The 56,123-nt window shown below is 48.1% G+C and carries 56 protein-coding genes, 12 tRNA genes, 1 rRNA gene and 1 riboswitch (1 of these 70 running past the window's edge); of the genes, 56 read left to right on the forward strand and 13 right to left on the reverse strand.

Going from position 1 to position 56,123, the window contains the following annotated elements:
• Window position 1 precedes the first annotated feature (1 nt).
• From rrf to HQN90_RS33335, 19 genes are all read left to right on the forward strand, one after another.
• Window positions 2-118: ribosomal RNA gene (gene rrf, locus HQN90_RS33245) — 5S ribosomal RNA — on the forward strand.
• 5 nt (window positions 119-123) lie between these two features.
• Window positions 124-199: transfer RNA gene (locus HQN90_RS33250), tRNA-Asn, on the forward strand.
• A 26-nt stretch (window positions 200-225) separates the two neighbouring features.
• A tRNA-Ser gene (locus HQN90_RS33255) sits at window positions 226-317 on the forward strand.
• A gap of 35 nt (window positions 318-352) precedes the next feature.
• Window positions 353-427, forward strand: a tRNA-Glu gene (locus tag HQN90_RS33260).
• 26 nt (window positions 428-453) lie between these two features.
• Window positions 454-529 (forward strand) — tRNA-Val (locus tag HQN90_RS33265).
• A 32-nt stretch (window positions 530-561) separates the two neighbouring features.
• Window positions 562-638 (forward strand) — tRNA-Met (locus HQN90_RS33270).
• Between the two features lie 31 nt (window positions 639-669).
• Window positions 670-746, forward strand: a tRNA-Asp gene (locus HQN90_RS33275).
• Window positions 747-765: 19 nt separating this feature from the next.
• Window positions 766-841: transfer RNA gene (locus HQN90_RS33280), tRNA-Lys, on the forward strand.
• Between the two features lie 33 nt (window positions 842-874).
• Window positions 875-959, forward strand: a tRNA-Leu gene (locus HQN90_RS33285).
• A gap of 331 nt (window positions 960-1,290) precedes the next feature.
• Window positions 1,291-1,776 (forward strand): SRPBCC family protein, encoded by a 486-nt coding sequence (locus tag HQN90_RS33290; protein WP_173227096.1) that lies wholly within the window; start codon window positions 1,291-1,293, stop codon window positions 1,774-1,776.
• Window positions 1,773-2,084 carry an ArsR/SmtB family transcription factor gene (locus tag HQN90_RS33295; protein WP_173227098.1) on the forward strand — a complete coding sequence of 104 codons (312 nt, stop codon included), beginning with the start codon at window positions 1,773-1,775 and terminating at the stop codon, window positions 2,082-2,084. The genes HQN90_RS33290 and HQN90_RS33295 overlap by 4 nt, the downstream gene beginning before the upstream one ends.
• Window positions 2,085-2,229: 145 nt before the next feature.
• The gene (locus HQN90_RS33300; protein WP_173227100.1) at window positions 2,230-2,481 is read left to right on the forward strand and encodes a DUF1450 domain-containing protein; all 252 of its coding nucleotides are present in this window, start codon (window positions 2,230-2,232) and stop codon (window positions 2,479-2,481) included.
• A 114-nt stretch (window positions 2,482-2,595) separates the two neighbouring features.
• On the forward strand, window positions 2,596-3,105 hold the full coding sequence (locus HQN90_RS33305) for a ferritin (RefSeq protein WP_079418293.1): 510 nt from the start codon (window positions 2,596-2,598) through the stop codon (window positions 3,103-3,105).
• A gap of 501 nt (window positions 3,106-3,606) precedes the next feature.
• Window positions 3,607-4,068, forward strand: coding sequence for a hypothetical protein (locus tag HQN90_RS33310; RefSeq protein WP_173227102.1), 462 nt, complete (start codon window positions 3,607-3,609; stop codon window positions 4,066-4,068).
• Window positions 4,069-4,099: 31 nt separating this feature from the next.
• Window positions 4,100-4,798, forward strand: a complete 699-nt coding sequence (locus HQN90_RS33315) for an AIM24 family protein (RefSeq protein ID WP_173227104.1) — start codon at window positions 4,100-4,102, stop codon at window positions 4,796-4,798.
• 102 nt (window positions 4,799-4,900) lie between these two features.
• Window positions 4,901-4,975 (forward strand) — tRNA-Gly (locus tag HQN90_RS33320).
• A 9-nt stretch (window positions 4,976-4,984) separates the two neighbouring features.
• A tRNA-Arg gene (locus tag HQN90_RS33325) sits at window positions 4,985-5,061 on the forward strand.
• Between the two features lie 22 nt (window positions 5,062-5,083).
• Window positions 5,084-5,160: transfer RNA gene (locus HQN90_RS33330), tRNA-Pro, on the forward strand.
• 15 nt (window positions 5,161-5,175) lie between these two features.
• Window positions 5,176-5,246: transfer RNA gene (locus HQN90_RS33335), tRNA-Gly, on the forward strand.
• A 1,109-nt stretch (window positions 5,247-6,355) separates the two neighbouring features.
• On the opposite strand, the gene HQN90_RS33340 is transcribed toward HQN90_RS33335, so the two are convergent.
• Complete coding sequence (locus tag HQN90_RS33340) at window positions 6,356-7,210, reverse strand: polysaccharide deacetylase family protein (RefSeq protein WP_173227106.1); 855 nt, start codon at window positions 7,208-7,210, stop codon at window positions 6,356-6,358.
• A gap of 244 nt (window positions 7,211-7,454) precedes the next feature.
• Here HQN90_RS33340 and HQN90_RS33345 point away from each other — a divergent pair, with 244 nt between their 5' ends.
• The 3 genes from HQN90_RS33345 (at window position 7,455) to HQN90_RS33355 (ending at window position 10,338) form a co-directional block, all read left to right on the forward strand.
• Window positions 7,455-8,384 (forward strand): aldo/keto reductase, encoded by a 930-nt coding sequence (locus HQN90_RS33345; protein ID WP_173227108.1) that lies wholly within the window; start codon window positions 7,455-7,457, stop codon window positions 8,382-8,384.
• 80 nt (window positions 8,385-8,464) lie between these two features.
• A riboswitch (cyclic di-AMP (ydaO/yuaA leader) is annotated at window positions 8,465-8,615 on the forward strand.
• Between the two features lies 1 nt (window position 8,616).
• Window positions 8,617-9,513: a C40 family peptidase gene (locus tag HQN90_RS33350; protein ID WP_246362958.1), complete on the forward strand. Its 897-nt coding sequence runs from the start codon at window positions 8,617-8,619 to the stop codon at window positions 9,511-9,513.
• 123 nt (window positions 9,514-9,636) lie between these two features.
• Window positions 9,637-10,338: a hypothetical protein gene (locus HQN90_RS33355; protein ID WP_173227110.1), complete on the forward strand. Its 702-nt coding sequence runs from the start codon at window positions 9,637-9,639 to the stop codon at window positions 10,336-10,338.
• A 4-nt stretch (window positions 10,339-10,342) separates the two neighbouring features.
• On the opposite strand, the gene HQN90_RS33360 is transcribed toward HQN90_RS33355, so the two are convergent.
• Complete coding sequence (locus tag HQN90_RS33360; protein WP_173227112.1) at window positions 10,343-11,797, reverse strand: phosphodiester glycosidase family protein; 1,455 nt, start codon at window positions 11,795-11,797, stop codon at window positions 10,343-10,345.
• Between the two features lie 23 nt (window positions 11,798-11,820).
• Window positions 11,821-12,990, reverse strand: a complete 1,170-nt coding sequence (locus HQN90_RS33365) for a glycosyltransferase family 2 protein (RefSeq protein WP_173227114.1) — start codon at window positions 12,988-12,990, stop codon at window positions 11,821-11,823.
• Between the two features lie 96 nt (window positions 12,991-13,086).
• Between HQN90_RS33365 and yyaC the strand changes: the two genes are divergently transcribed.
• On the forward strand, window positions 13,087-13,623 hold the full coding sequence (gene yyaC / locus HQN90_RS33370) for a spore protease YyaC (protein ID WP_173227116.1): 537 nt from the start codon (window positions 13,087-13,089) through the stop codon (window positions 13,621-13,623).
• Window positions 13,624-13,764: 141 nt separating this feature from the next.
• Window positions 13,765-15,453 carry an ABC transporter ATP-binding protein gene (locus tag HQN90_RS33375; protein ID WP_246362959.1) on the forward strand — a complete coding sequence of 563 codons (1,689 nt, stop codon included), beginning with the start codon at window positions 13,765-13,767 and terminating at the stop codon, window positions 15,451-15,453.
• A gap of 482 nt (window positions 15,454-15,935) precedes the next feature.
• Here HQN90_RS33375 and HQN90_RS33380 read toward each other — a convergent pair whose 3' ends face one another.
• Complete coding sequence (locus HQN90_RS33380; protein ID WP_173227118.1) at window positions 15,936-16,520, reverse strand: CcdC protein domain-containing protein; 585 nt, start codon at window positions 16,518-16,520, stop codon at window positions 15,936-15,938.
• A 161-nt stretch (window positions 16,521-16,681) separates the two neighbouring features.
• Here HQN90_RS33380 and HQN90_RS33385 point away from each other — a divergent pair, with 161 nt between their 5' ends.
• From HQN90_RS33385 to HQN90_RS33400, 4 genes are all read left to right on the forward strand, one after another.
• A complete protein-coding gene (locus HQN90_RS33385; protein WP_173227120.1) occupies window positions 16,682-16,978 on the forward strand; it encodes a hypothetical protein in 297 nt (98 codons plus the stop codon).
• The gene (locus HQN90_RS33390) at window positions 16,978-17,613 is read left to right on the forward strand and encodes an HAD hydrolase-like protein (RefSeq protein WP_275942644.1); all 636 of its coding nucleotides are present in this window, start codon (window positions 16,978-16,980) and stop codon (window positions 17,611-17,613) included. The genes HQN90_RS33385 and HQN90_RS33390 overlap by 1 nt, the downstream gene beginning before the upstream one ends.
• A 164-nt stretch (window positions 17,614-17,777) precedes the next feature.
• Window positions 17,778-18,248, forward strand: coding sequence for a signal peptidase II (gene lspA / locus HQN90_RS33395; protein ID WP_173227124.1), 471 nt, complete (start codon window positions 17,778-17,780; stop codon window positions 18,246-18,248).
• Window positions 18,249-18,351: 103 nt separating this feature from the next.
• Window positions 18,352-18,696, forward strand: coding sequence for a hypothetical protein (locus HQN90_RS33400; protein ID WP_173227126.1), 345 nt, complete (start codon window positions 18,352-18,354; stop codon window positions 18,694-18,696).
• Window positions 18,697-19,253: 557 nt separating this feature from the next.
• Here HQN90_RS33400 and HQN90_RS33405 read toward each other — a convergent pair.
• Entirely contained in the window at window positions 19,254-21,401 is a 2,148-nt protein-coding gene (locus HQN90_RS33405) for a DNA topoisomerase III (RefSeq protein WP_173227128.1), read from the reverse strand.
• A gap of 231 nt (window positions 21,402-21,632) precedes the next feature.
• Between HQN90_RS33405 and HQN90_RS33410 the strand changes: the two genes are divergently transcribed.
• Complete coding sequence (locus HQN90_RS33410) at window positions 21,633-23,240, forward strand: sensor domain-containing diguanylate cyclase (protein ID WP_173227130.1); 1,608 nt, start codon at window positions 21,633-21,635, stop codon at window positions 23,238-23,240.
• Between the two features lie 110 nt (window positions 23,241-23,350).
• Here HQN90_RS33410 and HQN90_RS33415 read toward each other — a convergent pair whose 3' ends face one another.
• Complete coding sequence (locus HQN90_RS33415; RefSeq protein WP_173227203.1) at window positions 23,351-23,794, reverse strand: OsmC family protein; 444 nt, start codon at window positions 23,792-23,794, stop codon at window positions 23,351-23,353.
• A gap of 178 nt (window positions 23,795-23,972) precedes the next feature.
• Here HQN90_RS33415 and HQN90_RS33420 point away from each other — a divergent pair, with 178 nt between their 5' ends.
• From HQN90_RS33420 to HQN90_RS39775, 5 genes are read left to right on the forward strand one after another with little or no spacing between them, the layout of a single operon-like run.
• Complete coding sequence (locus tag HQN90_RS33420) at window positions 23,973-25,034, forward strand: DUF7847 domain-containing protein (RefSeq protein ID WP_173227132.1); 1,062 nt, start codon at window positions 23,973-23,975, stop codon at window positions 25,032-25,034.
• Window positions 25,031-25,684 (forward strand): DUF4129 domain-containing protein, encoded by a 654-nt coding sequence (locus HQN90_RS33425; protein WP_173227134.1) that lies wholly within the window; start codon window positions 25,031-25,033, stop codon window positions 25,682-25,684. The genes HQN90_RS33420 and HQN90_RS33425 overlap by 4 nt, the downstream gene beginning before the upstream one ends.
• Complete coding sequence (locus HQN90_RS33430) at window positions 25,668-26,858, forward strand: DUF4350 domain-containing protein (RefSeq protein WP_173227136.1); 1,191 nt, start codon at window positions 25,668-25,670, stop codon at window positions 26,856-26,858. Before HQN90_RS33425 ends, HQN90_RS33430 begins: the two co-directional genes overlap by 17 nt.
• A 5-nt stretch (window positions 26,859-26,863) precedes the next feature.
• Complete coding sequence (locus HQN90_RS33435; protein ID WP_173227138.1) at window positions 26,864-27,784, forward strand: AAA family ATPase; 921 nt, start codon at window positions 26,864-26,866, stop codon at window positions 27,782-27,784.
• The gene (locus HQN90_RS39775) at window positions 27,735-29,114 is read left to right on the forward strand and encodes a DUF58 domain-containing protein (RefSeq protein WP_173227140.1); all 1,380 of its coding nucleotides are present in this window, start codon (window positions 27,735-27,737) and stop codon (window positions 29,112-29,114) included. The genes HQN90_RS33435 and HQN90_RS39775 overlap by 50 nt, the downstream gene beginning before the upstream one ends.
• Here HQN90_RS39775 and HQN90_RS33445 read toward each other — a convergent pair.
• Complete coding sequence (locus tag HQN90_RS33445; RefSeq protein ID WP_173227142.1) at window positions 29,109-30,086, reverse strand: stage II sporulation protein M; 978 nt, start codon at window positions 30,084-30,086, stop codon at window positions 29,109-29,111. The genes HQN90_RS39775 and HQN90_RS33445 overlap by 6 nt on opposite strands.
• An 88-nt stretch (window positions 30,087-30,174) precedes the next feature.
• Here HQN90_RS33445 and HQN90_RS33450 point away from each other — a divergent pair, with 88 nt between their 5' ends.
• The 11 genes from HQN90_RS33450 (at window position 30,175) to HQN90_RS33500 (ending at window position 40,315) form a co-directional block, all read left to right on the forward strand.
• On the forward strand, window positions 30,175-30,972 hold the full coding sequence (locus HQN90_RS33450) for an RDD family protein (RefSeq protein ID WP_173227144.1): 798 nt from the start codon (window positions 30,175-30,177) through the stop codon (window positions 30,970-30,972).
• Window positions 30,973-31,000: 28 nt separating this feature from the next.
• Window positions 31,001-31,684 (forward strand): NAD(P)H-binding protein, encoded by a 684-nt coding sequence (locus HQN90_RS33455; RefSeq protein WP_173227146.1) that lies wholly within the window; start codon window positions 31,001-31,003, stop codon window positions 31,682-31,684.
• A gap of 371 nt (window positions 31,685-32,055) precedes the next feature.
• On the forward strand, window positions 32,056-32,526 hold the full coding sequence (locus HQN90_RS33460; RefSeq protein ID WP_173227148.1) for a DinB family protein: 471 nt from the start codon (window positions 32,056-32,058) through the stop codon (window positions 32,524-32,526).
• A 907-nt stretch (window positions 32,527-33,433) separates the two neighbouring features.
• Complete coding sequence (locus tag HQN90_RS33465; RefSeq protein ID WP_246362961.1) at window positions 33,434-34,297, forward strand: sugar phosphate isomerase/epimerase family protein; 864 nt, start codon at window positions 33,434-33,436, stop codon at window positions 34,295-34,297.
• A 4-nt stretch (window positions 34,298-34,301) separates the two neighbouring features.
• Window positions 34,302-35,321 carry a Gfo/Idh/MocA family protein gene (locus tag HQN90_RS33470; protein ID WP_173227150.1) on the forward strand — a complete coding sequence of 340 codons (1,020 nt, stop codon included), beginning with the start codon at window positions 34,302-34,304 and terminating at the stop codon, window positions 35,319-35,321.
• A gap of 48 nt (window positions 35,322-35,369) precedes the next feature.
• A complete protein-coding gene (locus HQN90_RS33475) occupies window positions 35,370-36,143 on the forward strand; it encodes a glucosamine-6-phosphate deaminase (RefSeq protein ID WP_173227152.1) in 774 nt (257 codons plus the stop codon).
• Window positions 36,133-37,329, forward strand: a complete 1,197-nt coding sequence (locus HQN90_RS33480) for an N-acetylglucosamine-6-phosphate deacetylase (RefSeq protein WP_173227154.1) — start codon at window positions 36,133-36,135, stop codon at window positions 37,327-37,329. Before HQN90_RS33475 ends, HQN90_RS33480 begins: the two co-directional genes overlap by 11 nt.
• 24 nt (window positions 37,330-37,353) lie before the next feature.
• Window positions 37,354-38,253: an AraC family transcriptional regulator gene (locus HQN90_RS33485; protein WP_173227156.1), complete on the forward strand. Its 900-nt coding sequence runs from the start codon at window positions 37,354-37,356 to the stop codon at window positions 38,251-38,253.
• 18 nt (window positions 38,254-38,271) lie between these two features.
• Window positions 38,272-39,354 (forward strand): Gfo/Idh/MocA family protein, encoded by a 1,083-nt coding sequence (locus tag HQN90_RS33490; RefSeq protein ID WP_173227158.1) that lies wholly within the window; start codon window positions 38,272-38,274, stop codon window positions 39,352-39,354.
• 86 nt (window positions 39,355-39,440) lie between these two features.
• Entirely contained in the window at window positions 39,441-39,734 is a 294-nt protein-coding gene (locus tag HQN90_RS33495) for a Dabb family protein (protein WP_173227160.1), read from the forward strand.
• Between the two features lie 164 nt (window positions 39,735-39,898).
• Complete coding sequence (locus tag HQN90_RS33500) at window positions 39,899-40,315, forward strand: exosporium protein C (RefSeq protein WP_173227162.1); 417 nt, start codon at window positions 39,899-39,901, stop codon at window positions 40,313-40,315.
• A gap of 89 nt (window positions 40,316-40,404) precedes the next feature.
• On the opposite strand, the gene HQN90_RS33505 is transcribed toward HQN90_RS33500, so the two are convergent.
• Entirely contained in the window at window positions 40,405-41,259 is an 855-nt protein-coding gene (locus tag HQN90_RS33505) for an AraC family transcriptional regulator (protein WP_079418363.1), read from the reverse strand.
• Between the two features lie 146 nt (window positions 41,260-41,405).
• Between HQN90_RS33505 and melA the strand changes: the two genes are divergently transcribed.
• Window positions 41,406-42,704 (forward strand): alpha-glucosidase/alpha-galactosidase, encoded by a 1,299-nt coding sequence (gene melA / locus HQN90_RS33510; protein ID WP_173227164.1) that lies wholly within the window; start codon window positions 41,406-41,408, stop codon window positions 42,702-42,704.
• A gap of 204 nt (window positions 42,705-42,908) precedes the next feature.
• On the opposite strand, the gene HQN90_RS33515 is transcribed toward melA, so the two are convergent.
• The 5 genes from HQN90_RS33515 to HQN90_RS33535 form a co-directional block, all read right to left on the reverse strand.
• A complete protein-coding gene (locus HQN90_RS33515) occupies window positions 42,909-43,226 on the reverse strand; it encodes a dehydrogenase (RefSeq protein ID WP_079418367.1) in 318 nt (105 codons plus the stop codon).
• A 147-nt stretch (window positions 43,227-43,373) separates the two neighbouring features.
• Window positions 43,374-44,753, reverse strand: coding sequence for a sensor histidine kinase (locus HQN90_RS33520; protein WP_173227166.1), 1,380 nt, complete (start codon window positions 44,751-44,753; stop codon window positions 43,374-43,376).
• A complete protein-coding gene (locus tag HQN90_RS33525; protein ID WP_173227168.1) occupies window positions 44,750-45,430 on the reverse strand; it encodes a response regulator transcription factor in 681 nt (226 codons plus the stop codon). Before HQN90_RS33525 ends, HQN90_RS33520 begins: the two co-directional genes overlap by 4 nt.
• 142 nt (window positions 45,431-45,572) lie before the next feature.
• Entirely contained in the window at window positions 45,573-45,917 is a 345-nt protein-coding gene (locus tag HQN90_RS33530; protein WP_411830200.1) for a cupredoxin domain-containing protein, read from the reverse strand.
• 172 nt (window positions 45,918-46,089) lie between these two features.
• Complete coding sequence (locus HQN90_RS33535; protein ID WP_246362962.1) at window positions 46,090-46,566, reverse strand: HPP family protein; 477 nt, start codon at window positions 46,564-46,566, stop codon at window positions 46,090-46,092.
• A gap of 122 nt (window positions 46,567-46,688) precedes the next feature.
• Here HQN90_RS33535 and HQN90_RS33540 point away from each other — a divergent pair, with 122 nt between their 5' ends.
• The 10 genes from HQN90_RS33540 to HQN90_RS33585 all read left to right on the forward strand — a co-directional run.
• Complete coding sequence (locus HQN90_RS33540; protein ID WP_173227172.1) at window positions 46,689-47,600, forward strand: LysR substrate-binding domain-containing protein; 912 nt, start codon at window positions 46,689-46,691, stop codon at window positions 47,598-47,600.
• Window positions 47,601-47,672: 72 nt separating this feature from the next.
• On the forward strand, window positions 47,673-48,272 hold the full coding sequence (gene uptA / locus HQN90_RS33545; protein ID WP_173227174.1) for an undecaprenyl phosphate transporter UptA: 600 nt from the start codon (window positions 47,673-47,675) through the stop codon (window positions 48,270-48,272).
• Window positions 48,273-48,350: 78 nt separating this feature from the next.
• Window positions 48,351-48,917 carry a thioredoxin family protein gene (locus tag HQN90_RS33550; protein ID WP_173227176.1) on the forward strand — a complete coding sequence of 189 codons (567 nt, stop codon included), beginning with the start codon at window positions 48,351-48,353 and terminating at the stop codon, window positions 48,915-48,917.
• 9 nt (window positions 48,918-48,926) lie between these two features.
• Complete coding sequence (locus HQN90_RS33555; RefSeq protein WP_173227178.1) at window positions 48,927-49,550, forward strand: MBL fold metallo-hydrolase; 624 nt, start codon at window positions 48,927-48,929, stop codon at window positions 49,548-49,550.
• A gap of 564 nt (window positions 49,551-50,114) precedes the next feature.
• Window positions 50,115-50,426 (forward strand): hypothetical protein, encoded by a 312-nt coding sequence (locus HQN90_RS33560; RefSeq protein ID WP_173227180.1) that lies wholly within the window; start codon window positions 50,115-50,117, stop codon window positions 50,424-50,426.
• 136 nt (window positions 50,427-50,562) lie between these two features.
• Entirely contained in the window at window positions 50,563-52,365 is a 1,803-nt protein-coding gene (locus HQN90_RS33565) for a sensor histidine kinase (protein WP_173227182.1), read from the forward strand.
• Between the two features lie 100 nt (window positions 52,366-52,465).
• Window positions 52,466-53,785, forward strand: coding sequence for an ABC transporter substrate-binding protein (locus tag HQN90_RS33570; RefSeq protein ID WP_173227184.1), 1,320 nt, complete (start codon window positions 52,466-52,468; stop codon window positions 53,783-53,785).
• A 74-nt stretch (window positions 53,786-53,859) separates the two neighbouring features.
• Entirely contained in the window at window positions 53,860-54,738 is an 879-nt protein-coding gene (locus tag HQN90_RS33575; protein WP_173227186.1) for a carbohydrate ABC transporter permease, read from the forward strand.
• A 3-nt stretch (window positions 54,739-54,741) separates the two neighbouring features.
• Window positions 54,742-55,590, forward strand: coding sequence for a carbohydrate ABC transporter permease (locus HQN90_RS33580; RefSeq protein WP_338042419.1), 849 nt, complete (start codon window positions 54,742-54,744; stop codon window positions 55,588-55,590).
• A gap of 37 nt (window positions 55,591-55,627) precedes the next feature.
• Window positions 55,628-56,123, forward strand: partial view of a response regulator transcription factor gene (locus HQN90_RS33585; RefSeq protein ID WP_173227188.1) — the beginning only. The gene runs 1,184 nt beyond the window's last position; only the first 496 of its 1,680 coding nucleotides appear in the window; the start codon lies at window positions 55,628-55,630; the stop codon falls past the right edge of the window.

A 56,123-nucleotide genomic window follows, 5' to 3' on the forward strand; every position in this document is an offset into this window, starting at 1 on the left:
GTTTGGTGATGATGGCGGAGGGGACCCACGCGTTCCCATCTCGAACACGACCGTTAAGCCCTCCAGCGTCGATGGTACTTGAACCGCAGGGTTCTGGGAGAGTAGAACGTTGCCAAGCAGTTTTCCCTGATAGCTCAGTTGGTAGAGCACTCGACTGTTAATCGAGTTGTCACAGGTTCGAGTCCTGTTCGGGGAGCCATTTTTATAACATACCAGGCTTTTCATGGAGAGGTGTCCGAGCTGGCCGAAGGAGCACGATTGGAAATCGTGTAGGCGTCACAAGCGTCTCGAGGGTTCGAATCCCTCTCTCTCCGCCATATCTAGCTTATACATCTGAGAAGCCTGTTTACGAGGCCCGTTGGTCAAGTGGTTAAGACACCTCCCTTTCACGGAGGTAACAGGGGTTCGAGTCCCCTACGGGTCACCATTTATTCCCACAGATTAATATCCCATGGAGGCTTAGCTCAGCTGGGAGAGCATCTGCCTTACAAGCAGAGGGTCGGCGGTTCGATCCCGTCAGCCTCCACCATATTACTTCTTGGAATCAAATATGCTTAATGACGCGGGGTGGAGCAGCCCGGTAGCTCGTCGGGCTCATAACCCGAAGGCCGCAGGTTCAAATCCTGCCCCCGCAACCAATCTTCTTGCAGAAGATATTGTACATATTGTGGAGCTGTGGTGTAGTGGCCTAACATGCCTGCCTGTCACGCAGGAGACCGCGGGTTCGAATCCCGTCAGCTCCGCCATTTTTTTAATCTTGGCCATGAGTCATTAGCTCAGTTGGTAGAGCACCTGACTTTTAATCAGGGTGTCGTAGGTTCGAATCCTACATGACTCACCATTCTTTGATCCTAGATCAAAGTCTATTTTATTTGCGGTCATGGCGGAATTGGCAGACGCGCACGGTTCAGGTCCGTGTGGGCTAACCCCCCGTGGAGGTTCGAGTCCTCTTGACCGCATCAAGCCTTACAAAAAACCCTTCCAATGAAGGGTTTTTTTCTTTTTCTGTTTAACATGACATGTATGTCGATGTAAGGCCCCAAAATAGGTCATTCAAGGCTCTCGATTATCGGTTGTGGCAAAGCAAAGGGTGTGAACAACCCTAGGAAATCGCGGAGTTATTCTCGATGACCTTAAGATTGTAGAAACTAAGAAGAAATTCCTTTGGATGTAGTCCATCTTTCCCTCCGGAAAACTGCGGTTCTCAATATTATATTCCTTTACAGTTATATAACCTAATGGTAATATATATAATGTAATATGGTAATAAGTGAATTGGAGGGGAATGGCATGGACGGCAGGGTTCTACAATATGAAGGAAGACATGTGGTTAGTTTCGAGCGTTTTCTGAATCATCCGGTAGAAAAAGTATGGAGGGCGATAACGTCTCCCGACCGGATTGTCAATTGGTTAACTGCTCATGCTCAATTTGATCTGATCGTGGATGGCCAGATTACATTTCGGTGGGAGAACGGCGATCTGGTGCATGGGAAATTCACCAAGGTAAATCCCCCATATGAGTTGGAGTACACATGGCAAGAGAAGACTTCAGGAAAATCATTGGTTCGATGGGAGTTGAGTGATTACGATGAGGGATGCCTTGTTCACCTGACTCATACGTTCTACGAATCCGCTATAGTTGCTGATTATCTGGCGGGCTGGCATGTTCACCTGGAGATGCTGGATATGATCCTTCAAGAGAAGCATGTCGACTTCCCTTGGGAGCGTGTTAAGGAAATGCATGAAAAGTATGCTTCTGTAATAAGTGAATTATGAAAAATAATATATTTGAAGTTTTGTCGGAACCGCACAGACGGTCTATGCTAGATCTGCTGCGCATTCGCGAGCGGTCAGTCGGGGAGCTTGTAGACAAGTGTCAACTGAGTCAACCAGGAGTTTCCAAGCATCTTAGAGTATTACGAGAAGCCGGATTGGTAGAGGTACGATCCGTATCACAAAAAAACATCTATTCCATACGCCCGGAGCCGCTTCAAGAAGTCGATAGGTGGCTGGAGTCATATCGTCATTTCTGGTCCAGCAAGCTTGATGATCTTCAGACCTTGCTTGACCAAGAGGAAAATTAGATACTCAAGAGTTTTCTTTATTCCTTTTACTAGGACTAGGGGAGGCTCTTTTTTTTGCATTCATCGAAATTTGTTGTTGACATTGATTATTATTATCACTAATATCGAATGTAGCGGTTGATGTAACTGGCGGGGAGAGATCGAGATGAAAACGATTAAATACTGCTGTAGAAACGAGAAGTTCGGGTCCAAACAAATTTTTAAATCCTTGAAAAACGAATATCCTGACCTCAAGCAGAAGAAGAAAGATTGCTTAGGTAACTGTAAACATTGCAAGAAAGAATGTATCGCGATGATCGGTAAAAAAGAATTGCTGTGCGCGGCTTCGCCTGATTTACTTTATGCTCGGATAAAACAAATTATTGCTGAGTCCCGAGCTGAAAGCGTGATGGCATGAACATAGATCTGTTAAAATTATTACTTCCGTTTGTATTTGTATGCGGAGTTCTGGTAATCTTGTATGTATGGGGAATTAACAAAAGATAACCATACAGAAGGGATGTGTGCATCAATGTTGAACGATACACTAACTGGTGCTCTCAATGAGCAAATGAACTATGAGTTTTACTCCGCGCACGTCTATTTAGCGATTGCAGGTTATTGCGCAGCAGAGAGCTTGGATGGCTTCTCCAATTTTTTCAAGGTACAAGCGGAAGAAGAGAAGTTCCATGCCATGAAGATTTTCAAATATATCAATGATCGCGGTAAAAAGGTATCTTTCGCCGGGATGGAAACACCAGTCAATGAATACAAGTCGATTCTTGACGCTTTCGAGCATGCTTACCTGCATGAACAAGAGGTAACAAGACGTATTTACCATCTGTCTGACCTGGCACTGAATGATAGAGAGCACGCGACAATGCAATTCCTCAAATGGTTCATTGATGAGCAGGTTGAAGAAGAAGCGATGTTCGACAGCATTATCAATAAGCTTAAGCGTATCGACAAAGACAGCAATGCTTTCTATATGTTGGATGCTGAATTTGCACAACGCTCGTTCACGCCACCGGCAGCGGAATAATTACATATGATTTTATGAAAAGAGACTTACCTGTTTCGCGATATTTGGCGAAGGGTAAGTTTTTTTTGATGGTTAGATTTAGCCAAAACGTATAAAAGTTATTATTCAGCACCAACAAAACCACAGATCGTGGAATTCGAACCTATTCGCTACGGAACGATTCAAGGAAAGGGGGACCGGATCGTCAAGCCTTCTCTCAGGCTGCGGAGGCACTTTATACGCTTTCTTACACGATCAAGGGGATTTATAAGAAAGCAGAGCAAGACTTCACTGTGGTCAAGCTGGAGGGCTTGTGGTGGTGTTAGTAAAGTCCTGCTTGTTCCAAGGGAAGAATGGCGCTGGAAGCTGTTGAGATTTATTTATCAGACCCGAGAAAAGTAGAGCCTTCGAGAATGAAGACGATTTTGCGGTATCCTATTCAGGAGATAGAAGTGGTGGAGGGGTGATTTTTGCTGTAAGATAGAAGAAGATGTCGAATTGAGCGCAGGGGAGGGACGGCAGATGCAGGCACAAACACGCTATATTGCTGGAATTGCAAAAGGTATAGGTATACTGGTCATTTTGATCGGGTTTATGTATCCTGCATCTGCCGCCCAGGCTTCTTGGTTGGATCGGATCAAAGATATTTATGAGCTTCCGGAGAATGTGCAGCAAATTCAGAAGGACTATGAGGCGACTAAACAGCAGTTAGAGGATCAAAGAGACAAGCTATCCGAAACGATACAGCGGTCAAAAGAAACAGAAGAGAAACTTTTAGGGCAAAATGATGCGCTTAAGAAGGAAAATGAGCAGCTGCAAGAGCGTTTGAAAGCAATGGAACAGGTCGCGCTAGATAAAGACAAGCGGAATAAGAAAATCCTTTATATGGCTGTGACGGCTGTTTTATTAGTGGTGCTTTATTTTGTGCTTGGACGCGTGTTTCGATTTATCGTCTGGCGGAGGCAAAAGCGTCATATGAGATAATAAGTTTTAGCTAATGGGGAGGTCAGCAGAGATGGAGGTATCCTTCGAGAAATCAAGCTCACAGGCAAGGATGGCCACTTTGCGCCTAGATAAGGATGAGTCCGTTCACGTGCTGCATCCCAATCAGATCGTAGCGTTTCAAGGGAGATCAGCTCAGCGAGAAGATTCTTTGATGAAGCTGCCCAGCATGTACAGGAAAAAACGATTCATTCAGTCGCGTGTCCGCGGCCCGGCAAATGTAATGTTAGGACTGCCCGAAGGGTACAGCATGGCGGTTGTGCCTATTGGACCTGATGATGATCTCTTGTATGAATTTCGGCATGTGCTGTTCTATACAGAGGGGGTTAGTTTCACTTCTCATTTGCAAAATGTTAAAAATACTTTGATCACGCAGGATCTCGTGAAGATGATGTTTAAAGGTCCCGGTACGTTGGGGCTTCTGTCCACAGGACCGATCTATCAAATGGCGTTGGATGCGAAGGAACCCCTGTACGTCGATATTAGCTGCCTTGTCGCTTACCCGCGGAATGCTCAGCTGCGTTTATGTGTGTATGGGAATACACTGGCCAGCCAGCACATGAATTATCATTGGGAGATCACGGGGAAGGGGCATGTATTGATGCAGCCCTGTAAGCCGGATCGCAAGCTGGATGAGCATATGCAGAGCGATAGTTTGCTTCGCCGTATTGCCAAGGAAGTCATACCTTTTGGCGGTATTTTCATCAAATAAAAAAAGATAATAAAAAACATTTGCAATTGTCTTGGAATCCTGATATATTATTCCTTGTCGCCTCTGAGAAACATCGACGAAAGCGGCAAGTAATAGACCCATGCGGAAGTGGCTCAGCGGTAGAGCATCGCCTTGCCAAGGCGAGGGTCGCGGGTTCGATCCCCGTCTTCCGCTCCAACTTTATATGCGCCCTTAGCTCAGCTGGATAGAGTATTTGACTACGAATCAAAAGGTCGGGAGTTCGAATCTCTCAGGGCGCGCCATTTTCATCAAGCTATACAATATCGGGACGTAGCTCAGCTTGGTAGAGCACCTGCTTTGGGAGCAGGGGGTCGCATGTTCAAATCGTGTCGTCCCGACCATCAATTTCATAACGCGCGGGCGTAGTTTAATGGTAGAACTTCAGCCTTCCAAGCTGATCGCGCGGGTTCGATTCCCGCCGCCCGCTTTAGAGTTTTTAGAAAAGACCACCTTTGGGTGGTCTTTTTTTTGTTTTTTTGGGGAAGGGGAAGTAGGGAAGGAAGAAGTGGGAGTGGAGGGAGGAGTAGGAGGCCAGGAGAGTAGAAAAGGGAAAAGGACAAGGATGGGGAGTAAGTATGGGCAGGATTGATTGGTGGAAGAGAATGTGGGGAAGGAAGCAAGTGAGGTGGGAGTGGAAGGAGGAGTAGGCGGACAAGGGGGAGTAGAAAAGGGGAAAAGAGCGAGAAAGGGTGGGGATGGTAGAGGAGGAAGTGTGGGGTAGGATTAATTGGTGGAAAGGAATGTGGGGAAGGAAGCGAGTGAAGTGGGAGTGGAAGGAAGAGTAGGAGGACAAGGGGGAGTAGAAAAGGGGAAAAGAGCGAGAAAGGGTGGGGATGGTAGAGGAGGAAGTGTGGGGTAGGATTAATTGGTGGAAAGGAATGTGGGGAAGGAAGCAAGTGAGGTGGGAGTGGAAGGATGAGTAGGCGGACAAGGGGGAGTGGAAAAGCGAAATGGAGCGAGTATGGGGAGGGAAGGTGTTGAAGGCGGACTATCTTCAGTGTGTGCACCAGATAACAATCTAAGTTGGACGCGCGTCCAACAATATTCGCTGATGGCCTACATAGGAAGCCGTGTAGTTAGAATTTGGATTACTCCAGCCGTGGCTAGCCTTCTGAACTAGGAGAAGCGCTGGCTCATAAGCTATTTTTACTGTGGAGGTTACATTAAAGAGTTGAGCATCTTTCAACTCCATGTGTTTGTGCCCGTGGCTTCCATTGAGCAAGGCTGATGGTTCACAGATTCTGAAAGCCTGCGATTATGCAGGCTTTTCAAGCTTTCTCAGCCTGAAATCAGGAAAAGGCCTCAAAAGCCTGCAGAAACGCAGGAATTTACTGTTTCAAGCTATTCCAACGAGAAAAAAGATGCACTTTTGCAGGTTTATGAAAAACGCAGCCGGTATCCGGGTGCCTTAGAAGCAAGCGCTCACTGGCTCGGAGGCGCGAGGATACACGCAAAAGAACAGGCTGTCCCTCAAGTAGTGTTTCTACTTGTAGACAGCCCGGAAAGGATGACGCAGCAGGTGCCGCGTCTTGCAAATTATTTACTCGGAATGGTAACTAGTTTATAGCCTTTACTTTTAATGCCTTTAATAATATCAGGGAGTGCGGCGATCGTTGAAGGGTGATCATGCATGACGATGATGCTGCCGGATTGGACTTGGGCGAGAACGCTTTTGGCAATGGCTGCGGCGTTGGTGGATGACCAGTCCTTGGTGTCTTCGTTCCATAACACCATGCTCATATGGTTGTCTTCCGTAATGAGTTTCGTATCGTTATTGTAAGCACCGTAAGGTGGACGGAATAACGTTATCGGATTTTTGTCCCATTTGGCGAGCTTGTCGAGGCCAGACTTGAACTCTTTGAGCTGATCGTCGTAGCTCATTTTGGTCATTTGAGGATGGGTATCGGAATGATACCCCACAACATGTCCATCGTACACGGCTTGCGAGACAGACTCGTGATATTTTTCAGCATTTTGTCCAAGGAAGAAGAAGGTGACATGTGTGTCCAACTCTTTCAGGATCTTTAACAGCTTGGAAGTATCTTTGGTGGGTCCGTCGTCGATGGTGATTGCGACTGTACCCTTACTCACGCTGAACACGGGTTTCAGTGCGGAGACCCGGGCAGATTGGCTCGACTTCACGATAACGGGTTCTTCTTTGGGTGAGCCTACCTCTTGACCTATGGAGTCTTGTTCTTTGGTGTCAGGGCTGCTCGCAGCACCTGGTTTGGCAGAAGGTGCCGGAGAAGCCGCTGGCGTTGGAGAGACTAGAGCAGCAGGCGCCGTTTTTTGTGAATTTAAGGTTTGCACAGCTGTGGAGGATTGCTCGCAGCCTGCTAAAGCAAGTGGTATTAGGGCAGTTATTGCCCACATTGTTCGTGTTCTTTTCATGAGATTCACCTGGCTGTATAAGAGATTATAATAGGATATGAATATGACGTTCGATCTAGCGACAAGTTCATAGTTAACTTAAGGTTTGTGAAAGCCAGTGCTTCCACTGCCGAGCATCTACTATCCTAACACTAATGTGAATTGAATGTCATCCTATCTTGGCAAAGAAGAGATGGAAGCGTATACTAATTATTGTTAACGTGTGCATATAGGCAAAATAATAATAGGAAAGAGGTCGGCGAATATGAACGTGAAGAAATTAGGACGAACTGGTTTTGATATCTCGACGATAACTTTTGGCTGCTGGGAGCTGGGAGGAGGTCCTTGGGAGTTTACGAACGACCAGAACAACATTCAACTCCTTCGGAAAGCATATGAGCTGGGCATCACCACCTTTGATACAGCGGAAGGGTATGGCAATGGACATTCCGAAGAAGTTGTCGGAGAGGCTTTGGGTGACGTACGCAAAGAATGCATCCTTACGACCAAAGTCAGCCGCAGTAATTTAAAAGCTCAGGACGTCCGCAGGTCGGCAGAAAATAGTTTGAAGCGTTTAAAAACAGACTATATCGATATTTATTATATTCACTGGCCAAGCTTTGACGTGCCGGTCGAAGAGACATTGTCTGAATTTGTGAAGCTGAAAGAAGAAGGACTAATTCGAGCCATTGGCGTATCTAATTTCTCCATAGATCAGCTCAAAGAAGCAGTGAAGTATGCACAAATTGACGTAATCCAGCCTGAATACAGCCTATTGCATAGAGCTATTGAGAATGAAATGGTTCCTTTTTGCCAAGAACACCACATTGGCATCATGAGTTACAGCTCTATAGCCAAGGGCATCTTGACAGGAGCTTTTCATTTGCAAGGAAAGGCGCTTAAGGAGGGGGATTTCCGAGCGGAAAGAAGACTGTTCCTGCCTGAGCATTTGCTTGCGGAGAAAGAGCTGCTGGAGGCCATGCAAGAAATGGCTGTTGCCAAAGGCACGAACGTCACCCAAATTGCTATCGCGTGGCTGCTGCATCAAGAAGCGCTGACATCCGCGATTATCGGCACACAGGACGAGCACCATCTGGCAAACAATTTACAAGCGGCAGCCCTGTCTTTGTCCGCAGCTGAGTTAGCAGCCTTGAACACGATTAGTGATCGGGTCTTAGCCGTTATTGGCTATTAAATAGGCTAGCAAACCGTTTTGGCGATAGTTTCCATTTCGCAAAAGTTGTAACTATCAGTCGAACTGTGCTAGTCTATCATAGACAAAAAATGCCGAATCCAAGAGCAGCAAAAGCTCTTGGTACGGGGGACTTCTTTACTTGGGGTGAATGATCACTTGGCTTGCCGAGTGCGCTAGGGAACCTCTTCCCGAACCCGTCAACTAACCTCGGAGGCTTCAAGGAGGCAAGGGTTTGAAAGTTTTGGCTAAACGGTTTATTTGTTCCTGCGCAGTAGTTTGCGCCGCAGTACCCTTCTTTGCAGCACCGGTTGCAGAGGCTTCGCCAGCTGACCGTCCCGTGAAAGTTCAGGTCAACGACGAATTGCTGCAGTTTCCGGAAGTACAGCCTTACATTGATGAACAAGGTGTCATGCAGGTTCCACTCAGAGTTCTATCTGAGAAGCTTGGCTATCAAGTTAGCTGGGCTAAGCAAGCAGACGCGATTGTGGTCACACTGCTGAACAAGCAGCAGTCCATTCTACTGGTCACTGATCAGCAGCAAGCTATCGTCAACAGCAAGAAGATCAGCTTAGAGAGCAGCCCAACCGTCTATCAAGGCAATACATACGTTCCGCTGCGTTTCATTACGGAAACGTTCGGTTCCCCGATAGAATGGAATGATGCTAATCAGATTGCGATTGTGGATGTGGACAACAAGTCCCACAAGCCAGCTTGGATTGCACCGCCACCGCCACCGCCGCCTGTCATGAAAGCTGCCGCTGTGGCTGCTCCATCTTTGACCGATCAGATTGTGCAGACAGCCAATGCGTACATGGGGGTTCCTTATGCTTGGGGAGGCACGACGCCAAGAGGGTTTGATTGTTCCGGCTTTGTGCGTTATGTGTTTGAGACCAAAGGCATTGATCTGCCTCGAACATCGGCCGAGATGCATAGTTCGTTAAGCAATTCGGTGACAGATTTGAAGGTTGGGGATTTGGTTTTCTTCGCCGCCAAAACGGTGAATCATGTAGGCATTTATTTGGGCAATGATCAATTCATTTCAGCTACTACTTCCAGAGGCGTTACCGTGGAGAGTCTTTCCAGCTCGTATTGGAGTGCAAGGTACGTCGGAGCGAAAAGAGTCTTGTAATTAACAACTTCATCGAACATGTGTTTTCTATGAATCTTTCAACCGGAAGCATAGAAAGCAGATGTTCTTTTTTTGTGCGGAATCTTGCGATTTTTATCGAATTTTTATGGATTTTAGCCTATAATGAAGAAATGTTTGGAAGAAAGAGCAGGTGACACGAACGCGATGCAATTAAGTGTCTGGAAAAGCTGGTTTCACAAAAGAAAACATTTGGATCAAGCCGATAGCGTGTACACCGTGGAACAAGGGCCTGCTATTCCGGAAGAGCTTCGTGACGTGATAAATCAATTTTTTCGTACGTATAACCATTTCAAAGGGGCAAGAAGCTTACAAACGGATACGTTTATAAGAGAAGTTTTTTATGCGACGAAACAAGATCCCAAAGATCAAAGATCGATCGAAGAGATGGAAGCTTATATTCAACACAAAAACAAGCAGCGCCTGCGATTGAAATCCTATGTCATTGATGAGTATCTAAGTTTGAGCGAACATATCCGCATGATCGGCGTTACAAGGGAATTCAGTAATAATCAGAGAAATCGTGTGCTTTATTTTATTATAAAAGAGGATGCCTCTTGGCGGTTTCACCATATAGCAAGGTCGCATCATGGAACCGTTCTGGATAAATTCCAAGTGAAAGAACAAGTTGGCTTCGTGGTAGGGAATGAAAGGGCTGCTCTGCTTTTTCTGACACACGCAAGCTCCTCGGATGCCACGTCCTTCATGATAGGCGACTATGTGCATGTAGAGGGTTACTTGGAAGTCGAGCAAGAGGTGAGCAGCCAGTTGTACTACCGTGTTGTCCGAATGAATCGCGTACACTAAACCTTTAGAATGTAAGGGCTGCCCGATAGAGGGCTTGATCCCACTTGACACTTCCCCCCAAGGATTCCATGATCGCCCTAAGCGGCATATAAATATGACCGTCTACGATAGTAGGCGCCTCAGGAAGCGCAACGGATTTGCCATTTACTTTCATGACGGATTGATCCGGGTGAAGCTCAAGTCGCGTTGTCCCATATTGTACGCTTAATGTACGGGTATCTCCTTGCCATTCAAACTTGGCACCGATTCTTTCCAATATCCCGCGAAAAGGGACCATACTGGTTTCCTGCAATAAATACCCTCGAAATTCATGGACGAATTGTCCATTCACCTCAAGTTGAATCTGTGGATGATCCAACCGCTCTACCACGAACGCATTGCTGAGCGCACGTCCCGGACTTCGCAGCATGGAGCCGTTCGCATACAACGCTGAGCTTGCTCCCCCGTCCAAATTCATAGCATCCGTCAGTCCTAGTTTCAAAAGCACTTGCGCCATATCAGCCATCGTAGCCGTAGAAAGCGTCCCCATCACAAGTTGACGGGAAGCGTCGACTCCAATGAAGCTGCGCACATTAGCGCTTGTCGTAATCTTAGGATCCGTAAACCCATCCCGCTCAGCATCCAAATCAATAACACCGTCCGTAAGGAGATGAGGTCCTGCGCCAATAGCGGCATCAATCGCCGGCAGTTGAACCGCAGCGCCGGTATCTTCATTATGAAGAGAAGAAATCAGCTTCGCTGTATCCCCGACATGGATACTCGGCAGCACATGAGTGCGATTATTCGCGCTATTGCCTACTAAGAGTACATACCCATCTTCGGGCATATTGACGCTATCTGTCGTAATAGCGGTAACTAGATCTTCTCTTATGACAATTTTCGTTGAGTTGGGGAATTGAATAGAGGAACCGAAGTCACGCGTGTACCAGACAACTTGATCGTCGACATCCTCGCCCCAGTACTTATTTACGCCCCATGCAGTGAACGTGTAGGCTTTGTTTTGATGCGTAACGCTTATCTGCTGCTCGGTTTGCAAGCGCTGCAAGCCAGCGGTTTTGTTTGCGTTCACGAGGAAGGCAGGATTTAAGCCGGAATGAATGATTTCGCCGGAGCTTACGAGCAATCCGTTCGGGTAGCGCTTGGTTTCATCTTTTTCATAAGAGTCAAAAAAAGTCCCGTTAATCCCCGCGATCGCATGATTCCTGCTTAGCATGGAGGAGAAGGCTTCATCATGCCCAATACCTTCCTCAGCGGTTACTGGTTTAACACGCAAGTAGGGATCGGTAAGATCGACGGTGACCCACTGCGCAGTAAAGGATTTTCCATTATAAGAAACAGTCTGACTATGAGTTTGGACAGTGCCTTGAGCGGAAACAGAAGCAGGCAGAATAATGGCAGCTGAAAGCAAACAGCTCATGATAAATGTGTGTGACAAGATGCGGTAGCGCGTATGCGGCATTGCGGTTATCTTCCTTTCAGAGGTCATTTCTTCTTTAATTCGCGGAGGGAATAAAACGTTCCTCTCCAATAGATGCCACCTTGTTTCCAGGTAAGCCACACGGATCTGATGATGGTGTAGAGGAGCAGAGAGGCACTGACAGGAAGCAGGTAGGCTTCCTCAGCGCGTTTATCCATCAGGCGAGTCATAAGCTTGCGATACAACCAAATCTGCAGGATGACATCGAGCGCATAAATCGCTCCCCGCCAATCCCAAAGGCTAATCAGACCTAGCCAAGGCAGGATAAAAAAGATCAGCTGTCCAAGACAAGCGAGTAAAGCGATCGAATAGCTGTAGCGGAAGCCGGAAAACAGGTTCTTCTCCAGTCCAATGACAGCAGCCTTCAGAGTAGGGTACCATTCCACTTGGAGGATATGCTTGCCGGATAGAACCTTTTGACGAAAGCCTGCTTTTTTGAGAGAAATGCCTAATTGAAGATCATCGTCAGGTCTTAGCGCAATGGCTTTGTGAGTACCGATGGCTTCATAGGCGCTGCGGCTTACCATGTTGAAAGCGCCGATTCCGATGCCAGGCTCTCGGGCATTATCCAGATTGGCACGCCATGGACGAACGAACAGCGAGAATGAAAAGAGAAAGAAATGAACAAAGCCTTTGAGCAGAGCGCCTCGCGCAATCATGTTGGGCGTCAAGGTCAGATGCTGCACATCTTTCTCTTTCATGTAAGTGACAGCATCCGTAATGGCGTTTGGCGAGAACAGAATATCGGCATCTGTAAAAAGTAAATATTGCCCTCTAGCCTGCTGGTAGCCTTGATAGAGCGCATGGTTTTTGCCAAGCCAGCCATCGGGCAAATGGGTGATGTGGATGATTTTCAGCGGTGTAGAGATCTCCGATTTGTTCTGCGACCATCTCCGCAGCTCGTCAAGTCGGACGCCGGTGGCATCCTGAGAGCGGTCATTAACTGCAATGATCTCCAATCGTGGATAATTTTGCGAAAGCAGATGACGGACCGTTTCGAGAATGGTGCTTTCCTCTTCTTTGGCAGCAATAATGACTGAAACAAGCGGAGGCTTGTCCGGAAGCTTGAGGGATCGAGGCAGTGTATGCAGAAGATGCATGCCATTGTGCGCATCATACGTGATATAAAGCCAGTAGAGGAGGGTCAGGATTGCGATGATGCCGAGGGTGGACATGGCCTACCTCCTTATGAAAGAATAGAAGTTGACCGCATTATATCATTCATCGGGGATGATGGGAAATTTGGCAAGATGCGTGTGAAGGAGGCAAGGATGGCGGAGAAACGGTCGCAGCGCAGCGAGAACTATTGGAAAAAGCTTAATGGCGAGCAGCTCGCCCTATTTCTGGAAACGTTAAGGGTTGAAGCAGGAATGGAGCCGGATCAGCTGGCTTTTGTATGCATAGGAACAGATCGATCTACAGGAGATTCGCTTGGACCTTTGGTGGGGAGCAAGCTTGTGGAGCTTGGCTATCGGTATGTGATCGGGACATTAGAGGCCCCCTGTGATGCCAGTAATATCGAAACCCGGCTGCTGGAGGTTCCGGAGGGCTGTGTGGTCATCGCCATAGATGCTTGTTTGGGACTGAAGCTGTCCGTAGGTATGTTTCAAGTATCCAATCATCCGTTGGCACCTGGAAAGTCAGTAGGCAAGGTGCTGCCGCAGGTTGGCGATTATACGATTGCAGCTATTGTGAATACGGATGGGCCGAGGCAGTATAATATTTTACAAACCACTTCACTCTACCATGTGCTCAGGATGGCTGATGAAGTGGCACAGGCGATTCAGTATGCTTTTCCTATCAGATAAGCAGCTTAGGATGGAACGGAGAGATGAATGATGGGACCAGGAGGTATGGGGCGGTTATCCGACAGGAATCGGCCTAAGGCGAAGTTAAAGGATGTTTCGATCAAAAGGATTTTGGGTTTATTTCGCGGGTATAGAGGACAGTTGGCTGTCATTATTGGATTGGCGCTGCTTGCCGCAATTGTTGGCTTGATCCCGCCACTCGTCATGAAAGAAATCATTGATAAGGCGATTCCGCAAGGAAATATGAAGCTTCTAGCCGAAATGGCGCTGCTGATGGTTGTTCTGCCGGTCTTAAGCGGTATGCTGGGCGTGTGGCAAAATCATTTGAATACCAAGGTAACCCAAGGGGTTATCCGGGATTTAGGGCAGTCGCTGTTCCATAATTTGCAGCGCCAATCCATGGCGTTCTTCACGGATGCCCGGTCGGGCGAAATCGTTCAGCGCATAACGGGAGATGTGCAGGCTGTGCAAAGTGTCGTCACCTCACTCGTTGTCTCCTCGATCACGCAAATTGTCGTTGTTGTTTCGACCATTGGCATTTTGTTCGCGCTGGATTGGAAATTGGCCATTATCTCTGTGCTGATTCTTCCGCTCTTTATGCTGCCTGTAAAAAAGGTATCCAAGATGCGAAAAACACTTCGCACCGAAACGCAAAAGGTGCGTTCGGATATCTCTTCGCAGCTTAGCGAAAATTTCGGCATCTCCGGTGCTTTGCTGACACGCATTTTTGGCAGAGAGCAGCAGCAGGAGAAGGAATTCACAGCGATGAATCAAAAGGTTATGGATTTGGAGCTGCGTCTTAATCTCGTTGGCCGCTGGTTTGGCATGGCAACGAATACGCTGGGACCGCTGGGCACAGCGATTATCTACATGTATGGCGGTTACTCAGTCATATCCGGCAGTATGACGTTGGGCGCGATTGTCGCGTTCGCAGCGTATCTTGGACGGTTGTATATGCCGGTAGCCACGCTGCTTAACCTGCAGGTCGAAGTAGCTACGGCGCTGGGGGTGTTCCAGCGGATTTTTGAATATCAGGACATGGTACCGGATGTGCTGGACAGCAAGGATGCGCGGCCGCTCGGGCTGGCCGCGGGGCGTGTGGCGTATAAGCAGGTTTCTTTTGCTTATCAGCCTGGGCAGTATGCGCTGCGGAACGTTACCTTTGACGCGCAGCCTGGAGAGATGATCGCGCTCGTCGGGCCCAGCGGCGCGGGGAAATCAACGCTGATCGGCATGATCGCGCGGCTGTATGACCCGACGGAGGGCATCGTCGAGGTGGATGGCGTGGACGTCCGTGATGTCCAGCTTGCCACGCTGCGTTCGCAGATCGCCTACGTGACGCAGGAGTCGTTTCTGTTCCACGCGACGATTGGCGACAACCTGCGCTTCGCGCGGGAGGACGCTACGCGTGAGGAGATGGAGGCTGCGGCACGCCAAGCCTACATCCACGACTTCATCATGTCGCTCCCCGAAGGGTACGACACCATGGTTGGAGAGCGCGGACACCGGCTATCCGGCGGCGAGCGCCAGCGAATCGCGATTGCTCGCGCGATCCTGAAGCGCCCGCGCATCCTCATCCTCGATGAGGCGACATCGCACTTGGACTCGGAATCCGAGTCCTATGTGCAGGCGGCGCTCGAGGAGCTGATGCAAGGGCGCACGACGCTCGTGATCGCGCACCGGCTCTCCACGGTGCTGGCCGCCGATCACATTCTGGTGATCGAAGCGGGCGGCGTCGTGGAGCGAGGCACGCACAGCGAGCTGCTCGCTTTGGATGGGCTGTACGCAAGGCTGTACAGCACGCAGTTCGCCAAAGCCGCCGAGGCTTAGGCGGGTGGAAGAGAGACTGACAGGCTCCCCTTTTGGGGGAGCCTGTTTGTTGTTGTGCGCATGCGCCGCGCCAACTTGAGGGATGGGCTGAGCCCGCCAAAAAAGCCGTCTCAGCCGCAAAAAGTAACCAAAACCCTCCGAGCCTGCCCAAAAGGCAGTCTCGGAATAGAGAAAGCCCCCAACCCCCGCCAAAGCAAGCTGAGCCCGCCAAAAAAGCCGTCTCAGCCGCAAAAAGTAACCAAGTGCCCTCCGAGCCTGCCCAAAAGGCAGTCTCGGAAGAAAAAAAGCCCCCAACCCCCGCCAAAGCAATCCGAGCCCGCCAAAAAAGCCGTCTCAGCCGCAAAAAGTAACCAAGTGCCCTCCGAGCCTGCCCAAAAGGCAGCCTCGGAAGAGAGGCCCCAACAAAAAAAAGCTGAGCCCGCCCCAAAAAGGGGACGTCTCAGCAACAAAAAAATATAAGCCGAAGCCGGCTCCAAAGCTAATTACTTCGCAATGTCCACATTCGCCTGCGATGCAGAGCCATCGGTTTTGTCGTCTGCCGCCAAAGCTGCAGGGTCCAAGTTGGCCTCCTCACGAAGCAGGTAGCTAATGAACAAGACATAGTACGACACGATGATGAAGAAAACGCCAGCAGTCAGCGGGTCTTTTGAAAATTGTGTCAGGTCGACAGGGTTTATGCTCGATGGGTTGGCAGTTGCGTTCGTAGCAAGGCTGATGAAAGCGACGCGATAGACTACGCGGCCGAGAAACAGCACAAGCACGGCAATTTCCACCCATAAGTGGGTGCGATAGTACCAGCCATCCAAGCGATGCTCGAAACGGGTGTGGCGAATGGCCGTGAGGCCGAGACCCGCACCAGCGGCTAGCCCAATGATATAGCCGATGAAATGGATGGGGTGAATAAAGCCCAGCAGGAAAATGAAGAGTCCCAAGATGCTGAAAAGGATGAGGCGGAACTTAAGTCTGCCGCGGGAAAGCTTTTGAAAGCCAATGGTGCGCTTCGTTCGGCGATAGATAAAGAAGCCAATAATGACGAAGGGAATGGCATAATGCAACCAATCTTGCACGAAACAACCTCCAATCGGAATTTTCTTTCCTTATTGTAGCAAATTTAGGCAGCTTGTCATGAGAAATGTTATTCCGTTTACAAAAAACTGTCATACACTTAATAGTAGAGCGATAAACTTACTATTACACACAAAATGTGCCGCAAGGAGTTGACTGACCAATGGCTCTCATTACTCACGTTAATGTATGTAATGCCGACAACGAAATTTACTGCTGTCTTCGCAATAAAATAGTGAAGCTGGATGTTCAGCAGAAAGAACAGTTCTGCCAAGGTTGTAAAATGTATGCTGGTGAGGCAGACGGTTATGCACGCGGGGTCACCTGCGTCTGGGAAGATGTCCGTGTGGTTAGCAATCCGCATGTGGCTGTAGATCCGATTGAGGAATTTACGCATAATCAAATCCGCGAAGTGCCGCCCGAGAGTCCGGCCTTATTTTTATATACGACTGAATGGTAATGGTCAAACACATCCTTTTTGATTTTGACGGGACCCTGGTGGATTCTAGAGCATTGCTCGTAAAGTTGTATAATGAAATGGCTGCGCAGTATCAATTCCGGATGATTCGTGATCAGGATCTGGCGCTTCTGCGTTCGCTTTCGATCTCTGAGCGGGTAAATCGGTTGGGCGTTCCTGTCCTCCAAATTCCAAAACTAGTCGTAGCGGGCAGGCAGATGTATCAAGACAATATCCGTGCGCTGCACATTGTACCTGGCATGAAAGAGGTCATTGCCCGCATTTCAGCGCAAGGGATACGCAGCTCGATTCTTTCTTCTAATTCCGAAGGGAATATTCGGACTTTTCTCAAGAACAACAGGATGGATGGCGCGTTCAAGGAGATCATTTCGGCAAAGCATCTTTTTGGCAAACACCATTCAATTCGGAAAGTGATGAAACAGTGGGGGACGCCACCTTCAAAGATGATCTATGTCGGTGACGAGCTAAGGGATATTGAGGCCTGCCAGAAATTGGGCGTGCCAATTATTGCTGTGACTTGGGGATATGACTCACCGCGCCTATTACTTAGCGGGAAGCCCGATTACTTGGTGAACTCACCGAATGAACTGATGAGGACACTGCTGGCATTAACCTGAGAGATAAGGTTCGGAGGAGCTGCAATCGGCTGCCGCAGACGAGGTCTGAGGTAGTTTATTTGCGTTGTTGGCTTATTGGAAACCGCAACATTCGCAGTCGGGTCCAATCATCGTGTAAAATAGAAAGAACGGGTGAACGCTGCCTTCAGGAGGGGTGTCAGGTTATGTTATTTTATCTTATTATCTTCATCGTCACGGCGATTGATCAAATTACCAAATACAAGATCCGGTCTATTCTGAGTGTTGGGGAATCTATGCCGTTTTATAAAGACATTATATCGTTTACGTATTATCAAAATACGGGCGCAGCTGGCAGCACCATGCAAGGGTGGGCACGTTATTTGGGAATACTGGCCGTTCTGATCGTGGCTGTTATTATTTATTATTGGAAAAAAGGACGCATTCAAGGCATCCTCAAGCAATCAGGTGCGGCTTTGCTGGTAGGAGGAGCCATAGGCAATGGGATCGAACGGTTGCTCTTTGGGAAAGTAACGGATTTCATCGTCTTTCGCTCAGGCAATGGGGTGATGAATTTAGCGGATTTAGCGATTAATTTAGGCGTTGTGCTATTTGTACTGGACATGTTTTGGAGCTATAGACAGTCCCTTGGCCGCAAAAATAAAGTTTTTGAATAATGTGGGTCTTTTAAACTATAGATGTAGATCAAAAGTACTATTTATGATATCCTTCAGATAGACGGTTTATAACCGAGTTGATGTTGAACTGGGGGATGATGATATGAGGCCGGACAGGCAGGCACTGATTGATGAATTTTTTGTTATGGTTCGCAAATTAAATCGGACAGGTTCCGATATCATGCATGTGAGGGAATTTTTCTGGGGAGCTTCCGAGATTCGCGCTTTCGTCCCTCCTACGGTAGAGTTTATGACAGTCCTCCGCACATACAATGCTGTTTTATTTCACGAGTTCCGCAAATCATTGGTTCCCAATACAAGTATGCATATCCTAGCAAATGTTCATATGGAAGCTGGGGAAGCGTTGATTAGTCTTGGAATTACGAGCCTGGAAGAGCTGCAGATGGCGGTCAAAGGGAAAATTACGGCATTAGCCCAAGAAGGATAAAGGGACTTTCCCTAAAAGATAGAGCACAGCCGATCAGAGGAAAAGAGGTCGTCTCAAAAGTAACATTGTTGAAATGTAAGTCAGTTTCAATCAATAGAAAACGGCATATTGGAATAACAAATATGTAAAAAACAAAGAAATCTCTCCTTTTGGTCAAATGGTTGGGTGGTACCTCCATTTTGCCAAAGAGGGATTTCTTTTTGTTACTTTATTCTCTGTCTCTGTGGCCTCTAGGGAGGTGTTTTTTTGGATTTTACTGGATAAACTCCAGTCAAAGTAGCATTTCCACCTTCCGAAACCCAAAAACACTGTAGTAAGTCCAATGTTTTCGGGTTTGCGGCCTCTAGGGAGGCGTTTTTTTTGCATTTCACTGGATAAACTCCAGTTAAAGTAGCATTTCCACCTCCCAAACCCGATGACACTGTAGTAATTCCAGTGGAATTTGGCAGCAGGGTTGGGGTTGCAGTTAGGGTTAGGCGGTTCACCGTTGAGCTTCTAAAACAGAAGGGCTGCCTCGCAGTCATTTTCGACTTTTGAGACAACCCTTTTCTTGTGGATTATTCGTCTTTTTTCTGCTGCATAGCAGCTAGCAGCTTGTCGGCAAGTGAGTTGCCGAGCTGGGTCTGATCGGAGAACTTCTCGATCAGCTGGCGGTTCATCTTGGCAGAGGCGCGTCGGCCGCCGCCTGTGGATTCACTATCGACTTTCTCCACGAAATTGCAGGGACGGCATTGAAAATATTTGCCGGCTTTGCCGTTGTGGATTTCCATTTTTTTGTGACACTGCGGACAACGATGGTTGGTCAGCTGCCCGTCAGCTTCGCGTTTGTAGGAGCACTCACGACTGGAACAGACGAAGTAACGACCACGTTTTCCTTTCACTTCTTGCAGGAATTCACCGCAATCCGGACATACGCTTCCGGTTAGGTTATGCGGTTTGTAGGCGGCTGAGCTTCTCTTGACTTCCTCAACAAGCTCGACTGTTTTCTTGCGAATCCCGCTAAGGAACTGGTCCATGCTTCCTTTGCCCTTGGAAATTCGTTCAAGCTCGAGCTCCCAGCGTGCGGTCAGCTCTGGAGAACGAAGCTCTTCGGAAGCCAGCTCGATGAGCTGAGTGCCTTTCCCTGTTGGAATGAGTGAAGAACCTTGGCGCTCAATGGTGTCAGAAGACACAAGCTTCTCAATAATATCTGCGCGAGTGGCTGGCGTGCCAAGGCCCCATTTCTCCATTTGGGAAAGCAGGGAGGCTTCGTTGTACCTAGCCGGCGGTTTCGTCTGGCGGCTTAGCTGGCGAGCGTTCTTGACGGTAACGGTATCTTTCTCTTTGGCTTGAGGCAGCAGTTGCGACGGATCTTCATCCGTCTCGGCTTCATCGCGATCCGGGTCGGTGAAATCGACGGTGCCGTAGACATCTTTCCAACCGGCTTGTTTCACGACTTTACCGGATGCGTAAAGTTTTTCGCCGGCAACTTCGATCGTCAGCTTCGTTTCGTCATAACGGCATGGGCCACTGAATAAGGCAAGAAATCTACGTAAAATAAGGTCGTACAGACGGCGTTCGTCGGCGCTTAAGGTAGTTAATGAAATAGCTTCTCCAGTTGGGATGATGGCATGGTGATCGCTCACTTTGGAATCATCCACGATGCGTTTCGTTATGGTTAAAGGCTTGCGTATAAACGGTGCGGCAAGTGCCGCATAGGGGCCAATTGCAGCGCCTTTGAGTCTGCCAAGCAGAGTCGGTACCATGTCTGATGTCAAATAGCGTGAATCGGTACGCGGATAAGTGACGAGCTTATATTGCTCATACAGCCTTTGCAGCACATTGGAAGTCGTCTTGGCCGAGAAGCCGAATTTGCGGTTCGCATCGCGCTGCAGCTCAGTGAGATCATAAGCCAGCGGATGCGGGATTTGCTTTTCGGTTTGACTCACTTGCTGGATTTTGCCGCTTTGGCCCTGCAGCTTGGCTTTCAGGGCATCGGCGCGCTCACGGTCAAATATACGCGTATCGCCTGTTTTGGGGTCCCGCCATATCGCGCGGAAAGCCCCCAGCTCCGCTTCGATCAACCAATAGTCGACGGACCGGAAATCTCGGATTTCCACCTCGCGGCCCGTCATCATCGCCAGCGTGGGCGTCTGCACGCGCCCAGCAGACAAGGACGCGCCGAATTTGCTGGTCAGCGCGCGCGTGACATTGAGGCCGATCAGCCAATCGGCCTCAGACCTGCAGACGGCTGCCTGATACAGCCGGTTGTAGTCCGTGCCAGGCTTCAGCTGCGCGAAGCCTTCGCGAATCGCCTGATCCGTCTGCGACGAGATCCAAAGCCGTTTGAACGGCTTTCTCCAGCGGATCAGCTCCATGATCCAACGCGCGACGAGTTCGCCTTCGCGCCCCGCATCGGTGGCGATGACCAGCTCCGCTAGATCGCCACGTTTGCTTAATTGCTCAATCGCACGATATTGCTGTGAGGTTTCCTTCATAACTTTGAGCTTCATGCGCTCTGGCAGAATCGGAAGATCCTCCAGGTTCCAAGTTTTGTACTTGGCATCGTAATCCTCAGGCTCAGCCAAGGTTACCAGATGGCCAAGCGCCCAAGTGACAACATATTTGGCACCTTCATAATGGTGCTTTTGCTTCTGATTACAGCCGAGAACACGGGCAATTTCTTTGGCCACGCTCGGTTTTTCGGTGAGTACGAGTATTTTCATTGGGAACACGACCTCATTTCTTTCTACAAATCAGCATAATGGAAACAAGGTATATTTTCAAATCATAAACGGTTGCGAGGGGTTGTCCATTGCTCCTGTACATCGTACTAATTCAGCAATTCTGATAAATATTTTTGTGTGAAATGTCAAAAAAGTGTGAATTTTGTCTGTTCTTGTCTCTATTTAAAGGTATAATAAGGATATGTAGGATAAAGAGGGGTCAAAATCAGAATGGGACGCAAGTATGCTTTTTTTTCAAATCAAACGATCAAAATGAGGTTTCAATTATGGATTGGCCTTGTAGTGGTCCTCTTTGCTTTTTCCATTATTGTTACCTTTTACCTCATAGAGAAAAAAGACCGCTTACATGAAGCGGAAAATCAATTAAAGCAAGTAGTCACCCTGCAAAGTCTCTATATCGAGCGATGGAATAAGGAAAAGCTTGATGTCATCAAGCGGTTCGCGGTATCGGATAATGCGAAGTTTCACCGGATTGGCGAATTAAGGAGAGAATTTCAAGATTATGAGCGCGTAGGTTCAGAATTCGCATTGATTAGCTTTGTGGAAGAAGACGGATATATTCGCTCAGAAACAGATCCTACGCTGAAGGTATATGTGGGAGATCGGGATTATTTTAAGTATGCGATGGATAAGAAAAACTTTATCTCCGGTGTTGTCTACTCCAAGGATACCGGAATGCCCATCATTACCTTCTCCGTACCGGTTCTGGGAGACCAGAATGAATTTCGAGGCGCTGTTGTCGGAATGATCCGACTGGAAATGCTGAATAAATTAATGAAACAGCTCAGCTTTGGTGAAACCGGGGAAGTCTATGTGCTCGATCGGGACGGTAAAGTAGTAACGGCTTCAACAGATGCAAGCAATGATCCTACGTTCGTCCAGACACAGATGACATCCGAAATTATTCAAAGGGCGAAGGCCAAGAGTAATGATACTAGCGCGTACGTTGGTTTCCACGGAGATATTGTCTATGGTCAATACAAGTGGGCATCGGGAAAAAGCTGGATTATTGTTGGCGAGATTACCCAAAAAGAAGTCTTTGAAAGTCTTAATCAATTGAGTATTACGATTATTGTCATTTCGCTAATTGCCCTCATCGTAAGCATATTCGCTGGGATGACGATCGCTTCTCGGATTGAAAAGCCAATTCGGTATTTGCTTCGCGCTACGAAAATCATTCAAAATGGCAACTATGATTATCAAATTAATCCAGAAAAGATCAAAATGGCGCCGATTGAATTGAGAGAACTGTGCGATACGTTTAATCTGATGTCCGAAAAGCTAAAGACGAATATTACGCTGCTTGAACATTCTGCTCTGGTCGATCAATTGACAGAGATACATAATCGGCGGTATATGATGCTGGAAGGCAATGAACAGCTGCTGGCCAATATCGCTGCCAACCAGACATGTTCGGTCATGATGCTGGATATCGACCATTTCAAAACGATTAATGATACGTATGGCCATTTGGTGGGGGATCGTGTTCTGCAGCATGTGGCTTCGCTTCTTAAGCATTATGCCGGCGCGGGCACGATCGTTGCTCGTTATGGCGGTGAAGAGTTTATTCTATTGGTCCTTCGCAGAAACGCACAGGAGAGTGTTTCCTTGGCAGAGGATCTTAGAAGGCGTTTGTTGGATGAACCGTATGTGAATGGGGAATTGACTGTGAAGCTGACAGCGAGCATCGGTGTAGCCGAATATTCGCAAACGTTGGAATACGGAACGATGATTTTGGAAGATATGGTTTCGAGAGCGGATCACGCGCTTTATCGTGCCAAATCGGGAGGCAGAAACAGAGTGGAGTTAGATCGCTGAAGGTGTTTCAGTATTCCTACTCTCTTGGGAACTTCAAAAAGCCTCTATCCTACTTAGTAGGATAGAGGACTTTTTAGTTGTCGTTGATTGTGAGATGTTTTTCTGCGAGATTAATTTTCGATGATAATGCCGCTTAATTTGAGATTGACCAAGTTAGCAATTGTATCTCCAACAGGGCAAGTTTCTTCTAGAAACTTAACAAATTCTTCAACCTTCTCTTTGGGTGCGTCTGTTTTGATATGAAAAGTGTAACGAATATCCGAATATCCAGGACGGACATCGGACTTTTTAAAGAACCCGTCCAAATCCAGATCCCCTTCAATTTCAACTCGGAAATCCTCAAGATGAATATTAAACTTTTTGGCATATACTCTGGCTACAATCGATTGACATGCTCCCAAAGAACCAAGCAATGCCTCAACAGGATTCATTCCCGTATCTGTTCCACCCAAACTTTTTGGTTCATCAATCGTAAACTCAAAGTTTCTGGAACTAACCTTGACAACCACACCTTCTTGCAATTGGGCTGTCGCTTTAAATGTTGTAGTAGCTATCATACTCACTCCTTTGGCGTATTTATTCCAAATAATAATACCATATAATTCCTGTAGTTTTAATATGAAATTAAAATCAATTCATAGACGAAATGGTTTCAGGCGATAGCAAGGATCACGGATTCGGGTGTATAATAGTCAAGTAGTTAGTAAATTACCAACATTTGGGGGGTTATCCATGCAAAGCACGCCATTAAGACCAATGGGAATTGGGAGAATTTTGGATCGCAGTTTCCAGTTGTACCGTAAACATTTTGTGGCTTTAACATTAATCATGCTGATCTTATTCGGTCCTTTCTATTTGCTCCAGCATTTGCTGATGTATCAAGAGACGGCAAGTTCATCCGCTTCCATTCTTGATCAAATTCGAAGTGGCAAATCGCTGGAGGATATGTTCGGAGCGGATTCTTACTTACAAAGTAATCCAGCTGCGCAAGATCCAGAGTTCATCTGGAGAGCACTTCTCCTGATGATCGTGTTAGTTCCTATTATGCTTCTTGGCCTTTTTCCAGCCTCTATGGCTTCTGTGGTTCACTTGGTTAAAGCTAACTTGCTGGGGGAAGAGACGCCGAAGGTCGGACAGCTCTTGAAGAAATCGTTTCGTCGATTCTGGCCGTTAGCAGGTAGTACCTTTCTCTATGGGCTGATCATGTTTGGATTATACATAGGTCTTGCGATTGTAATTGTTATTTTTGCCATTGTATTCGCACTGGGAGGAAGCTTCTCGAGCGCTGTAGGAGGTTCAGGCGGGGGAGGGATGGTCTTAACCATTTTATTCTTTATCCTGCTGGGGCTAGGCTCGCTGTTTGCTTTTGCTTACTTTTGTATTCGGTGGAGCTATTATTTGCCTTTTGTTGCCTTGGAGGAAGAATCCATTGGGCTCGGACGCAGCTGGAAATTAACACGAAGCAGCTTCTGGCGCTTATTGGGCATGTATGTTGTGCTAACGCTCATTCTGTATTTGTTTTTGGCTGTTATTCAATTGATTATTGCGGCTGTATTTGGCTTAGGTTTATGGGCGCAGCTGCTGCAAAGCTTAATATCCATTCTCGTTATGCCTTTGTGGTATTTACCTTACGCGGTGAGTTTCTTTGATTTGAAGGTACGAAATGAAGGCTTCGGTCTTGAAGCTATGATTGAGCATACAATATCTTCCTCACCTTACGATAAGTCGGAGGAATTGGAGCCGTTTGACCCTTTTGATGACCCACAACCTATTAATTTGGATAAAAAAGAATGATTCAAGCAAGCTTTGCCGCATCTTTGCAAGAAGATAAAGAGCAATTAAAAAAAATTCTGGAGCAAAAGGAATATAAAGCTTATGAGCTCAAGGACCATGAATCCTTCTGGTCTTGGTTAAAGCCTTTGTTCCGGAAGCTGCGCAGTTTGCTGCCTGATTTTGAAGTTTCTGACACGGTCACAGACTGGTTGACCATCGGTGTGATGATTGTACTTCTGGGCATTGCTGCTTTTGCGATTTATTGGTTCGTGAAGCAGTTGATCTGGCAGCAAAGGGCAAAGGCAGAAACGTTTTTGCCTGAAGGGGAAATCAGTCGTTCTTACCTTTATTATTGGCAGCAAGCTGCTGATCTGCGAGAAATGGGTGATTGGAGAGAAGGCGTACGTTCGGTCTTTCTTTCCCTGCTGTTTTTTCTGGAGGCCGAGCGTATGATTCGGGTGGAGAAGTGGAAGACGAACTGGGAATATGCAGAGGAGCTGAAAGGATCGGCTTCGCTGCTCATCCCATTATTTGAAGAAAGCTCACTGCTTTTTGATCGTATCTGGTATGGGAAAGAATTGGTGACAGAACAACAATTCATATGGATGTATGAACAAATTGCTCGGGTAATTGACAGGAAGGAGGGCTTGATCCATGAAAGGGCTGAATAAGCTGCACGTGGGACTAGCGCTCAGTATCCTGCTGTTTCTTGCATTAGGTTATGGGCTGGTGAAGCCGAAGCTGCCAGATCAGCCTCCATATCTTTCCTTTTCCACTGATACCGATGGGACTAAAGCATGGAAGGAATTGCTTACCACGAAGCAAGCAGCTGTGAAAGAATGGCGGCTGGATTGGAAACATCTTCCTGGCGGGACGTCCATGCTGCTTGTTGCGATTCAGCCATCGGGCGTGACGAAGGCGGATCGGGAACAACTGCTGGAGTGGGTTCGCAAGGGGAACGACGCGGTGTTGTTTGATCGTGAGCCGGAAGGCTGGGAGATGTGGGAGACGGAGCTTGCTGATGGCGAAGAAGCGCGTGGAAATAAGGCTGCGAATGAGAAAAAGACGCCCTCTGCTATGAAGGCTTCGCCTGATTATCTGCAAGCAGAGGGTAAGTTCACAGGTACGGTGGAAACGCCGTACCGGATTCAGGCGAGCGGAGCTGGGCAAGCGCTGTTCGAGGATGAGCGCGGCGTGCTCGCCAGCCGCATACAGGAAGGTGCAGGCAGCATCACGATGGTGCTGACCCCGACCTGGATGCAGAATGGGACGATTGATGAAGCGTCCCATTTCGAATTGATCTGGCCGCTGTTCGCGAAGTCCTGGGATGCCGTGTGGGTCGATGAGACCCATCACGGCTTCGGGACGAAGCCCGGACTGCTGGCCGTATATCCCGCGTGGCTGGTGCTTGCCAGCGTGCAGCTTGGTCTGGCGCTGCTGCTGTGGCTCTGGCTGCGCGGCAAGCGCTTTGGGTCCGTGCACACGCCGCGGGCGTGGACGGTTCGCCGCGGCGACGAAGGCGTGCACGCCGTCGCCGCTTGGTATGAGCGCCTCGGCTACCAGCGCGAGGCGCTTGCCCACCAGCAACTGTTCCTGCGGCAGCTGCTGCATCAGCGCTGGGGGCTCAGCCCCAGCGCCAGTGCTTCGCAGGCCGCGGAAGCTGCGCGCGGCCGGTTGCCTGAGGCGCAGGCGGCGCAGCTCGCGCGCCTGCTGGCGGAGCCGCCGGCTGCGGGCGGCGGCCCTGAGAAGCCCCGCGCTGCGAAGCAGCGGGGCGTGAGTACACGAGCGTTCGTGCAGCGAACGCGTGAGATGGGCGAGATCATCGCCTACTTGGAGAAGGAGTGAGCGTAATGAACGAAATTATACAAGCGATGGAGCAGCGCTTATTCGGCCAAAAGCTGAATATCCGGCTGCTCGTCACCGCACTGTTGGCGGGCGGGCATGTGCTGCTGGAAGGTGTGCCCGGTCTAGGCAAAACGAAGATGGCGCGCACGCTTGCGGAATTCATCGGAGGCGATTACCGCCGCATTCAATTTACGCCGGATCTGATGCCCGGTGATATTACGGGCAGTGTTATTTACAACATGCAGGAGCATTCGTTTACGACCATTCAAGGTCCGATTTTCACGAATGTGCTGCTTGCTGATGAAATTAATCGGTCAGGACCGAAGACCCAAGCGGCGCTGCTGGAAGCGATGGAAGAGCGTCAGGTGACGATTCAGGGAAATACATATAAGCTGCCAAACCCGTTCTTTGTTGTAGCAACTCAAAATCCTGTTGAATACGAAGGCACCTATCCGCTGCCTGAAGCTCAGCTCGATCGATTCTTGTTCAAGCTGGTGCTTGATTATCCCGGCGAAGAAGCAGAAATCGCGATTCTTCGTGGACATATCCCTTTCCCTCAGCATCAAGAGGAAGCCCTCTCGGCTATTTTGACACCGGGACGCATTGAAGAACTGCAGCGGAAGCTGGCAGATGTCGTCGTGGAGGAATCCTTGTATGCGTACATCGCCACGATTATTCGCAAGACACGCGAATCCAAGCGAGTTCAGCTGGGAGCAAGCCCGCGAGCAGGTATTGCGGTGTTGATGGCGAGCAAGGCTTGGGCTCTGCTGGATGGACGGACGTATGTGACGCCCGACGATATCAAGCTTGTAGCGCGGCCAGCGCTGCGGCACAGGCTGCTGCTTACACCGCAAGCGGAATTGGAGGGCGGAACCAGTGACCACATCATCCAAGAAACGCTCGGCGCTATTCCGGTTCCTCGATAGAAGGCTGATCCAGGATTTTATCCTGCCGACGAACCGCTTCATCCTCCTTGCTGGTGTCGGAGCGATTGTGAATATCACTGCTTTTGTATGGGATAAAGATTCAGTTGAGCCTGTATTTTGGAGTTACAATGCTTTGCTTATTCTGTTAAGCGGCATTGATCTGTTGCTGCTCCCCAAACGCAGCAGTTGGATAGTCCAGCGCAAGCTGCCGGAGCAGATGGATGTCAGAAGCAGCGCCCAAATATCCATTGAGCTTGGCGCACAAGGAATCGCTCATGTTCAGGTAGAGGTGATGGATGACTTGCCGCCAACTTTCCAGCTTGAGAGCGGTCAGTTCAGCGGTGCATTCCGTGGAACAGCTCCGTCCATTTTCTACACGGTTAAAGCGTTGGAAAGAGGCAAATATGACTTCAAATTCGTCTATTTGCGATACTGGGGTGGTATGGGGCTTTGGAAAAAGCAAGTGAGGATTCAGCATCAAGCGGAAATTGAGGTTTACCCGGATTTATCTCAGGTACGAGGCGTGCTGGGGGCTGTTCAGGATGCGTTGATTCTCGAAGGTCATCGACTGTTCAAAAAGCAGCGCAGCGGCTCCGAATTTTCCTATATCCGTGATTATGTGCAAGGCGATGATATCAGGCATATCAATTGGAAGGCTTCTGCCCGCACGACCAAGCTGATGACGAACCTTTTTCAACCGGAAAAAGGAAAGATTGTGACGCTGGTGCTGGACTGCGGCCGCCAAATGGCGATTGAGCTTGAAGGTCAGGTGAAGCTGGACCGGACGTTGGAAGCGGCTTTGACGCTGGCAGCCGTGGCTTTGAAGCAAGGCGATCAAGTCTCGCTGGTTGCTTATTCGAATCAAGTGAAGGTATATGTGCCGCCTGGGAAAGGGCTGCCGCATCTTCAGGCATTAACTAGGGCTGTATATGATTTGCGTACGGACTTTGTTGAGTCCAGTACTCATGTTGCTTTTACACATGTGCTGCGTTTTCTGAAAAAGCGTTCATTGGTTGTGCTGTTTTCGGATATGGAAAGCTATCTGTACGATCAAGAAATGCTGCCGTATGTGCAGCGATTGCGGCGCAGTCATCATGTACTGCTTTTATCTTTGCAGGACCCTCTGATTCACGGTTGGGTACGCATTCGCGCAGAAGACAGCAAGCAGGCTTATCGGCAAAGCATGGCTCACAAGTTTACGACGGATCGTTATGCTTACGTAGCCAAAATGGCCGGCAATGGCATCCCGGTGATGGATGTTCCTGCCGACCAGCTAACGCTTAGCGCCGTTAATGCTTATTTGGACTTAAAATCACGAGATCATTTATAGGGTTAATGGTTTTTGTTTAGCACGTTTACTAATTCCATAGCCGTAGTACAGGATTAGAATGAGCAAAGTAACGCCGGCAATGAGATATTTCACTTCGAGGGACAACGTAGATGGAGTAATGTACCCCTCGATGATGCCTGCGACGATAAATAAAGGGATCGTGCCGATCAGCAGCTGTGCGGATTCCTTCGCTGACTCCAGAAAGCGCAGCTTGCGTGGATAAGGGCCCGGCACAAAAAAGCGATAACCCATATACAAACCAGCCCCGCCCGCAATAAAAATAGCGGTTAGCTCAATAATGCCGTGCGGCAAGATATACGCCCAAAATACATAGCTTTTTCCCGACTTCATGAAGACAGCAGCCAATGCGCCGACGAGAAGTCCATTGCTGATCATTAAATACACGGTACCAATGCCTAGGGTCACGCCGCTAATAAAAGCGAGCACCGCGACTCGAATGTTATTGGTCATGATTGCCGTTGAAACAAGGGGAGAATGGATGTCCCCGCGCGGATCGGCTGTTCGGGACGGATCAATGTTTTCGGCCATCGTGCCGGGCATAATCATCGATAGGTTTAACGGATCTTTCCAAACGGAAAGGAAGCCGAGAAGTCCTCCCAGCAGGAACAGGATCAGCGCAAAGCCAACAAACAGGCTTCTGGCTTGAATCAGCGATGGAAAATAATGAAGGAAAAATTGCTTCATTTGCGAGCTGCTTTTATTGCTTTCTTTGTACATTGCATTGTGTGCTTGTGAGATGAGATGATTGAGATACACGGTAGTTTCGTCTGCTGGGCGATGTGTTTGCAGCGTGGCTAGATGAGCCGATACCATTTTGTAAAGTTCCGTAAAACGATTGATTTGACTGGCTTGCAAATTGCTCTTCCGCTTATTCAGCTGTCTTATAAGATCTTCGAGCTCAGTCCATTGCGATTTATGTTCACGAATAAAACGCGTAATATCTAACGTCATGGTGGTCCTCCTAATCTTGAGCGAACGTGTTTATTTTATCATATTTAAGACAATTGTTACCATAATTATGAAATCAGAAGGAGATAGGATGAACGAGTCTCTGGATAAAAAAGTGACGATCATTACCCCGGAGCAGGTGCAGCTGCAATTTCAGACTGCAGGAATCGGCTCTAGAGCGATAGCGCATTTGCTAGATACGTTGATTTTAATGGTCGTGAATGGCCTTTTGTTTTTTTTCGTGCTTTTGGTACGTCGATTGTACGCAGGGGACTGGCTGCCAGCCGTTGCTGATTATTTAATGGCGTTTTCTATTATTTTATTAATCCTATTAAATTTAGGGTATTTTATTTGTACAGAAGCTTTCATGGGCGGGCAAACCGTTGGCAAGAGGCTGCTCGGGCTGCGTGTGCTTCAGAATAATGGGCAATCTGCAACGATGCTTTCGATCCTGATTCGCAATCTGTTTCGATTGCTGGATATGATGCCGAGCTTTTACTTCTTGGGCGCAGTCTGCATCATGTTTAGTGCTAAAGACAAGCGTATCGGAGATATGGTTGCTGGTACGATCGTGGTGATTGAGGCTCGTTTTGAACGCGTGAAGCGGCGAAAGCTGCTGGATAAAGCAATCATCAGGAAGAACTATCCGAACCTCGTATTGAATCTGGAGGAAGCTGGGAAAGAACGAATTACTGCGCAGGATTGGCAACTCTTGCTGGCGTGGGTCGAGCGGATTCCGACGATGCCTGCTGCTAGATTAACGGAGTTGGCTGAGCCGATTGCGCAGCATTTTGCCCGAACATTGAAACTGGACCAGATGGTTGCGAAAGAACCTGCTGCTTTTTTAGTAAATCTGTATGGCATTCTGAGGGGCGATTGGGAAGTGTAAAACCAGCTTGAAGGAGGGGTGGGGCACGATGGGAATTACTGCTGTTGTAGCCGGAGGCACCGGGTTAGTGGGAAGCGAGCTCATTGAGCTGCTTCTGCAAGATGAAGCTTATGGGAAAGTTATTGCTCTTGTTCGGCGGAACATGCCAACCGACCATCTCGTGGGCAAGGAGAAATTGCTCCAGGTTAAGACGGATTTCAGTCATTTGGCAGCTGATCTATCGGCTTCGGATATGGAACATGCGCATGTGTACTGCACACTCGGCACGACGATTAAGAAGGCGGGGTCGCAAGAGCAGTTTCGGAAGGTCGATCTGACGTTTCCTTTGCAGCTCGCTCAAATTGCGAAATCAGGCGGAGCTGATGTTTTTGCCATTGTGACAGCCATGGGGGCGAGCAGCAAGTCCTCGATTTTCTATAATCGGGTGAAGGGTGAAGTTGAGGATAGCCTTAGGGAACTGAATTTCCCGGCGCTCTATCTGCTGCGTCCTTCTCTCATTCTCGGAGACCGTAATGAGGTGCGAATTGGCGAGAGGCTTGGCAGCCTTGCATCACGGGCGATAGCCCCGCTCATGATAGGCGGACTGCGGACTTATCGGCCTATTCATGCGAAGGCGATAGCCGCTGGATTGATCCAATCTGCTAAATCCGGCAAAACGGGGGCTCATATTGTGCTTTCCGGACAAATTGCTGAGTTGGCTGATGGGAAGTAATTTTGTGCGCTGATGGGATAATAGGTGGAGAAATGTTGTTGATGTGACTATTGCTGAGCTTGGTAAGCAGAATGAATCCGGCAAGTTTGAAAATAACTTACAAAAAGATTTTTCGTCGGAGACTGTATGCGATTGGGTGAGCCAGAATTCATAGCTAATACACCAGCAAGGCCAGAGAGTGGGTCAAAGATGCAGATCTTCGGTTGGCAGAGGTTGTGCTAGTGAATCAAAGCTGCAGAATTTTGGTTGGCGAAGGTTGTGCTGGAGTCTTATGAGAGCAAGTGATGGTATTGAGATTTAGGATGGGTTTGGTTTGGGGCGGCTTGGAGTTATGAAAGAGCAGTTAGCAGCGATTAAAAGGAGCAGATCAAATGGAATCATTGATATTCAATCAATTGGCATTTGCCCGAAAAAATACCCTTCGGATACTCGAAGGAGTTACGGAGAGCGATGCCACTCGCATACCCGAAAATTTTAGAAATCATATCCTATGGCACGCTGGACATATTTATTTGGTTCAAGAGCGGTTTGCGTTTATGCTCCATGGTTTTGACGGACAGCTTCCGGAATCCTTCATGGCCCTATTCGCCGCTGGGACAACACCGCTAACCTGGACGGAGACCCCGCCAAGTATGTCGGAAGTGATAGAGGGGTTAGGTCAGCAGAAGCAGCGGATCCAATTGGCGTTAGCAGATAAGCTTGCGGATAAAGCACCTTCGCCGTACACGACCTCCAGCGGGTTCAGACTTGAAACCATCGGAGAGTTCCTTAATTTTACGTTGTACCATGAAGGCATGCATATCAGCACGATCAAGCATTATAAAATGTTGTTGAGCTTATAATTTTGCGGAAAAATAAGGGTGTTCTGCCATTCTGCTAAGCTTAGTGGCTAAGCGGCCATGGAGGGAATGGTTGATTATTGTGTATGTCCATGTTCAGTGGGAAACGGGATCGATCTTTGGTGCATCTGATCGTGAAAACCTGCGAAAATGCAGGCTTTTTCGATAAAATCGGTTGAAAAGAGGGAATGCCTGCAAAAGTGCAGGTATTTTTAGGCTTTTCATCCTTTAATCGGGAAATGGTCTGGAAAGCCTGCATAATCGCAGGAATTTCTTTATTTAGGTTATCGAAAGCGGAAAAAAGATGCACAATTGCAGGAATTTGATAAGGAGCGGGTTTAAATCACTACTTGTAACCGCAGACCGGCAATCTCAATTGGCATACGGTAACTGGATACGGTAACTGGCGACTGGCAAATCGTAAGTGACAAACCGGCAATCGCAATGGGGCAACTCCAATCCTGTAATCCCAAAAATTAAACCGCAACTGCAAATTGCGAGCGCCCCCCACAACCCCGCACCCGCATCCCGTACCCGCCAACTGCAATCCTAAAGTTTAAACCGCCAACCTCCAACCGCCAAGCCAAACCGCAGTCGTAATCAGTAACAGCAAACTACCCATAACCCGCCACTCGGGTACGGCTATATACAGCGATACAAAAGGGGCTCTTCACAAGTAGTTTTCTACGTGTGGGAGCCTCTTTTTTCTGAGAACGTATCGTGGTGGATGATTTTGTTCAAGAGGCGTGTTCATGGCTAATGTCTGTGAAGGTTCGACCGAGAAAAAGCGTAAAATATGTAACTATACTCCGAAAAAAACGTCAACTTTTCACAAAGTTCAATTGCTATAATAAGAATCAAGTTGCATAGAGGAAAATGTTTTGTTAAGGGGAATTTGAGGAATGGTGGGATGTATAAGTTGATAGTAGAACGATTAGGCGTTCTGACGGATGAAGTTTCTGGTCATTTTGAAGAAGCGTTGGATTGGGCAGTCGAGCAGGGATTAAAGCATGTGGAAGTCCGAGTCATTAACGGGCACAATGTGATCAGGCTAAATGACGATCAAGCCAAGGAAGTTAGGCGTCAAGTTGAAGCTCGCGGTTTATTCATTTCTGCGATGGCTTCTCCTTTGTTTAAATGTGCGCTGGATGGGAGCAGGCCAACCGCCTCAGGAGACACTTTTGGTCAGAAAGAAGAGGATGTGGATGCTCACTTCACCAAGCTGGACCGTGCCATTCAGCTAGCTAAGCTGCTGGGTACGACTCGGATTCGTGTTTTTTCATTCTGGCGTGAGGCCGAACCACTGAAATATAAGGAAGATATCGTCAGTCACCTAAGGCGAGCTGCCCAAATAGCCCAACAGGGAGGCGTACAGCTTTTGCTTGAGAATGAGCCATCCTGCAATGGCGGCTTTGCGGAGGAAGTGGCTGCAATTGTGCGAGGTGTTGACTCGCCTGCTTTGAGGGGACTTTGGGACCCGGGCAATGAGGCATATGGCGGTCGCGAGGCATTTCCGGCAGGCTACAGCTTCATGAAGGATGCTCTGGCTCATATTCATCTTAAGGACGCATATATGTGCGCGGACGGCACAGCCCGTTGTGTACCCCTTGGCTCAGGCAGTGTGCCTGTGATTGCACATCTTAAGGCTTTGTTGGCTGACGGGTATGAGGGGCTTTTTACGATCGAAACGCACTACATTCCTGAAGGGGGTAGTCAGATGACCGGAACTCGTATGACGCTCGATGCGCTGCGTGCCCTTCTAAGTGAGGTATAGGACCATGACTACATGGAAATTTGGCATTATTGGGTGCGGATCTGTCGCCGACTTTCATATCGAGGCGATTCGAGAGATTGAGGATGCAAGCTTAACCTATGTTTCCAGTCGTAATGAAGCAAAGGTGAAAGCGATTGCGGAGCAAGAGGACTGCTTGTGGACGACCAACTATCACGAGTTGATCCAGAGTACGGATGTCGATATCGTCTGTGTGACGACTTCAAGCGGAAGTCATGCGCGTATTGGACTGGACGTTTTGAAGGCTGGAAAGCATCTCGTGTTGGAAAAACCGATTGCGATGACTACGCATGATGCGGCTGAACTTGTACGTACAGCCCAAGAACGTGGTGTTACGTTATCGGTCATCTCGCAAAGGCGTTTTGAAACTCAGCATCAAGCCGTCAAACGCGTGTTGGATGAAGGGGCGCTTGGCAAGCTTCTGCTTGTGGAGACCTCGCTGTCTTTTTCGCGAACGCAAGATTATTATGACACGGCGGATTGGCGGGGAACGATTGCGGAAGATGGAGGTGTTCTTATGAATCAAGGTATCCATACGTTGGATCTTTTGCTTTGGTTTGGCGGAGAGGTTCGTACGGTCTTCGGCAAAATAGCGACGCAAACGCATAACATTGAAGCGGAGGATTTGGGGCTGGCGCTTCTGCAATTCAAAAACGGCGCATTCGGCACGATTATGGCTTCAACCAGTATCCAACCCGGGTTCCCGGCAACCCTTAACCTCTACGGGGAGAAGGGGACGATTAAGTTGGAGGGTTCCTCCATCGTTCACTGGACGGTTCCCGGCAAAAGCGAGCCGAACTGGACGCAAGCGAGAGCGTACGGAGGGGTCAGCGATCCTCGCAGCATTGTTTCCGATTTTCATCAAAGCCAGTTTATAGACGTGATTGCGTCCATCGAAACGGGGATAGAACCCCTCGTTACTGGCGAGGACGGATTGAGAGCTGTGCAGTTGGTTGAAGCTATCTATGAAAGCTCGGCGAAGGGTGTTCAGGTTAATATGGACTAACAGCATCTTTCGCGCAGCCATATGGATTATTGAGAGGAGGATAGACGTATGAATGAATTGCCTAACGTTCTCTTTAGCCAAACGATTGATTCCTTGAAGGTTAACGTCTATGATAACCGTCTTGCTCTGGGCACTGCTGCGGGTGTGGATGTTGCCGCAAGGATCAAGCAATTGTTGTCCGAAAAACCTAGCATTCGGATGATTTTTGCTGCGGCACCCTCACAAAATGAGCTTTTGGCCTATTTGCTGGAGGATCAAGCGATTGATTGGAATCGAATTACAGCCTTTCATATGGATGAATATAATGGTTTGCCTGTGGATGCGCCGCAGAAGTTCAGTCGCTTTCTGTGCGAGCGTCTGTTTAATCAAGTAAAGCCGGGCACGGTGCATCTGATTGACAGCTCCAATGAGAGTGAAGAAGAATGCCGCCGTTACGGGGAACTGCTGCGTCAGGCTCCTATCGATATCGTATGTCTTGGAATCGGTGAGAATGGGCATATCGCCTTTAATGACCCGCCTATTGCCGATTTTAACGATCCGCAGGTGATCAAGATGGTCGAATTGGATAACGCTTGCCGGCAGCAGCAGGTGAATGACGGCTGTTTCGCTGCTATCAAGGACGTCCCCACCCACGCGCTGACATTAACGATTCCGGCTCTGCTCTCAGGCTCACATTTGTTCTGTGTTGTCCCAGGACCAACCAAACAGAAGGCGGTCGAGCGAACGCTTAACGGACCTATTTCAACGGAATGTCCGTCTACGATACTGCGGAAACATCCAGATTGTACGCTTTATGTAGACAGGGATTCATATGGAAAGTAAAGAGATAAACCTGCACGCCATTCATTATGCAACGGGTGAGCCTGTCTCGATCTGTTTGGAGCAGGGGATGATCCGCAGCATAGAGCCGATCAAGTCGGAGACACGCGGAACGTCAGAGCTGGCGATTGTCGCCCCAGGTTTAGTTGATCTTCAGATAAATGGGTATGCAGGCCATGACTTTAATCATATGCCATATGCTGATAAGCTGGTTGGTGAGGTGATTCGCAAGCTTTGGCAGGAGGGGGTAACTTCCTGCTTTCCGACGGTCATTACCAACAGTGATCAGGCGATTCAAGAAGCCTTGGAATTCATAGCGTTCGCATGCCGACAGGATGCAGCTGCCGATCAGGGCATTGCTGGCATCCATCTGGAAGGCCCGTTTATTTCTGCTCATGACGGCGCTCGCGGAGCACACGACCTTAAGTATGTTAAACCGCCGGATTGGGAGTTGTTTACCCGTTGGCAGGAAGCATCTGGCGGGCGAATCCGTATTGTTACTCTGTCGCCAGAATGGCCCGATAGCGCTAAATTTATTGCGAAGTGTACAGAAAGCGGCGTAACGGTGTCGATCGGACATACATCAGCAACACCGGAACAAATCTGTGAAGCGGTGGAAGCGGGCGCTCGGATGTCAACGCATCTTGGCAATGGGGCACATCTGATGATGCCGCGCCATCCGAATTATATCTGGGAGCAATTGGCTCAGGATCGGTTGTGGAGCAGTGTGATTGCGGATGGCTTTCATTTGCCAGATCAGGTGTTGAAGGTTGTGTTCAAAGTGAAAGGTGCCCAAGCGATGCTCGTGAGTGATGCGGTTTCACTGAGCGGACTGCCAGCAGGTGCGTACACAACGCACATTGGTGGTTCTGTCGTCTTAACACCGGAGGGCAAGCTGCATCTCGCTGAGGACGAAAACCTCCTCGCCGGATCGGCGCATATGCTGCTTCAAGGCATTGAGCATGTAACGAATCGGGGGCTGGCCGATTTAGCGGAAGCTTGGGATATGGCTTCTGTCAGACCGTCCAGCTGTATGAAGCTGCCTTCATCTTCAGGTCTGACGCCGGGAGCTCCGGCTGATTTGGTTCTGTTTCGCAGAGCAGGAAGCCGAATTCGTTTGGAACGTACGTTTAAATCGGGCAAGGAAGTTTTTGTGCGGGAGGACTTATTATCAAATTTTTCATCCTAACGAATGATAGTAGGTGGTAGTGAAATGGGGCCAGATAAACCCTATTATCAAAGCAAGGATCAGTTGAATAAAGCCTTTCCTTTTAAAATTATGCGTTACTCCAGCAGCGAGATGAAGCAGCCCATGCATATTCATGATTATATTCAAATTGTTTATGTCCTTCACGGAGTGTGCAACCATCAATTGCGCGGGAAGTCGCTTACAGCCAGCAGAGGCGATATTTTCATCATTGCTCCCCATATTGAGCATAGCTTGAGTGCCATTGAAGATAAAGCGTTCGAAGTGGTGATCGTCGATTTTATTCCGTTGCTGATTCAGGAGCAATTAAAGCCTTTTTCCGATACGCTGTATCCGCTCTTGCAGCATTCCGATGAGGATCCCCTGATTCCTTTCATCCATCATTCTTGGCTTCATTTCGGCAAAAACAAACAGGTTTTCGTCGAGCAGCTTTTGCAGGATATTCAGGATGAATTCGAGCATCGGGAAGTGGGATTTGAGCACTCCATCCTGCTTAACTTAGCCAAATTGTTCATCCTAGTTGACCGTGAGTACCGCAAGGCGAAGCGGAAGCCTGCCAAACAGCCAGCGCTGGCAGACCAACAACCCATTGATGAAGTGAAACGGTACATCTATGACAACTTCAGTCAGGATATTCCGCTGGAACACGGAGCATTCATCGCGAATATGGCACCGGCGTATTTCAGCCATTTGTTCAAAAAAGAAACGGGACAAACGTTTGTTGATTTCGTTACGGAAGTGCGTATCGAGAGGGCTATGGAGCTGATCCGGCGCGATACGCATACGATTACACAGATCGGCTTTCAGGTTGGGTTTCATCATTTGAGTCATTTTATCCGAACCTTTAAGAAACGCTGCGGAATCACGCCTACGGAATACAAGAAAACATTCGGCAAAAATAGATAGAGGAAGAGGTGCATTCTTATGAGTCAAAAGATCGTGAAGGTTGGGATTATCGGACAAGGACGCAGCGGCCGTGACATTCATGGCAATCTGCTCGCACAAATTAAAGACTATTATACAATTGTTGCTGTTGCCGATTCGATTCCAGAGCGTCAGGCACGCGCGGAGCAGGAATATGGCTGCAAAGCCTATGCGAGCTGGGAGGACATGGTTGCCAATGAGGAGCTGGATTTAGTCATTAACGCTTCTCCAAGCCATCTGCATTTCCCTATCACCCTGACGCTGCTAAACCGAGGAGTTCATGTGCTTTGTGAAAAGCCGCTCGCCAGATCTGTGGAAGAAGTCGATCAACTGATCGAAGCTTCACAAAGATCCGGGAAACAATTAGCGGTATTTCAGCAATCCCGATATCAGCCAGCTTATGTTCAAATTCAGCAAATCATCGATTCCGGTGTGCTCGGCCGCATCGTTCAGATTGATTTCTCCATGAATAACTTTGCTCGTCGTTGGGATTGGCAAACGCTGCAAAGCAACAACGGCGGCAGCCTAATGAATACAGGACCCCATCCACTGGATCAAACGCTGCAATTCCTTGGAACGGATGGACTGCCTCAAGTCATGTGTATCATGGACCGAGCCAATACGTTTGGGGACGCCGAAGATTATGTAAAGCTGATTCTTAGAAAACAAGGATTTCCGACGATCGATCTTGAAATCTCATCGTGCGATGTTTTTCCTCAGGAGCAGTTTCATATTCAAGGCACAAACGGCGGGCTCCATGGGACTGCGGAGAAATTAACATGGAAATATTTCAAGCCGGAAGAAGCGCCGGATCAGCAGTTAACGAAAGAACCGCTATTCGATAGTCATGGAATGCCCGCGTATTGCAAGGAGACGTTGGCCTGGCACTCCGAGAGCTGGGAACTGGCGATTCCAAGCGGCAAGACACCCTTTGAACATATGACAGAGAAATTATATCTCATGCTTTACCATACGTTAACTGACGGTGCCCCGCTGGAAATCACGCCGGAGCATGTGCGGCAGCAGATGTGGGTTATGGAAGAATGCCGTCGTCAGAATCCGCAAATCTATGATCCAACTTAAATCGTTCCATATCGACGCAAGAGCCTCTTCCTGCTATGATTAGAAACGTTAATGATAACGTTCTGAGAGAGAGAGTGGGTACTAACATGATTGATCACATTGTACTGGTTAAGTTCGGAGAAACAACGACAGATGCACAAATGCAAGAGGTTGTAGATCGCTTCAAAGCGCTGAAAGCTCATTTGACAGGCATCGTAGATATTCAGGCAGGAATCAACTTTTCTGAGAAAAATAAAGGCTATCAAGTTGTATTGTCTGTACGTTTTGAAGATAAAGCGGCTCTGGAAGCTTACGGTCCTAACCCGGAGCACCAAGCGGTTGCTGCGTATATTAGAGAAGTAGGCAGAGTGGATAGTTTGATTGTTGATATCGAAATTTAAGCATGGCACGAACGGCTGATGGGGATTCTTCCTTATTGGCCGTTTTTTTTTGTTCTCATGAGGATCCTAGCGGAATTCGTGAGGAATAAGAGATTTGTCCAATCTATTATTCTAGCAAAGGCATACTATATTCTATCTTTTAAAAGAAAGGAGAGGATGATAAGATGGCTAATCAAATTGAAAGTTACCAAGCGGTTACAGTTACACCGGTGACGGACGGGGTGCAGATTCCTGTTCCACTGACTCCAGCTGGAGTAGGAATTGCTGCAGTTCGCGTAAGTGTTCCCGGAACATATCCCAATGTCGTTGAACTGAAAGCGACGGTAGGTGTAAGAGGAGATACAGGGACAGGTAGTTTATTGTTTCGTATCTTCCGCGACGCGCAGGAGATCTACTATGCACGGTTAGGGATAGAAGCGGGCTTTGAGAAATACTATGTTCCAACTTTGCAGGCAATCGACGTCAACCCGCCACAAGGCTCTCACGGTTACACGTTGTCTATTGAGTCTTTAACGCCAGGAGTAACAGCAACGGTTATAGGTCCGATTACCATGAGTGCTTCAGTGATTAACGCGATTTAATGAAACATGCAATGAGAAAAGCCTCTTGCCCTTCTGATGACGTTGTCAGGAAGGATAAGGGGCTTTTTGTTTGGTATAAAAGAGCGACTTCAAGCTTTCAACTCCTTGCGGTAGACCGAGGGTGCGGCACCCGTCCATTTGCGAAATTGCTTGGAGAAATACAAAGCATCATTGAAACCGACCGAGGAGGCTACCTGATCAATCGTCATGGAGGTTTCCAATAACTGCTTGGCGCGCTCCATACGAATTTTGAACAAATACTGCATGGGCGCAAGGCCAGTGGACTGTTTGAACATTTTGCATAAGTAGGTTCGATGATAGCCCAGATTCCGAGCAAGCTCCTCGATGGAGACTGACTGCGTGTACTGCAGTTCTAGGTAGCGAATGGCTTGGCCGATCTGACGGTCGATTTCCGTTTCAGTAACAGGCTTCACACTTAGCCGATGCGAATTGGTTTGCCCAAGCTCGCGGAGCAGCAAGCGAAGCCAACCTGCGGATTCCAGGTCTTCAAGCGCTGGATGATCCGACTGTCGGAAGCAGGAACGGATGCGGCGGTAATGATGGCGTATGACACGGGAATTACTGCCATAGATCACAGCATGCTGCAGAGAAACACCAATGTGGGAAAGCAGCATGCCGGCCGCCCGTCCAGTGAAGGCTACCCACGTATAGTGCCATGGCTGATCGGCGTCAGCAACATAACTGAACAGCTCTCCAGGGTAAATGATGAAGCTGTCTCCGGCCGCGCAGCGGTAGGTGCGATTTTGCATCTCGAAAGTACCTTCGCCGGAAAGTACCGTATGAATCAGGTAATAGTCGTAAACGGCGGGCCCATTTTTGTGAAGCGGCACAGGTTTGCCTTCCCCGCCAAAAAGGACGGATAATTCGCTGTTGCTGTGCTGTGGGTTAATACTTATTGTGAAATAGGTATGATCCGAATTCATAGAGGCCTCTTTCTATTTTTGCTTTTAGCGTACATCAATAAACTACAAATGTCCATATTAGAGTTCATTCGATCCATATGTTTGCAGGATAACCTGCGATATAGTGAAGATATGAAAAAAGACTCTATATCGGAGGAGAATCACACATGTCCAAGATTACTTTTCTAGGTGCCGGAAGTACAGTTTTTGCAAAAAACGTGCTGGGTGATTGCTTGCTTACACCCGCGCTGCAAGGCTTTGAAATCGCTCTCTTTGATATCGATCACGAGCGTCTGCAGGATTCCGCCAACATGCTGAATAACATCAAAAAAACGGGCGGAAGCACATCCACCGTGAAGGCGTATACAGATCGGAAGGAAGCGCTGCGCGGAGCCAAATATGTGGTCAACGCGATTCAAGTAGGTGGCTATGATCCATGTACGATTACAGATTTTGAGATTCCTAAGAAATATGGTTTGCGTCAAACGATTGCGGATACTGTCGGTATTGGCGGTATCTTCCGTAACCTCCGTACCATTCCAGTCATGCTGGATTTTGCAGCGGATATTCGTGAGGTATGCCCTGATGCCTTGTTCCTCAATTACACGAATCCGATGGCGGTCTTGACGAATGTTATGAATACTTACGGCGGTGTTCGAACTGTCGGCTTATGTCACAGTGTACAGGTATGTATTCCAGAGCTGTTCAAAAGCTTAGGCATGGAAAAAGAAGGCGTCAAAGCGAAAATTGCCGGCATTAATCATATGGCTTGGCTTTTGGAAGTGACGAAGGATGGCGTCGATCTGTACCCGGAAATTAAGAAGCGGGCGGCGGAGAAGCAGAAAGAGAAGCACCCCGATATGGTTCGCTTTGAAATGATGCTGAAATTCGGCCATTATATTACGGAATCTTCCGAGCACAATGCCGAGTATCATCCGTACTTCATCAAACGCAATTACCCGGAGCTGGTTGACCGCTTCAACATTCCGTTAGATGAATACCCGCGCCGCTGTATCGAACAAATCAGCAGATGGAAGCAAATGCGCGAGGATCTCGTGAACGATACGAACTTGAAGCACGAGCGTTCCCATGAATATGCATCCTACATTTTCGAAGCGATTGAGACGGACAATCCGTACAAAATCGGCGGCAACGTCATGAATACCGGTCTAATCACCAATTTGCCGCGCGAAGCTTGCGTCGAAGTGCCTTGCTTGGTAGACCGCAACGGAGTTACGCCTACCTATGTCGGCGATCTGCCGCCGCAGCTTGCAGCGCTCAACCGGACGAACATCAATACGCAGCTGTTGACGATCGAAGCTGCCATTACAGGAAAACGCGAGCATATCTACCACGCGGCTATGCTAGATCCACACACAGCAGCCGAGCTGTCGATGGACGACATCGTCGCGATGTGTGATGACTTAATCGAAGCACACGGCAAATGGCTGCCGGAATATCACTAGGTTTGTAGTGGCTTAATGACGACTATGATGGAATATCATAGTCTTTTTTTTGTTTGAGAGGCTGAAAAACAGCCTTACAAGCTCCAAAAGGTAGCGGATTCCCGCGCATCCCCAGAGAGCCTGCCAAGGCAGCGCTCATTGGCATACAGAATCACAAACAAAAGAAGCCATGACGTATAAGAAACATACGTATGGCTTCTTTATTTACCCGCCGAATGCGTCGCGAAACGCATGATTTAGTGTTTCGAGCTCCACGTTCCAAAGGGGGGCAATGTCAGGGCCGACCTGTTCATCGAACCAGTCGGAGAGTGCCTTGCGATTGCTGCCGTGCTCGACGATGAAGGGAAGGTTCAGCATGACCTTTTTCACATAGAGTTCTTCGGCAGCTTTGATTTGTTCTGGCGATATCCAAACTTTCAAGCGTTTGACGGTACGATACAATTCCTTGCTGCAAGCTCTGCGAATACCGCGTGCGCTGGGGAATTGCTGTTTATGTTTTTCACTCGGCTTGTTGTTGACCATGACTGTATCCACACTCCCTCTATGCTATTTGTATGCATAGAGGGGGCAGTAGGCCACTAGAGACAAGTACCTATGACGCCCAAGTTCACATGATTTTGGTCCCAAATACGTCATGAGAGTCATAAATTTGAGCGGAGTCCACATCTATTACAATTGCGGAAGATGGATCACAAACGTCGTCCCTTTGCCGAATTCGCTCTGCGCCTCGACGCTTCCATGGTGAAGCTGGATGATTTTCTGCGCGATCGATAAGCCTAAGCCGCTGCCGGAGCTAGCCCGATTTCTTGCTTTGTCGGCTTTGTAGAAACGATCAAAAATATGCGGCAATTCAACCTCCGGAATGCCAATTCCCGTGTCGCTGATGCGAATGATAATTTCGGAGAGCTGCTCCTGGAGCTCGATTCGCAGCGTATCTCCGTGCTGCGAAAATTTGATGCCATTCGTGATGAAGTTCAGCCACACTTGGTGGAGCAGCTGGGCGTCAGCTGTAATCATCACTTCCGAAAGCTCAAGTTCAATTGCGATGTCCTTCTCCGTCCATTGCCATTCGGTGAGGATGAGAATCTGGCGGATCTGCTCGTCCAACCGATACGCGCTCCGTTTGATGACATGATTTTCTTTATCCAGCGAGGCTAATGTTAATAGTTGTTTGCTTAAGGAGGACATGCGCTTGCTTTCTTCTAAAATAATTTGAAGATAGCGTTCCTTCTCTTCCTCGGAAGTGCTTTTATCCAGTATCGACTGCGTAAAACCTTGGATGGACGTTAAGGGGGACTGAATTTCATGGGAAACATTGCCCACAAATTCCTGCCGCATGTTATCGAGTTGTTTCAGCGATTGCGCCATAAAGGTGAAATCTCGGGCTAGTTCGCCAATCTCATCCTGCCGCGTAACGTCCATCTTAATCTCGTAATGGCCCTTGACGATCCGTTTGGTAGCTTCGGTTAATTTCTTAACGGGCTTAACAATATACTGCGAGAAAATAATAATGAGTAGGATACTGAATAGGAAGGTAAGACCTAGAAGGAAGGCCATGAGGACGCGAACGCCTCCGATCTGCTGCTCCAAATTCGGACGGACGAAGAGCGCATAGGGCTTGCCCTTCATTTGAATCGGCACACCGATACTGTTGCGAAGACTATTTTCAAAGAACCCGGTCACCATCAGAAAATGGCGTTCCTGCAGCATGCCGCGGTACGTTTGTCCAGCGATGACCTGTCGAATTTGTTCAGGATCCATCTGGGTATGCTTGAACGGAGTCCCGTAGAAGACGCCTTCCATCTGATCGTTAACGGTATATAATTGAAACCCCATATTGGCAATATGCGTGAAGTAAGCAGCGGGCTCAAGATCAGGCACTTGCTCGTATAAGGTACGGATTTCACTAGTAATCGTCCAGATTTGTTCTTCGTTTTGATCTCTTAATTTGGCCGCATAATAGCCATTGGAGAGCAGGAGAGCGAGCAGGCTGCTGACCATAGCGATGATAATAAACGTAACTACGATGCGAGTATAGAGTGTCTTCAAACTTCATTCACCTCAAGCTTGTAGCCGATTCCCCTCACCGTTGTGATGACGAAATCCTGCGAAATCTCGTAAAATCGTTCCCGCAAACGCTTGATATGAACATCAATTGTCCGATTGTCGCCTTCATAGTCTGTGCCCCAAAGCATTTGGATCAGCTGCTCACGGGTGAAGATGCGTCCAGGATGACTGGCCAATTGAGCGAGTAACTGAAACTCTTTCAGCGGCAAAAGGAGGGATTCATCGCCGACGGTCACCTCATAGCTATTGCGATTAATGATTGTATGATTCAGTGTGATCACTTCGGATGATACAAGCTGATAGCGGCGCAATAAAGCCCTCGCCCGGAACAACAATTCTTTGGGTTCAAAGGGTTTCACCATGTAGTCGTCTGTGCCTGATTGGAAGCCCTTTTCCTTATCTTCAAGCTCCCCTTTGGCGGTTAAAAGAATGACGGGAATATCATAATGCTCGCGGATTTCGGAACAAAGATCCAAGCCATTTTTCAGCGGCATCATCACATCGACAACAGCCAAATGAATCTGCTCAGCGTTCAAGATTTTGGAGGCTTGTTCCCCGTCGCCAGCTTCAAATACGGTATAGCCTTCCTTGGAAAATAAGAAACGGAGTAATTCGCGAATATGCGCATCGTCATCGACGACCAGAATATGTGTTTTCAAGCGGCATGCACCTCATTTCAAAAAATCAGTGAACTTGGCAACAGTGTAAACGAAAAAAGACCTTATTGCCACTTCTGATTCCAAAACGCAGGAGAGGGTCTCCGGGTTTGGGTATCAGGCCGCAGATAAGGTCACGGGAACGTTAGTCCACCACGATATAGCCGATCATCGGACCGCCGTGGGCGACATCCGCATGAGTCATACAAATGAGCCGGTACGTTCCTTCCTGATTGGCCGTAAAATGGACAACCGTCTCCTTCCCTTTCTGGACTTCTCCGCTAATGTTCAAGCCTTCGATGAGAAAAGGATGGCTCTCTCCGTTAACGCCGTAGATGCTGAGCTTGATTTTCTCGCCTTTGCGGACGATGACAGTGCCTGGATCCCAACGATAGGCTTCGATTGTTTTGCCTTCTTTGGTCGTCGATTTGAATTCACCAACAACGAGTTGGATGGTTCTTTCCGATGCGGAATCTGCAAGTGTCGGCATGATGCTATCGCGGCTTATATACAGCCATCCGCCGAAGATAACGAGCAGCGCTGCGGCCGCCAGATAGAAATGCTTACGCTTAATAATCCAAACTCGTGACATAGGGCTCCGCCTCCTGTATCTACCTACTTGTACATCTTATGCGGAAGCTTGTCAGCGCATGCGTAATCTGTTACCACCAGCTCGTGGGGTAACGGGTTTGGGTTGCCCTGTGGTAGGCCAGGGCAACGAGCACGAGCAGTACAGCACCGAGCAGCACCGGCGTGAGCAGGAAGCCCCAGCCCGCGCCGGTGAGCATCACGAGCAGCGGGTCGGCGCCGGCGGGCGGATGCAGCGTGCGTGTCAGCTGCATGAGCGTGATGGCGACGCCGACGGCCAGCGCGAGGCTCCACGCGTGGACGCCGAAGGCGGCGAGGGCGCTGAGCCCGATGAGCGTGCTCAGTACGTGGCCGCCGATAAGGCTGCGCGGCTGCGCAAGCGGGCTCTGCGGGAGCGCGAAGGCGATGACGCAGGAGGCGCCCAGCGGCGCCATGAGCAGCGAAGCATGAGCGGCATCGCCGATGAGGCTGCAGAGCAAGATGGCAAGGAAGCCACCGATGCCGGGGATGAGCACAGCGAATGGTTTGCGGAAGGAATCAGGGATATTCATACAGGTTGCACTCCTCTTTTCGAATGTTAACTCAGATGGTATCATGAGAAATAGCATTTGAATAACGAATGATTACGATAGGTGACATTTGTTAATGCGATGGGTTAGAGGGAGGGATTAGGGTGCTGGATCAGTTGGACGGACGCAGCATGAAAACGTTCATCACCGTGATGGAGGAGAAGAGCTTTAGCAAGGCAGCTCTCAAGCTTGGCTATGTGCAATCAACGGTGACGATGCATATCCATCAACTAGAGCAAACGATGGGCCAGCCTTTGTTTCGGCGGTTGCCTCGCGGAGTTGAATTAACGGCAGCGGGTAGAGAAGTAGCGCCATATGCGTATCGGTATCTACAGCTTGGCGAGTCGCTTCAAGATAAATTAAGCGGGTTGAGCGAGCCTAAAGGCGTGGTTCGCCTGCGAGCGCTCGAGTCGTTCTGTGTGCCGCTTTTGCCGCGGCTGCTGCCCTCCTTTTTTGAACAATACCCGTTAATTCAGCTGCAGCTCGAAAATGGCTTTCAACGGGATATTACGCAGGATGTGTCAGCTTACCGCATTGACCTTGGCATTGTTCCGCGAGACCCGGAAACACGCCATATCACGTTTATCCCGTTAATCCGGGACGAATTGATCTGGGTGGGAGCGCCGGCCTTAGTACAGCGCATTGAGCTGGAAGGCTGGGAGTCAGTAGCGAATACGCAAGTCATCGGGTTCGGAGGCCGCTGCATTTATCAGACGATGGCCTCGCTATTCATGGCAGACAAAGGGCAAGCGCTGTTTTCGGCGTTGGAATTTGAAAGCTCCGCGATGATTAAACAGACCTTGATGGTTGGGATGGGACTTTCCTTAATGCCGTTAACGGCTGTTGCTGATGAACTGCAAGCAGGCAAGCTTATGCGAGTAACGCAGGAACAAGGGATTCCCTTGGAGCACGGTCTCATATATCGATCAGGCAAGGAATTAAGTCCACCGGCGCAAGCTTGCAAAGAGTACCTGGTTTCCTTCTTTTCCGCGCTTAATGAGCGTGTAAGTGGTTGATGAGAGCTTGTCTGTGATAGAATGATGGTAGATTTAGAGACGGAACATTACTGTGGGAAAGAGGGTTCGTGGATGGGTGAATTGATTCATAATGTTTTGCTTTACTTGGAGGGCCTCGGGTACTGGGGGATTTTCCTCGGACTCATGCTGGAGGTCATTCCCAACGAACTGCTGTTAGCCTATGCAGGTTATCTGGTATCCAAGGGAGATATCAACTTTTTTGGCGCTATTGTTTGCGCTGTTGTCGGTGGAACGCTGGCCCAGATTGTGCTCTATTGGATTGGACGTTATGGCGGCAGACCTTTCTTGGAGAAGTACGGCAAATATTTGCTAATTAGCAAACATCATATTGATGTGGCCGAGAATTGGTTCAATCGCTATGGAACCGGTATGATTTTTACAGCGAGATTCATTCCGATTGTTCGTCATGCGATTTCGCTTCCTGGTGGAATGGCCAAAATGCCGCTTGGTAAGTTTACACTTTACACAGCACTTGCGTTAATTCCTTATTCTTTTCTTTACGTCTTCTTAGGAATGAAGCTCAAAGATAATTGGGAAACGATTGATCAAATCGCAGGGCCTTATATTAAACCCTTAATTATTGCGGCTATTATTTTAACCCTCTTATATGTAGGTTATCAATTTTACATAAAAAGAAAAGGCAAAGCATAGACTTCTTCTATTTGGCGCATTCAGTTCTATTTGTTACAATAAAAGGGAAGAAACACGATTATAGGAGGATGGGTAGCGATGAGTACGAATCTGGCAAGCAAATTGCGCACTGGCTTAAAGCCACAGCAGTTCATTGATGGCATGGAAAAAAATAAAGAGCAATTTTTGGCTTATTATAATGGATTTGAGTGGGATAACGAGGAAGATAAGGAATATTTCGATTCCTTGAATAATCGTGATGATCTGCGCTGCCTGATTATTGCTGCAGAATGGTGCGGCGACGTTGTTCGCAACGTGCCTGTCGTATTCAAGGCGCTGGAGAACAGCGGCGTACCTACAGAAGTATTGATTATCGAGCAAAACTACGACGTCATTGACCAATTCCTGACAGGCGGCGGCCGCGCGATTCCGATCGTCGTGTTCACAGATACAGGCGGTTTCGTTCTTGGTCACTGGGGACCACGTCCAGCCAACGTACAAGCGGTTATGAACCAATTCAAAAAAGAAAATCCAGATCGTGAAGCTGCTGATTATAACGAAAAAATTCAAGTCGCCAGAGCCGAAATGGGCCGTCAATATGGCGAAGGTAACGGCTACCATGCGGTTATCGTGAAAGAACTTCGTACATTAATCGAGTCGTTCTAAGGTGAATATATGATTAACATTGAATCTTTTGTTCTGGGTCCTGTCGGTACGAATGCGTATTTATTATCGGATCCGGAAACGAAACAGGGCATCATCATTGATCCCGGTATGAATCCGAAGTCACTGATCAAAAAAATCGCTGATTTGGATATTGTCGCTATACTGCTTACGCATGCTCATTTTGACCACATTGGCGGTGTGGATGAGATTCGTAAGCTGAAACGCTGTCCCGTTTATATTCATGATCTGGAAGCCGATTGGCTGACGAATCCGAAGAAAAACGGCTCCGCCCGCTGGCCTGATCTTGGCGTGCTGATTGAAACAGATCCAGCAGAATTCGCGCTGGACGAAGGTCAAACGCTTGAATTTCTAGGCATTCAGCTTAAGGTGTTTCATACTCCCGGCCATTCGCCGGGAAGTGTGAGCTTCCTGTACGACAAGCATTTGTTCGGCGGCGATGTGCTGTTCAAACTGTCGGTAGGTCGGACGGATCTGCCTGGCGGGGACAACAACACGCTTCTTGATTCCATTCAAGATAAGCTGTTCGCACTCGATGACGATGTCATTGTGTACCCCGGACATGGCGCCAAAACAACGATTGGTTTCGAGCGCGAGAACAATCCTTATGTGTAAGGAATGACTGCCCCTGAGGGGGCGGTCTTTTTTTTGTGTGTTGGGTTGGGTGGCCAAACCAAATCCGACTGACATTGAACAGAAGGAGGGAACTATTTTGAGGGAGGGAACTGCGTTCCCTTATTCTTCATCCAAACAACCTTTTGGCTAGTCAGACGGAACTATGGTACGCTAATTTGTCTATTTTGGAGGAATTTTACCCAAGAGAGGTGGAATAAGGGATCCTACTTCCCTTTGAGCTCCAAATATCCGATTCTGAGTCAAATAGAGGAACACAGTTCCTTTTCGTAAGGATGTTTGCGCGCAGAAGCGAATCCGCTCTGGAAGTCTCCGCCTTCCACCTGTTTTCCCGACTGGTTGAAGAGGGTAAGCTCGTTCGCCCATGACATCTAACCATTTTTGGATGAACTGGGTGTTTACCGTGTTCACGGTAGGTGCTCCCCCATAGACTGATGTTGTAAGCTATTCACCCAACAAAAACAATAAATGACTGAAAGCAAAGCAAATGAAATCAGATGCTCGGTCCAAAAAAATCTTCCGAAAACCCCCAGGAGGTGCTCTTTCATGGAGTATGTGAAATCCCCAACATATCCAATGCAACCAATGCCAATGCCGATGCCGGCTCCAGCGCCAATGCCAATGCCAATACAGGTGGCTCCACCGCCTGCGCCTATTATGCACAAACCATACCACCACAATGATATCCATCTGCATGCGTCCTACCAACAAACACAGTTTGTTTTCCCAAAACCTGTTGTGCAGCCCGTAGCTGTAGCTAAAGTTTGTTCCCACCACCACCACCACAACTCGGTAGGCAGCATACTTGTTCTCTTCATTCTACTCGTCATTATTACACGCGGCATTATTAAATGTTAGTTCGTTAGCCATTAGCTAAAGTAATCCGCTTCGGGTTGTATGACCGGGGCGGGTTACTTTTTTGTTTACTATTTCTACATATTTGCTAGAGTAGTCGTATACCTACCGTGTTATCGGACAAGTGAGGATGGGGCGAATGAAGCTTTGGAATAAATTGAGAAGTCCATGGAAGATATCGACTGTGCTGTATGTACTGCTTTTTGTCATGGTTGTGATGCCTGTTGCTTCGTTAAGTGTACTCATTCTTCAAATTTATAAGCAGGATTTGCTTCAACAGACGACGGATCAGACGCTTCAAACTCTGCGCGCCCTTACCTATTCAGCTGAGCAGGAGATTGGCAGGGCTGTTTACATCTCTGCGGCTATTGGGGTGGACCCTGAAGTGCTTCGCAGCGCCAGCATGCTGAAACAGGCGACTGCTGCGGATCGTCAAACGTATATAACCAGCCTCAACAAAACCCTCGCACGCTATAGCTCTTCCATTCCCAGCTATTTATTGTCGATTCATTTCTTTTTTAAAGATAGCGGCATGTACTCGTATAATCGAAATTTGATACCTGATGAGCAGTCGATGCGCCATTCAATTTGGTATCACAAAACGCTTGAAAAACAAGATGAAGTGCAAATTCAGGGTTTGCAAAAAAATGTGCTCTACGATACGACTGACAAATATGTGATCTCCACCGCATTTTCACCCAGCTTCATGCAAGGGCTGCAAGACGTGGAAATGATCTATTTCACTTTCAGCCGGGACAGGCTCGAAAATATTTTGCGCCAATATCCGTACAGTCCATCTTCCTTCATGATTTTATCCGATCAAACGGAAATCGTGGCTACCAGCTTCGGCTTATCGTCGGAAGATGCGGCGAAGATGGCAGCCCTGTCCAACATTAGTGCTTCCAAAGAAGGGCAGTTCATCACGACGATGGATGGGCAAAAAATGCTGATCACCTTCACTTCAGCTGAGATGCTGGATTGGAAAATATGCCAAATCGTTCCTTATAAAGAGCTGACCAAAAATTATAACAACATTTATAAATTTGTGATGATCGCCACCTTTCTGGGGACAATTCTATTTCTAATTATTTCGTTCTATCTGGTGCGCAGCTTAACCAAACCGCTGCTTCAGCTCGTGAGGAAGATGTCCCGTGTGATGGAAGGGAACCTGAATGCCAAGATCGAAGCCTCGGGCAGCGCGGAGACGGTGATTCTGGGACATACGTTCAACTATATGCTGGATCAAATTCAACTGCTTATTATTGAGCGTGAAAAGGAAGAGCGCGAGAAGCGCAAAGCGGAATTCACGGCCTTGCAGTCCCAGATTAATCCGCATTTTCTGATGAATACACTCAATGCCATTAAATTAATGGCGTTAATTAATAAAGTAGACAATATCCGCAATATGACGGTAGCTTTGATGCGTCTGTTAACATCATCATTCAATCGTGGCGGCAATCTGACGCTGGTAAGCGAGGAAATCGAAAATCTCAAAAGCTATTTCTATATCATGGAAATACGTTATGGCAAGAAGTTTGAGGTCATTTGGGAGATCGAGGAGCAAGTTTCGTCTGCCTATATGTTAAAGCTGCTGCTGCAGCCGATTCTGGAGAATTGCATCATTCATGGTCTAAGCGGAACTGAAACGAACAGCAGAATTCACATCATCGGACGTGCATCGGAGAGAAGTGTATCTATTGTGATCGCAGATAACGGTTCCGGTGTGTCGGAGGAGCAAATCCTGCAATTTAATGCGAGCAAAACAGGTCAAGAGCATACGTTCACAGGCATGGGAATTGCGAATGTCCATCATCGCATTAATCTGCACTATGGTCAGGAATATGGGGTTACGATCGAGCCCAATCTGCCGACAGGGACTAAAGTGACGCTGTTGATTCCGTTCATTCGCCAAGATGAGGAAAACATAAAAGATCATGTTTAGTACGTAAATCATCATTTGTTTGCGTTTTCATTGTACGTATAATGAGAGCAGGTTGTTGGCCAACCCACAAAAACGGACACTTTTACGGAGGGGTTTTGAGATGAACAGAAAGAAATGGGCAAGCTCGTTATTGGTTCTTTCGATGATGTCGGTAACGGCATTAACGGGATGTGGAAAGACAGCAGAAACAACATCCGCCACGATCCAACCAGGTGCCTCAGCAGCAGCCTCCACGGCCGGGACATCCACGCTTGCTAAGCCGGTGAAGTTGAAATTGGCGATATGGGAAGCACAGACGGATATTGAATTCTGGACGGAGAAAGTGAAGGAATACACGAAGCAAGCACCGAATGTGACGGTTGAGATTGAGAAAGTACCGGATAACAATGGTCAATATTTGAAAGTGCGATTGGCTGCCAATGATTTGCCGGATGTCTTCTTCGTGAAGCCTGCGCAATTGCAGGTGTATAAGCAGGCGCTATTGCCGCTTGACGACTTGGAGGCGACGAAAAACAATAAGTTTCCAACCAAAATCGATGGCCAAGTTTTAGGTGATCCGCTCGTTTCATTCTCGGAATACGTGTATTACCACCCAAGTATTTTCAAGGAGCTTTCCTTAGAGGTGCCGAAGACGCTGCCGGAATTCGAAGCGCTTTTGGATAAAATCAAGGCAAGCGGCAAATACATTCCGCTCTCCATCGGCTTGAAAGACGGCTGGACGTCTTATCCATATATGGAGTACGGTCCGCACATGCTTTCTGGCGATGAAAACTATTTGGCGAATATCGCCAAAAAAGATGCGCCATTCGCGGAGGGAACCTCCTTTGATCAAGCGGCTAAGTTTCTTCAACGCATTTCTACGAAAAAATGGGCAGGGCCTGACGCTTTATCGATTTCTTTTGACCAGTCTACACAAGCCTTCGAAGCTAAAAAAGCGGCAATCATCGCGCTTGGGCAATGGTACTACCCGGACTATAAGAAAAAAGTAGGAAATGATGATGATCTTGCGGCCTTCCCGCTGCCATGGAGAAATTCGGCGAACGATCCATTAATGTCAATGACCATGTCTGATATGAACATAGGCATCAGCAAGCAATCGAAGAACACAGACGCAGCCAAAGCTTTCGTCAACTGGATGTTCAGCAAGGATGTATACCAAACGTATATCAATAAGGTGCAGCAGACCTCTACGGTGAACGGCGTAACGTCCGAACTGCCATTTTTCGTCAAATCGAATCAGGAGAACCCTTTCAAACCATTCACTTATATGGGAACAGACGCAACATATGCGAAGGTAAAAGGGTTTGCGCAGTATGATCCGAATCTGGTGGCGCAAGATATTTTCTCCGGCAAGTCTTTGGACAGCGTCGAAAAAGAACTGAATGATAAATGGAAAAAAGCGATTGATTCAAGCAAATAACTATAAAGACATAGAGGGAAAAGGTGCGGTGTATCATCGTACTTTTTCCCGGCAAGTTAGGAGTGAGACGAACCATGACATACAAAAGGCAGCAGAACATCGTTATTTTCACTTTTTTATTGATTCCTGTATCTTTGCTGCTATTGCTTCTGATCTATCCAACCTTTCAGTTGTTTCGCTACAGCTTGACGAACTGGGATGGGTATAGTCCCACGATGAGCTATATCGGTTTGAGTAATTTCAAAAAGATCATCTTTGATTTCCCGGATGCCTGGAAAGCGCTCATGAACAACGGATTATATTTTATTATCCATTTGTGCGTTATGCCTCTTGAACTTATTGCGGCCGTACTGCTGAATCGAACGCTGAAAGGAAGCTCTTTTTACCGCTTTACCATTTTGATGCCCTATATTGTCAACGGGATTGCCGTAGCTTTTATGTTCAGTTATATTTATAGCCCGATGAACGGACCGTTGAATGAGCTATTGAAGGCGGTTGGACTGGAAGCGTGGATCACCTCTTGGATGGGCAATCGTTCGATTGTCAATTATTCGCTTGTTGTTGTGTCCTTGTGGCGGTTCTCCGGTGTTCATGTTGTTTTGATGCTTGCCGGATTGCAATCGATTTCCAGTGAATTGTATGAAGCTGCTAAAATTGATGGCGCGAACTTTTGGCAGCAGCAGTGGTATGTGACATTGCCTGGAGTACGCCGTGTTATTGAAATATGTCTATTCCTGAATGTTATTGGAGCCCTCCTTCAATATGATATCCCACTTGTCATCACAGGCGGCGGTCCGGGAACAGCCAGCAGCACGTTTGGCTTATTCGCCATCATGACCGCATTCAAGCACAATAATTATGGATTGGCGTCCGCATTAGCCGTTATCTTGCTGCTCATTATTGTCGTTCTATCGACGGTGCAGAACTGGTTAATCAGAGAAAAGGGGGAATAGTAGGTGTCTCGAATATCCTCGGCTCTGCGTCCTTATGTCAGTAATGTCGTGTATTACTTGGTATTTACTCTGATGGCTGTGATCGTTTTTGTGCCGATACTATTGGTGCTCTTGGGTTCGTTCAAAACAAGCAACGAGTTCGCCTCATCTTCCTCGTTTGCTTTACCGCAAACGTTTCTTAATTTCAAAAATTACATCCGAGCCTTCAAAGAAGGCAACATCCTTACTGGTCTCAAGAATTCGGTAGGATTAGTAGTGATCAGCATGATTGGCAACGCTCTTCTGGGAACGATGACGGCGTTTGTACTAAATCGGTTTCAATTCAAGTTGAAGAAGACGATCCTGCTCCTCTTCGTGGTCTCGATGATGATTCCTACGTATACGACAGAAATCGCGCGATTCCAGCTTGTACACGCGGTCGGAGCTTATAATACATTAGCAGCTCCTTTACTGATTTACCTAGGAACGGATATTATGCAAATATATATTTATATGCAGTTTTTAGAGAAAATCTCGGTTCAGCTGGATGAAAGCGCGATGCTGGACGGTGCGTCGTACCCTCGCATTTTCAGGTCGATTATTTTCCCGCTGCTGCTCCCTGCAACCGCGACGCTGGCGATTCTGAAAAGCGTGACGATCATGAACGATATCTTCGTCCAGCAGCTGTATATGCCGGATCGGAAATTGGCGACACTGGCTACATCTTTAACTACCTTCGTCGGTGAACATACCTCTGACTTAGGCGCTTTATGCGCAGCGATCATGATGGTGTTTCTGCCAAGCGCTCTGTTTTATATTGTGTTTCAGCGGCTTATTTTCAGAGGCATTATGGACGGGGCAATTAAAGGATAGCTTCGGTAAATCTTCAGTGTAATGAGGGAGGTAGTTTATGTACAAAATGATGATTGTTGACGATGAGCCCCTCGTTAGACTGGCTCTGCACCAGATGATTCCCTGGCAGGAGCTGAATATCCAGATCGTCTGCGAGGCGGGGGACGGACTTGAGGCGCTGAGCATCCTTCAGCAGCGCGACGATATTGATCTGCTCTTCATGGATATTAAAATGCCCAAAATGAGCGGCATTGAGCTGCTGCGCACGTTCCAGACGCAGGCTGCGAGTACAATGCCTATCACGATCATATTGAGTGCCTTTAATGAATATGAATACGTGCGGGAGGCTTTTGTGCTTGGTGCTTTTGATTTCATCATCAAGACGGATATGGACGATGAGCACATCCAGCCGATTGTCATGAAAGCCTTGTGTGAATTGAAAAAGCGCGGAATTCAAGGCGCTAAGGCCAGCGAGAAAGTGAGCGATAAGCGCGAGAATAAAGAGCAAGCGCTTCGTCAGTTTCTAACCATGGATGCGAATAAAGAAGAAGCGG

Source organism: Paenibacillus alba (genome assembly GCF_013204855.1).
GTDB classification, from domain to species: domain Bacteria; phylum Bacillota; class Bacilli; order Paenibacillales; family NBRC-103111; genus Paenibacillus_E; species Paenibacillus_E alba.

Excerpts from the sequence above, each read along its gene's own strand:
- HQN90_RS33570 (WP_173227184.1), top strand. The coding sequence starts at position 52,466 with ATGAACAGAAAGAAATGGGCAAGCTCGTTATTGGTTCTTTCGATGATG.
- HQN90_RS33445 (WP_173227142.1), bottom strand. The coding sequence starts at position 30,086 with ATGACGTTAGATATTACGCGTTTTATTCGTGAACATAAATCGCAATGG.
- HQN90_RS33530 (WP_411830200.1), bottom strand. The coding sequence starts at position 45,917 with ATGCCGACACTTGCAGATTCCGCATCGGAAAGAACCATCCAACTCGTT.
- HQN90_RS33430 (WP_173227136.1), top strand. The coding sequence starts at position 25,668 with ATGAAAGGGCTGAATAAGCTGCACGTGGGACTAGCGCTCAGTATCCTG.
- HQN90_RS33295 (WP_173227098.1), top strand. The coding sequence starts at position 1,773 with ATGAAAAATAATATATTTGAAGTTTTGTCGGAACCGCACAGACGGTCT.
- HQN90_RS33340 (WP_173227106.1), bottom strand. The coding sequence starts at position 7,210 with ATGAAAAGAACACGAACAATGTGGGCAATAACTGCCCTAATACCACTT.
- HQN90_RS33495 (WP_173227160.1), top strand. The coding sequence starts at position 39,441 with ATGATTGATCACATTGTACTGGTTAAGTTCGGAGAAACAACGACAGAT.
- HQN90_RS33555 (WP_173227178.1), top strand. The coding sequence starts at position 48,927 with ATGATTAACATTGAATCTTTTGTTCTGGGTCCTGTCGGTACGAATGCG.
- melA (WP_173227164.1), top strand. The coding sequence starts at position 41,406 with ATGTCCAAGATTACTTTTCTAGGTGCCGGAAGTACAGTTTTTGCAAAA.
- HQN90_RS33575 (WP_173227186.1), top strand. The coding sequence starts at position 53,860 with ATGACATACAAAAGGCAGCAGAACATCGTTATTTTCACTTTTTTATTG.
- HQN90_RS33305 (WP_079418293.1), top strand. The coding sequence starts at position 2,596 with ATGTTGAACGATACACTAACTGGTGCTCTCAATGAGCAAATGAACTAT.
- HQN90_RS33385 (WP_173227120.1), top strand. The coding sequence starts at position 16,682 with ATGGCTCTCATTACTCACGTTAATGTATGTAATGCCGACAACGAAATT.
- HQN90_RS33515 (WP_079418367.1), bottom strand. The coding sequence starts at position 43,226 with ATGGTCAACAACAAGCCGAGTGAAAAACATAAACAGCAATTCCCCAGC.
- HQN90_RS33345 (WP_173227108.1), top strand. The coding sequence starts at position 7,455 with ATGAACGTGAAGAAATTAGGACGAACTGGTTTTGATATCTCGACGATA.
- HQN90_RS33505 (WP_079418363.1), bottom strand. The coding sequence starts at position 41,259 with ATGAATTCGGATCATACCTATTTCACAATAAGTATTAACCCACAGCAC.
- uptA (WP_173227174.1), top strand. The coding sequence starts at position 47,673 with ATGGGTGAATTGATTCATAATGTTTTGCTTTACTTGGAGGGCCTCGGG.
- HQN90_RS33500 (WP_173227162.1), top strand. The coding sequence starts at position 39,899 with ATGGCTAATCAAATTGAAAGTTACCAAGCGGTTACAGTTACACCGGTG.
- HQN90_RS33300 (WP_173227100.1), top strand. The coding sequence starts at position 2,230 with ATGAAAACGATTAAATACTGCTGTAGAAACGAGAAGTTCGGGTCCAAA.
- HQN90_RS33435 (WP_173227138.1), top strand. The coding sequence starts at position 26,864 with ATGAACGAAATTATACAAGCGATGGAGCAGCGCTTATTCGGCCAAAAG.
- HQN90_RS33360 (WP_173227112.1), bottom strand. The coding sequence starts at position 11,797 with ATGCCGCATACGCGCTACCGCATCTTGTCACACACATTTATCATGAGC.
- HQN90_RS33480 (WP_173227154.1), top strand. The coding sequence starts at position 36,133 with ATGGAAAGTAAAGAGATAAACCTGCACGCCATTCATTATGCAACGGGT.
- HQN90_RS33315 (WP_173227104.1), top strand. The coding sequence starts at position 4,100 with ATGGAGGTATCCTTCGAGAAATCAAGCTCACAGGCAAGGATGGCCACT.
- HQN90_RS33560 (WP_173227180.1), top strand. The coding sequence starts at position 50,115 with ATGGAGTATGTGAAATCCCCAACATATCCAATGCAACCAATGCCAATG.
- yyaC (WP_173227116.1), top strand. The coding sequence starts at position 13,087 with ATGGCGGAGAAACGGTCGCAGCGCAGCGAGAACTATTGGAAAAAGCTT.
- HQN90_RS33450 (WP_173227144.1), top strand. The coding sequence starts at position 30,175 with ATGAACGAGTCTCTGGATAAAAAAGTGACGATCATTACCCCGGAGCAG.
- HQN90_RS33405 (WP_173227128.1), bottom strand. The coding sequence starts at position 21,401 with ATGAAAATACTCGTACTCACCGAAAAACCGAGCGTGGCCAAAGAAATT.
- HQN90_RS33565 (WP_173227182.1), top strand. The coding sequence starts at position 50,563 with ATGAAGCTTTGGAATAAATTGAGAAGTCCATGGAAGATATCGACTGTG.
- HQN90_RS33420 (WP_173227132.1), top strand. The coding sequence starts at position 23,973 with ATGCAAAGCACGCCATTAAGACCAATGGGAATTGGGAGAATTTTGGAT.
- HQN90_RS33460 (WP_173227148.1), top strand. The coding sequence starts at position 32,056 with ATGGAATCATTGATATTCAATCAATTGGCATTTGCCCGAAAAAATACC.
- HQN90_RS33425 (WP_173227134.1), top strand. The coding sequence starts at position 25,031 with ATGATTCAAGCAAGCTTTGCCGCATCTTTGCAAGAAGATAAAGAGCAA.
- HQN90_RS33455 (WP_173227146.1), top strand. The coding sequence starts at position 31,001 with ATGGGAATTACTGCTGTTGTAGCCGGAGGCACCGGGTTAGTGGGAAGC.
- HQN90_RS33485 (WP_173227156.1), top strand. The coding sequence starts at position 37,354 with ATGGGGCCAGATAAACCCTATTATCAAAGCAAGGATCAGTTGAATAAA.
- HQN90_RS33470 (WP_173227150.1), top strand. The coding sequence starts at position 34,302 with ATGACTACATGGAAATTTGGCATTATTGGGTGCGGATCTGTCGCCGAC.
- HQN90_RS33290 (WP_173227096.1), top strand. The coding sequence starts at position 1,291 with ATGGACGGCAGGGTTCTACAATATGAAGGAAGACATGTGGTTAGTTTC.
- HQN90_RS33355 (WP_173227110.1), top strand. The coding sequence starts at position 9,637 with ATGAAGAAATGTTTGGAAGAAAGAGCAGGTGACACGAACGCGATGCAA.
- HQN90_RS33365 (WP_173227114.1), bottom strand. The coding sequence starts at position 12,990 with ATGTCCACCCTCGGCATCATCGCAATCCTGACCCTCCTCTACTGGCTT.
- HQN90_RS33465 (WP_246362961.1), top strand. The coding sequence starts at position 33,434 with ATGTATAAGTTGATAGTAGAACGATTAGGCGTTCTGACGGATGAAGTT.
- HQN90_RS33310 (WP_173227102.1), top strand. The coding sequence starts at position 3,607 with ATGCAGGCACAAACACGCTATATTGCTGGAATTGCAAAAGGTATAGGT.
- HQN90_RS33400 (WP_173227126.1), top strand. The coding sequence starts at position 18,352 with ATGAGGCCGGACAGGCAGGCACTGATTGATGAATTTTTTGTTATGGTT.
- HQN90_RS33410 (WP_173227130.1), top strand. The coding sequence starts at position 21,633 with ATGGGACGCAAGTATGCTTTTTTTTCAAATCAAACGATCAAAATGAGG.
- HQN90_RS33475 (WP_173227152.1), top strand. The coding sequence starts at position 35,370 with ATGAATGAATTGCCTAACGTTCTCTTTAGCCAAACGATTGATTCCTTG.
- HQN90_RS33490 (WP_173227158.1), top strand. The coding sequence starts at position 38,272 with ATGAGTCAAAAGATCGTGAAGGTTGGGATTATCGGACAAGGACGCAGC.
- HQN90_RS33550 (WP_173227176.1), top strand. The coding sequence starts at position 48,351 with ATGAGTACGAATCTGGCAAGCAAATTGCGCACTGGCTTAAAGCCACAG.
- HQN90_RS33535 (WP_246362962.1), bottom strand. The coding sequence starts at position 46,566 with ATGAATATCCCTGATTCCTTCCGCAAACCATTCGCTGTGCTCATCCCC.
- HQN90_RS33390 (WP_275942644.1), top strand. The coding sequence starts at position 16,978 with ATGGTCAAACACATCCTTTTTGATTTTGACGGGACCCTGGTGGATTCT.
- lspA (WP_173227124.1), top strand. The coding sequence starts at position 17,778 with ATGTTATTTTATCTTATTATCTTCATCGTCACGGCGATTGATCAAATT.